Here is a 56270-nt window from a genome sequence, read left to right as displayed (position 1 = left end):
CCGAACAGCCCGTCGACCCGGTGCAGCCGCCGATCAGCCCCGCCAGGACCAGCACGACCAGCGGCAGGTGGCCCCATTGCGTCACGTCGGTCGAGGCAAAGCCCGTCCCCGAAAAGGTCGAGACGACGTTGAACACGGTCTCGCGCAGCATCTCCTCGGGGTGGGCGGTCTGGCCCAGCCACAGCACCCGGTAGAGCACGATCACCCCGCAGGCATACGCCGTCCAGCGCAGATAGGCGCGCACCTGCACGTCGCGCCACAGCGGCGCCGCCTGGCCCCGCATCAGCTGGACCATGCGGATGAACGGGATCGAGGCCAGCAGCATGAACACGCAGGCCGCCCATTCCGGCGCGCCCAGAAACTGCCCGAAGCTGGCGTCATAGCTGGAGAACCCGCCCGTCGAAATGGTGCTGAGCGCATGGACGATCGCGTCATAGCCGCTGAGCCCCAGCAGCAGATAGGTGATGATGCAGGCGCCGGTCAGGATCAGATACAGCTGCGTCATCTCTCCGGCGATCTGGCCCGCGCGTGGCAGCACCTTGCCCATCGTATCGAACCCTTCGGAGCGAAAGAACTGCATGCCGCCGACCTTCATCACCGGCAGGAAGACCATCGCGACCACGACGATCCCCAGGCCGCCCGCCCATTGCAAGATCGACCGCCACAGATGGATGCCGCGCGGCATCCCGTCCAGCACCGGAAACACGGTCGTGCCGGTGGTCGTGAACCCCGACATCGATTCGAACATCGCATCTGTAAAGCTGGCATCCGGTGCGCCCAGCACAAAGGGCAGCGCGCCGAAGGTCGGCAGCACCAGCCAGATCCCCGAGGTCAGCAGGAACGCCTGGTGCAGCGTCAGGTGGTCATAGCGCCCCGCCGTGGTGACCGCGATCATCACGCCCGCGACCATGGTCATCACCGCCGATTGCAGGAACACCACCCAATGCGGATCGCCGTTCCAGGCATCGACCGCCATCGGGAACAGCATGAACGCGCCGATCGCGGTCAGGATCTTTCCGATCGGATGGGCGACGGGGCGGATGTCTATCATCGCGTTTGGTTGCCGCGCGGTCACGGTCGCGTCAAGGCCCACGAGGGCGGGCAGCGCACGCGCGCGGCGTCTGTGGCACGGCGGCCCCTTGAATGGCGGCCTTGGGCAGGTTACGTTTTGTTCAACTTGTCATCGGAGGGCGTGTGTCATGACGCCCAAGCGTCCTGCGGGTGCGGACGTGGTCCCGAGAAATACGGTCGAACCGTCGGGCACCCGACACCCCGAGGAGGGGGCGCTTTATGCTGCGCTCGACCTTGGGACCAATTCTTGCCGGATGCTGATTGCCCGACCGACGGGCAGTCAGTTTCAGGTCGTCGACAGCTTCTCCAAGCCGGTTCAGCTTGGTCAGGGGCTGGAAGCTTCGGGACGCCTGTCCCGCAGCTCGATGGCGCGTACCGTTCACGCGCTTCAGGTCTGCAAGCGCAAGCTGGACCAGCACAAGGTGCGCAACATGCGCCTTGTGGCGACCGAGGCATGCCGTAGGGCCAGGAACAGCCGCGATTTCCTGCGCACCATCCGTCGCGAGACCGGCCTGCCCATCGAGATCATCGGGTCCGAGGAGGAGGCGCGGCTGGCGGTGATCAGCTGCGCCCCGCTGGTCAGCCACAAGACCGAGACGCTGATGGTGGTCCGGCGGCTCGACTGAGCTGGTCTGGATCGACCTGGAGGACGTCGAGCCCAAGGAGCGGCCCCGCGCCATCATGCGCCTGTCCGACGGCTTCGGGAACCCGCAGCCGGGCGGCGCGCGCGTGGTCGACTGGATCAGCGTGCCGTTGGGCGTGGCGACGCTGCGCGACCAGTTCGCGGATGTCGAGGACGATCAGGGCCGGTTCGCGCTGATGTCGTGGTTCTTCGAGGAGGCGCTGGCGAATTTCACCCCCTATGCGGACGGATCGCCGGACGAGGGGTTCCAGATCATCGGCACCTCCGGCACGGTCACCACGGTCGCGGCCAGCTTTCTGGGCCTGCGCCGCTATGACCGGACCAAGGTGGACGGGCTGGAGATGACCAGCGACCAGATCGACCGCGTCATCCACAGCTATCTGCAGCTGGGCCCCGAGGGGCGGCGCACCGACCCGCGCATCGGCCGCGAGCGCCATGCGCTGATCATGTCGGGGGCGGCGATCCTGCAGACGCTGATGCGCGTCTGGCCCACGAACAAGCTGTCGGTCGCAGATCGCGGCCTGCGCGAGGGGTTGCTTTATGCCCAGATGGTGCGCGATGGGGTGCTGGCGCCGGAAGGTTTGAACGGAGTGGCATGAGATGACGAAGACACCGACCAGCCGGGACGGCAAGACCAGCGGGCGCGGTGCGCGCGATCTGCGCGTGCGCGTGAAATCCGCCAAGGGCCGCAAGCTGTCCTCGACCCTGTGGTTGGAACGGCAGCTGAACGACCCCTATGTGGTCCGCGCTAAGCGCGAGGGCTATCGCGGGCGCGCGGCCTACAAGATCATCGAGCTGGACGACAAGTACCGCTTTCTGGTGCCCGGCGCGCGGGTCGTCGATCTGGGCTGTGCGCCCGGCGGCTGGTGCCAGGTGGCCGTGGCCCGCGTGAACGCCCTGGGCGAGAAATCGGGCAAGAAGGTCGGGCGCGTGCTGGGCCTGGATCTGCAGGAGGTCGATCCGATCGCGGGGGCCGAGATCCACGTGCTGGATTTCCTGTCCGACGGCGCGGATGATCTGGTCAAGGGCTGGCTGGGCGGGCCTGCGGATGTGGTGATGTCGGACATGGCCGCATCGGCGTCCGGGCACAAGAACACCGACCACAACCGCATCGTGGCCCTGGTCGAGGCCGCGGCCCAGCTGGCCTTCGACGTGCTGGAGCCGGGCGGCACCTTTGTCGCCAAGGTTCTGGCAGGCGGGGCCGAGACCGAGATGCAGGCGATGCTGAAGCGCAACTTTACCAAAGTCGCCAACGTCAAGCCGCCCGCCAGCCGCAGCGACAGTTCCGAGAAGTTCGTCGTCGCCATGGGCTTCCGCGGCCGCGAGGCGCTGACCGGGCCCGAGGCGGGCTGAGCGACCCCTTACTCCGGCGTCCGGGTCATCTGCTGGCGATAGGTTTCGGGCGTGCGCCCGGTGGCCGCCACGAAGATCCGCGTGAAATGGCCATGGCTGGCATAGCCCAGATCCTGGGCGATGCGCGGCGTGGGCCGGTCGGTATGGCGCAGCAGTTCGGCGGCGCGTTCCAGACGCTGTTCATGCACCAGATCAATCGCGCGGCGGCCGCGCGCCTGAAGGCAGGCGCGGTCCAGCTGGGTCAGCGTGGTGCCCAGATCCTGCGCCAGATCGGCCAGGGTGCGGTCGGACCCGATCTCGCTGGCGGACAGCGCCAGGAACCTGTCGACCAGCGGCCTGTCGGCCAGCGCCGCGCCCGCAGGGGTGCGGCTGTCGCGCTCTGGGTCCAGCCGCGACAGGCGCAGCGACAGCACGTTCAGATAACAGTCCAGCGCCTTGCGGTCGGGGCTGCGCGCGGCCTCCTCGACGAGGGCCTGCAGGGTGGCGGCCAGGACCGCCGCGCCCTGACCGATGCAGCCCGCCGTGACGCTGCGGGGCAGGGGGGGATCAACCTCGGCCACCAGTTCGGGAGAGATCAGCAGCACATGCCCCTCTGCCCCGGCACGGGGGCGGGCGGCAAAGGCCGTGCCCGAGGGGATGAATCGCACGTCGCCCGGCTCCAGGATGGTGCCGCTGCGCGGGAAATCCAGCCGCATCCGCCCGCCGGTCACCCAGATCAGCGTGTGGTCGGGGCGGGTGCGGGGCTGGGCGGGCGGGGTCGCGCTGCCCCAGGTGAAGGCGCCGATGGGCAACAGACGCAGGCTGGCGCGACGCGGCGCGGTGCGGCGCGAGGCCGGCGTCACGCGCACGGTCAGCGCGTCGGGCACCACGATGCGCCCATAGGACAGCGCCGCCGGGGTGATGCGCGGCAGCGTCGCGCCCTTGTCGCAGATGGACGCGGCGGTCACATCCACGTCACCGCCCTGTCCGCGCACCGCCCGGCCAAGCGGGCCGAGGCGCGTCGGAGAGAACGGAACCCCCCCCTTCCAGCCAGAGCGTTCCCAGAGAGACATATTCCCCGCCTGTCCTGAGCCGGCCGCATCGACCGGCAGCTTATGGGCGGATTATTGCCCATCCCGGTTGAAACTCAATGAATCATCTGCGGGTTTCGCACAATCATGACGCGATCGGCCCGGCGTTGCCCGCCTGCCACAGATGCCAGTCGCGCATCCGGCCCCGAAACCAGATCCGCTGCGACTTTGCATATTGCCGGGACGCGATGATGGCCCGTTCGGTGGCCTCCTGCAGGGTCAGCGCGCCGTGCAGATGCGCCATCAGTTCCGGCGCGCCGATGGCCCGCGCCCATTGCGCGGTGGGCGCCCAATACGGCTGCATGGCGCGCGCCTCGTCCAGGGCGCCCTGCTCCAGCATGGCGTGGAATCGCCGGGCGATGCGATCGGCCAGCCAGTCGCGGTCGCTGGTGATCACGATGCGCTGGCAGGTGTCGGGCGGCATCAGGGGCGGCGGGGTGTCGGCCTGCCAGGCGGCGATGCCGCGCCCGGTGGCGGCCAGAACCTCCCACGCGCGCTGGACGCGGGCGGGGTTGCGCAGGTCGATCTGCGCGGCGCTCTGCGAGTCCAGTTCCGCGATCAGACCGGCCAGGCCGCCGGGTTCGGACAGCCGCGCATCGGCCTGGGCCCGCAGGGCGGGCGGCGTCGCGGGGATCTGCGCCAGCCCCCGCGTCAGCGCGGTCAGGTAAAGGCCCGTGCCCCCCACCACGATCAGCCGCCCCCGCAGCCCGGCCACCTGACGCAGCCAGTCGCCCACCGAATAGGCAGCCCCCGGCGCGACATGACCGTACAGCGCGTGGGGCGCCAGCGCCTCATCAGTCGCGGAGGGGCGCGCGGTCAGCACCCGCCAGCAGGACCAGACCTGCAGCGCATCGGCATTCACGACCGTGCCGCCCTGGGCCTGGGCCACCGCCAGCGCCAGCGCCGATTTGCCGCTGGCGGTCGGCCCCGCGATCACAAGATGGCGGGTGGCGTCGATCTGTGTCAGGTCAGGGTCACGCATGGGCCATCCGGCAGTTGATCCGGCCGCCCTTTTGCGACATTTAACGGCGCGATGAAAGCGACCGGCGACAGGAGCCCCCCAATGACAACCGAGACCCCCAGGCAATATGGCCGCGTGATGCTGAAGATCTCGGGCGAGGCGCTGATGGGCGACCAGGGCTATGGCCTGCACCCGCCCACCGTCGCCCGCATCGCCAGCGAGGTCGAGGCCGTGCAGGCCATGGGCGTCGAGGTCTGCATGGTCATCGGCGGCGGCAACATCTTTCGCGGGCTGCAGGGCAGCGCGCAGGGGATGGAGCGCACCACCGCCGACTATATGGGCATGCTGGCGACCGTCATGAACGCGCTGGCGATGCAGTCGTCGCTGGAGGCGCGCGGCCTGCATTGCCGCGTGATCAGCGCGATCCGCATGGACGAGGTCTGCGAGCCCTATATCCGCCGCCGTGCCATCCGCCACCTGGAGAAGAAGCGGATCGTGATCTTTGCGGCCGGCACAGGAAACCCCTATTTCACCACCGACACCGCAGCCACCCTGCGCGCCTCCGAGATGAACTGCGAGGTGATCTTCAAGGGCACCAAGGTCGATGGCGTCTATGACAAGGACCCCAACAAGTTCCCCGACGCCAAGCGCTATGAGACGGTCACCTATGACGAGGCGCTGCAGAAGCATCTGGGCGTGATGGACGCATCCGCCATTGCCCTGGCGCGTGACAATAAGCTGCCGATCATCGTGTTCTCGCTGGACGCGCCGGGCGGGTTCCGCTCGATCCTGGAAGGCCGGGGGATCTCGACCCGTGTCCACAACTGACGCGACTTTGCGCGGGCGCGTGGATCGGCTGATCCACGGACCCCGCGCGCAGATGGTGATCACCGGGGTGATCCTGTTCAACGCCATGATCCTGGGGTTGGAGACGTCGCCTGCGATCATGGCCAGCGCCGGGCCGCTGATCCTGGCGCTGGATGCGGCCTGCCTGTCGATCTTCGTGATCGAGATCGCGATGAAGCTCTATGCCCGCAGGCTGCGCTTTTTCCGCGACGGCTGGAACGTGTTCGATTTCTTGATCGTGGGCATCGCGCTGATGCCGGCCACCCAGGGGCTGTCGGTGCTGCGCGCGCTGCGCATCCTGCGGCTCTTGCGCATCGTGTCGGTCACCCCCCGCCTGCGCCGCGTGGTCGAGGGGTTTCTGTCCGCGCTGCCTGGCATGGCGTCGGTGTTCCTGCTGATGGGAATCATCTTCTACATCTTCGCCGTCATGGCGACCAAGCTGTTCGGGACGACCTTTCCCGAATGGTTCGGGGACATGGGCAATTCCGCCTATTCGCTGTTCCAGATCATGACGCTGGAAAGCTGGTCGATGGGCATCGTGCGCCCGGTGATGGATGTCTATCCGCAGGCCTGGCTGTTCTTTGTGCCCTTCATCCTGATGACGACCTTCGCGGTGATGAACCTGGTCGTCGGTCTGATCGTGAATTCGATGCAGGAGGCCCATCAGGAGGAGGAGAACGCCGCGACCGAGGCCTATCGCGACGAGGTGCTGGCGCGCCTGACCGCGATCGAGGAACGGATGCGACGCGACGGGGGTTCGGGCGATGCGCACTGATGGTGGGTCGCTGCCGGACCCTTGGGCAAAGGCTTTGCCAATCTGCGGCATTGTGGTTACAAGCGAAAAAAATTCCAAAGCAGAGGCAGTCCGACATGGCTGAGGACATCGACATCGATATCGACGATCTGGAGCGGCGCATGAAGGGCGCCATTGACAGTCTGCGCGGCGAATTCGCCAGCCTGCGCACCGGGCGGGCCTCGGCCTCGATGATCGACCCGGTCCAGGTCGAGGCCTATGGCCAGATGACGCCGATCAACCAGCTGGGCACCGTCAACGTCCCCGAGCCGCGGATGGTCACGATCAACATCTGGGACAAGGGCATGGTCAACAAGGTCGAAAAGGCCCTGCGCGAAAGCGGCCTGGGCATCAACCCGCAGACCAACGGCACCATCATCATGCTGCCCATCCCCGAGCTGAACGAGGAACGCCGCCGCGAGCTGACCAAGGTCGCCGCCCAATATGCCGAGAGCGCCCGCGTCTCGATGCGCAACGTGCGTCGCGACGGCATGGACCAGGTCAAGAAGGCCAAGGCCGCCGGCATGCCCGAGGACGACCAGAAGCTCTACGAGACCGAGATCCAGTCCCTGACCGACCGCATGATCGCGGTGGTCGACGAGGCGCTGACGGCCAAGCAGGCCGAAATCATGCAGGTCTGAGCGGATCATGGCCTGGCCCAGAGGCGCAGCGACCACGGCCGTGGCAGAGGGGACGACGACACGTCCCCGCCATGTCGCCGTCATCATGGACGGCAACGGCCGATGGGCCACCGAACGCGGCTGGCCGCGCCTGGTCGGCCACCGGCGCGGCGCCGAACGCGTCAAGCAGATCGTCCGCGCCTGCCCTGATCTGGGGGTGGACTGGCTGACCATCTATGCCTTCTCGACCGAGAACTGGAAGCGGTCGACCGAGGAGGTCCTGGGTCTGATGAAGATCTTTCGCCGCTACATCCAGCGCGAGGCCGAGGAGATGTCGGGCGAGGGGGTGCGCATGCGCTTCATCGGCGAACGCTCGCGCCTGGACCGCAAGCTGCAGGAGCTGATGGCCTCGATCGAGGCGCGGACGGCGGGCAACACCCGGCTGAACCTGACGGTGGCGATCAACTATGGCGGCCGCGATGAGCTGGTGCGCGCCTCGACCCGGCTGGCCGAGCGCATCGCGCGGGGCGAGGTCACGTCCCCCTCCGAGGCCGATCTGGCCGATTGCATGGACACCGCCGGTCATCCCGATCCCGATCTGGTGATCCGCACCTCCGGTGAGACGCGGACATCGAACTTCCTGCCTTGGCAGGCGGCCTATTCGGAATACGAATTCACGCCGACGCTGTGGCCCGATTTCACGCCCGACCATCTGGCGACGATCCTGGACCGGTTCGGCCTGCGCGACCGGCGCTTTGGCGGCGCATGAGGGCGGCACCGATCACCGGGGGCGGCAAATGGGGTGACCTGTCGCGCCGCGTGGCCTCGACGCTGGTGCTGCTGGCCATCGGGGTGCTGCTGGCCGTGGCGCAGGGTCCCTGGCTGAGGCTGGGCATGGCGATCATCACCGCCATCACCTTCTGGGAGCTGGCGGCAATGACCGGCTGGAAGAACCCGGCCCGCCACGTCACCCTGTTCGGACGCTCTCGCCCTATCGCGCTGGCCGCGATCGCGGGCGTGGCGCAGGCGGTGGCGCTGACCGGGCTGCCCTGGGCCTGGCTGGCGCTGTCGCTGCCGCTGCTGCTGGGCCTGCCGGGGGCGGCGCGGCGCGACCGGGCGACCTATGCGATCTTTGGCGCGGCGATCCTGCTGGTCGCCTATGAGCTGGTGCTGTTCCGCGAAAGCTTTGGCCTGAACTTTGTGCTGTGGCTGATGGGGGTCATCATCATCTCGGACACGGCGGGCTATTTCTTTGGCCGCATCCTGGGCGGGCCGAAATTCTGGGCCGCGCTCAGCCCCAAGAAGACCTGGTCGGGCACCATTGCGGGCTGGATCGGGGCGTGCCTCTTCGGCGCGATCCTCTGGGCCACGGACCGGGGGGATGCCACGCTGATCTGGGTGTCGCCGCTGGTCTGTTTCGCGGGCCAGATGGGCGACATCGCCGAAAGCTGGCTGAAGCGGCGGGCCGGGGTCAAGGACAGCTCGAACCTGATTCCGGGTCATGGCGGCTTCATGGATCGTTTTGACGCAGTGACGGGCGCGGTGCTGGCCACCATGCTGATCGGATTCGTGACCAGCCTGCCCGTGGTGAACTGAGACATGCGACGCATTTCCATTTTCGGCGCGACCGGATCGGTCGGGGCCAATGGCGTCGATCTGATCCGCCGCGCGCCGGGTGACTATCACGTTGTGGCCCTGACCGGCGGGCGCAACATCGCCCGTCTGGCGCAGATGGCCCGCGAATTGCGTGCCGAGATCGCCGTCACGGCCCATGACGATCTGCTGGACGATCTGCGCGCGGCGCTGGCGGGCAGCGGGGTCGCGGCCGCCGCCGGAGAGGCCGCCCTGCTGGATGCCGCGGCCCGTCCCGCCGACTGGATCCTGTCGGCCATCGTGGGTGCTGCGGGTCTGGCGCCGGGCCTGACCGCGCTGGCGCAGGGGGGGGTTCTGGCACTGGCCAACAAGGAATCGCTGGTCTGCGCAGGCGCGCTGCTGCGCGACACGGGCGCGCGGTCGGGGGCCACGATCCTGCCGGTGGACAGCGAGCATTCCGCGATCTTTCAGGCGCTTGGTGCGGATAACCTCGACAGCGTCAAGGATGTGACCATCACCGCCTCGGGCGGCGCCTTTCGCGACTGGCCGCTGGAGCGGCTGGCGGCGGCGACGGTGGCCGAGGCCTCGACCCATCCGAACTGGGCGATGGGCCAGCGCATCACCATCGACAGCGCGTCGATGTTCAACAAGGCGATGGAGGTGATCGAGGCCAAGGAGTTCTTTGGCCTGGACGCCGCCCGCATCAAGGTTCTGGTCCATCCGGAATCGATCATTCACGCCATGGTCACACATCACGACGGCGGCAGCATCGCGCATCTTGGCGCGCCCGATATGCGCCACGCCATCGGCTATGCGCTGCACTGGCCCGAACGCCGTCCGCTGCCGGTCGCGGCGCTGGATCTGGCGGCGCTTGGCAGCCTGACCTTTCGCGCCCCCGATGAGGTCCGCTGGCCCGCCCTGCGCCTGGCGCGCGAGGTGATGGCCGCGGGCGGGGCCGCAGGCGCGGTCTTCAACGCCGCCAAGGAACAGGCGCTGGACGATTTCATCGCGGGCCGCATCCGATTCACCGAGATGGCCCCGCGCGTCGAGGCCACGTTGGAGGCGCTCTCCGCCGAGCCGGGCTTTGCCCGGGACCCCCAAGACCTGCCCGCCGTCCTGCACTGGGATGGCCTGGCCCGAAGAAAGGCCGCCCGATGATGGACCTGATTGCCCAGACCGCAGGCACGCTGTGGACGCTGCTGGCCTTTGTCACCGCGCTGGCGGTGATCGTGACCGTGCATGAATACGGCCACTACATCGTGGGCCGCTGGTCGGGCATCCGGGCCGAGGTGTTCAGTGTCGGCTTTGGCCCGCGCCTGTTCGCGCGCCGCGACCGGCGCGGTACGGTCTGGCAGGTGGCGGCGGTGCCGCTTGGCGGATACGTCCGCTTTATGGGCGACGACAACGTGGCCAGCGCAGGGCCGGGACGCGCTGTCGATCCGGCGCTGCGGCGGCAGACGCTGCAGGGGGCGCCGCTGTGGGCACGGTTCGCCACGCTGCTGGCCGGGCCGGTGTTCAATTTCGTGCTGTCGATCCTGGTCTTTGCGGGCTTTGCCGTGGTCCAGGGCCTGCCGGTCGATGAGGTCCGCGTGGGCGCCATCAGCGAGGCCCCGCCCGAGATCCGGAACGAGCTGCAGCCCGGCGACCGCATCGTGGCGCTTGGCGGGCAGCCCGTCGCCACCTGGCGCGACATCGGCGCCCTGACCCCCGACCTGCCGGTGGCAGCCCAGCAGGACTGGCGCGTCGAACGCGACGGCCGGACCCTGACCGTGACCGGCCCCGACCCGATGCCCGCGCGCATCGGCGGCGTGGCGCCGCGCAGCGCGGCGGCGGCGGCGGGCATGCGCGCGGGCGATGTCGTCCTGGCCATCGACGGAGAGCCCGTCACCCGCTTTACCCAGATGCGCGAGGCGGTCGAGGCCGCCCAGGGCGCGCCCCTGGCGCTGAGCCTGTGGCGCCCCGGCGTGGGTGACGTCGCCGTCACCCTGACGCCCAAGCTGTCCGACCTGCCCGCCCAGGGCGGCGGGTTCGAGCAGCGCTGGCTGATCGGCGTCACGGGGGGCGAAAGCTTCTTCACCCCCCAGACCCGCAGCGCCGGGCCGCTGGAGGCGCTGTCCCTGGGCGCGGGCCAGACCTGGGGCATCATCACCTCGTCCCTGACGGGGATGTGGGCGATGATCTCGGGGCAGATCGGCACCTGCAACCTGGGCGGCGCGATCAGCATCGCCGAAAGCACGGGGCAGGCGGCCAGCGCGGGGGGCGCGAACTTCCTGTGGTGGATCGCGGTCCTGTCGGCGGCCATCGGGTTTTTGAACCTGCTGCCGATCCCGGTGCTGGATGGCGGGCATCTGATGTTTTACACCTATGAGGCCCTGCGCGGGCGTCCGCCGTCGGACAAGGCGCTGAACCTTCTGACCGCGATCGGCATGGCCGCCGTGCTGTCCCTGATGATTTTCGGCCTGACCAACGATCTTTTCTGCCCCTGACGTGCATGCGCTTTTGACAGCCCGGCCCTGTTGGGGCTACAGACCATAGGCAAAACGACAGCCCGAACCGGGCGCGTGCAGGCGGACACAAGAGGGGCCATCATGGAACGGAAACTGGGCAAGGGCGCGTTGGCGCTGGTGACGTCGCTGGCAATCGCCGTGCCCGCAGGGATGATCCCGCAGCCTGCCGCCGCCGTGGTCTTCAGCAGCATCCAGGTTCAGGGCAACCAGCAGATCGAGACGGGGGCCGTGCTGTCCACGCTGGCCCTGCCGCAGGGTCAGGATGTCAGCCCCGGCCAGATCAACGACGCGCTGCAGCGGTTGCAGAATTCCGGCCTGTTCGAGACGGTCGAGCTGGTCCCGCAGGGCGGCACCCTGATCGTGCGGGTCGCCGAATATCCGATCGTCAACCAGATCACGTTCGAGGGCAACCGCCGCCTGAACGACGCCCGCCTGTCCGAGATCGTGCGCAGCCAGTCGCGCCGCGTCTATCAGCCCGCCCAGGCCATCCAGGACGCGCAGGCCATCGCCCAGACCTATGCCGCCGAAGGCCGCCTGGCCGCCCGCGTCGATCCGCGCATCATCCGCCGCAGCGGCAACCGCGTCGATCTGGTCTTCGAGATCCGCGAAGGCAACGTCACCGAGATCGAGCGCATCAGCTTTGTCGGCAACCGCGCGTTTTCGGACCGGCGTCTGCGCAACGTGCTGGAGACCAAGCAGGCGGGCCTCTTGCGCACCTTCATCCGCCGCGACACCTTCGCGCCCGAGCGCATCCCGCTGGATGAGCAGCTGCTGACCGATTTCTATCGCTCTCAGGGCTATGCTGATTTCCGGGTGCAGGGCGTGGCCCCCGAGATCGCGCGCGAACGCGACGCGTTCTTCATCACCTTCAACATCCAGGAGGGGCCGCGTTACCGGTTCGGGCGGGTCGATACCGTCTCGGAGATCCCCGGCCTGGATGCCAGCGCCTTCGCCGAACAGAGCCGCGTGCGGCGCGGATCGGTCTACAACCCCTCGGTCATCGACACGTCGATCCGGCGGATGGAGACTATCGCGATCCAGCAGGGCCTGAACTTCGTCAATATCGAGCCGCGCGTCACCCGCAATCCGCAGACCCAGACCCTGGACCTGACATTCGCCCTGACCCGCGGAGAGCGCATCTTTGTCGAGCGCATCGACATCGAGGGCAACACCACGACGCTGGACCAGGTGATCCGCCGCCAGTTCACCACCGTCGAGGGCGACCCCTTCAACCCGCGCGAGATCCGCAATTCCGCAGAACGCGTGCGCGCGCTGGGCTATTTCGCGGATGCGCAGGTCCAGACCCGCGAGGGCAGCAGCCCCGACCAGGTCATCGTCGGCGTCAATGTCGAGGAGCAGCCCACCGGGTCGCTGTCCCTGGGCGCCAGCTATGGCGTGAATTCCGGGGTGGGCTTCAACATCGGCCTGACCGAGCAGAACTTTCTTGGGCGCGGTCAGACGGTCGGGTTGCAGCTGTCCACCGCATCGGACGACCGGGCCGCGGCCATCAACTTTGTCGAGCCGTTCTTTCTGGGCCGCGACCTGCGATTCGGGTTCTCGGCGAACTATGTCGAGACCGAGGGCCTGAACTCGGACTATGACACCCGCCAGATCCGCATCCAGCCGTCGCTGGAATTCCCCATCTCGGACAATGCGCGGCTGGAGCTGCGTTATCGCCTGTCCGAGGACAAGCTGAGCAATGTCACCGAGGACAGCTCTCAGATCCTGATCGACGAGGAGGGGACGCGCCTGACCTCGTCGCTTGGGTACACCTACAACTGGGATTCGCGCCGCACCGGGCTGGACCCGCTGACCGCCTATCGGTTCCGCTTCTCGCAGGATTTCGCGGGCGCGGGGGGCGATACCAAGACCATCACCACCACCGCCCTGGCTGGCGTCGAAAGCACCGCCTGGCGCGACAGCGTGACCCTGCGGGCCGAGGTCGAGGCGGGCGCGATCTATTCCTATGGCGACTATTCGACCTGGATTCTGGACCGCTTCCGCACCGGCAACCGCATCCGCGGGTTCGAGCCGAACGGCCTGGGCCCCCGCGATCTGGCGGCTGACAATGAGGACGGCCTGGGCGGCAACTATTACTGGGCGGCCCGCGCCGAGGCGCAGTTCCCCATTGGCCTGCCCGAGGAATATGGCATCCAGGGCGGGTTGTTCGCGGATGTCGGATCGCTGTGGGGCCTGGACCGGGTCACATATCAGACGGCCGACCTGGGTCAGGTCACGATTGATGACGACATGTATGTCCGCGCCGCCGTGGGCGCGTCGATCTTCTGGACCACGCCGATCGGGCCGCTGCGGTTCAACTTTTCGCAGGCGCTGCGCAAGGAAGACTATGACCGAGAGCAGAATTTCGACCTGACGATCCAGACGAACTTCTGATGCGGGGCTTGGGGCTGATGGCGGGGCTGGCGTTTCTGGCGCTGCCCGCGCTGGCGCAGGAGCCGCTGGCGGACGAGGCGGTGCCACAGGTCCCGCCCATCGCCGCGCCCCCGGTCCTGCCCAATGCCACGCTGCCCGGCCCCGGAGAGATGGCCGACAGCGCGCCCATCCTGACGCTGGATCAGGACGTGCTGTATCTGACCTCGGCCTGGGGCCTTCGCGCGCAGGACCGGCTGGAGGCCGAGGGCGCGCTGATCGCCGAGGAAAACGACCGCCTGACCCAGCTTCTGTCCGCCGAGGAGGCGCGGTTGACCGAACAGCGTGCCACGCTGCCTGCCGACCGCTTCCGCCAGCTGGCCGAGAGCTTTGATCTGCGCGCCACCCGAATCCGCCGTGAACGCGCCGAGGCGGTGCAGAATCTGAATGCGTGGGCCGAGGCCGATCGCGCCGCATTCTTTCGCGCGGCCCTGCCGGTGATGGGCCAGATCATGCAGGACCGGGGCGCCGTCGCGGTGCTGGACCGGCGCACGATCTTTGTCTCGCTGGACGCCATCGACGTGACCGAACAGCTGGTCGCCGCCCTGAACGACCGCATCGGCGACGGAGAGGGCGTGATCCCGCTGCCTGTGCCGCCCGTATCGGAACCCGAACCCGCGCGCTGAGCGGTCAGGGCAGGCGCGCGATCCGCTCCAGCAGCAGGGCGAACAGCGCGTCGCGGTCGACGTCCTTGAGAAACAGCGCGTTGGGCGCGCGCCCCCTGACGCGCCACCAGTCGGCCACCGTCATGCCGGTGGTCCAGCGGCCCTCGGTCTCGATTTCGACGTTGATGTCGCGGCCCTGGAACAAGTCGGGCTGCAGCAGCCAGGCGATGGTGCAGGGGTCATGCAGGGGCGCGCCCAGGCTGCCGTATTTCGCCGTGTCGAAGCGTTCGAAGAAATCGGTCCAGCCTGCCACGGCGGGGCCGCAGCGGCCGGGCAGGGCGCGCATCGCCTCGACCCAGGCACGGTCGGTCAGCGCCTTGTGCGTCACATCCAGCGGCATCACCACCAGCGGCACGCCCGCGGCAAAGACCTCGGCCGCGGCCTCGGGATCGACATAGATGTTGAATTCCGCCGCCGGGGTGATGTTGCCCACCTCGAAATAGGCGCCGCCCATCAGCACGATCTGTTGCACGCGCCCGATGATGTCGGGGGCGCGGCGGAAGGCCTCGGCGATGTTGGTTAGCGGGCCGATAGGGACCAGCGTGACCGTGCCTGAAGCCTCGGCGCGCAGGGTGTCGATGATGAAATCGACGCCGTGGACCGGCTGCAGCGGCAGGGAGGGTTCGGGCAGGGCGATGCCGTCCAGCCCGGTCTTGCCATGGACATGTTCCGCCGTGACCAGATCGCGCGACAGCGGGCGGTCGCATCCGGCAAAGACCGGCACGTCGCATCCCGACAGTTCGACCACCTTGCGGGCATTCACCTGCGTCAGGGCCAGCGGCACGTTGCCCGCGACGGCCACGATGCCCAGCACCTCCAGCTCTGGAGAGGCCAGCGCCAGCAGGATCGCCACGGCATCATCCTGGCCGGGGTCGGTGTCGATGATGATCTTTTGCGGCATTCCGGCTTTCCCTCTGGTGGCCTCCGAACGCGGATTTTTGCGCCAGTACGAAAAAAGGCGCAAGCCCCGCTTGCGCCTTTTGTACTCGCATGTGGCGGCCAGGATCAGCCGTCGAAGTTGACCCGCTCGATCAGGTCCAGCGCCTGCGGGCGCAGGTCCGAGATCTCGGTCAGGGTCAGATCGTCCGGGGTGAAATCGCCCCAGCTGGCGACCAGCTCGGAGCGGTCGACGCCGTCCTTGACCGGGAATTCGTTGTTGGTCTCGGCATAGATGCGCTGTGCCTCGTCACCGACCAGGAACTCCATCAGCTGCAGGGCCGCGTCACGGTTGGGCGCCGAGGCGGTCATCGCCATGCCCGACACGTTCACATGCGTGCCACCATCCTCGAAGGTGGGGAACATGATGCGGACCGATTCGGCCCATTCCTGCTGTTCGGCATCCTTCAGCATCGCACCCATGTAATAGGTGTTGCCCAGGCTGATGTCGCATTCGCCGGCCCAGATCGACTTGACCTGATCACGGTCGCCGCCCTCGGGACGCTTGGCCAGGTTCGACTTGACGCCCTCCAGCCAGGCGACGGTCTCCTCCTCGCCGTGATGGGCCAGGAAGGCGGCGGTCAGCGCGACGTTGTAATCGTTGGTAAAGCTGCGGGTGCAGATGCGGCCCTGCCATTTCGGATCGGCCAGATCCTCATAGGTGGTGACCTCGCCATCGGCGACGCGGTCGTTATGGGCATAGACGATGCGGGCGCGGGTGGTCAGGGCGAACCACTGGTTCTCGTCGTCGCGCAGCGCGTCGGGGATGGCGTCGGTCAGGGCCTCGTCCTCGACGGCCTGCAGCACGCCCGCGTCCTTGACCTCACCCAGACGGGCGACGTCCACGGTCAGCACCAGATCGGCGGGCGAGCGCGCGCCCTCGGCCTGCAGACGCTCGACCATGCCCTTGTCGACAAAGGCCACGTTCACGGCAATCCCCGTTTCGGCGGTGAACGCGTCGATCAGCGGCTGGATCAGCTCGGGCTGGCGGTGGGAATAGACGTTCACCTCCTGGGCCAGGGCGGGCATCGCGGTGGCACCCAGCAGCGAGGCGAGGATCAGGGGACGCATGTTGACTCCTTTGGTCGGATTACAGGGGCGTTCTGCCAAGCCTGACTGAACCTGTCAAGCATTGCCGTGCATTGACGCAGGCGCCGCCGCAGGCTAGGGGCGCGGTCATGGCACGCGCACCCCTTTTGCAACTTTCCGAGATCTCGCTGACCTATGGCGGCGATCCTATTTTCGAGGGCCTGTCCCTGAACGTCCAGCCGGGCGACCGCGTCGCGCTGGTCGGTCGGAACGGTTCTGGCAAGTCCACCCTGATGAAGGTGATGGCCGGTTTCGTCGAACCCGACCGGGGCGATGTCGTCCTGGCCGCCGGTGTCTCGACCGGCTATATGGAGCAGGACCCCGATCTGTCGGGCTTTGCCACGCTTGGGGAGTTCGCCCGCGACGGGCTGGAGCCGGGCGAGGATTACCTGGTCGACATGGCCGCAGAAGGGTTGAAATTCGACCCCGACCGCCCCGTCGACACCGCATCGGGCGGCGAACGCCGTCGCGCCGCGCTGGCCCGTCTGCTGGCCCGCGCACCCGAGCTGATGCTGCTGGACGAGCCGACGAACCACCTGGACATCGAGGCGATCGGCTGGCTGGAGGACCATTTGTCGCAGACGCGCGCGGGCTTCGTGCTGATCAGCCACGACCGCGCCTTTCTGCGCCGCCTGACCAAGGCCACGCTGTGGATCGACCGCGGCGCCGTGCGCCGTCAGGAGCGCGGATTCGAGGGGTTCGAGGATTGGCGCGAGGCGACCTGGGCCGCCGAGGATGACGCCCGCCACAAGCTGGACCGCAAGATCAAGGCCGAGGCGAAATGGGCCGTCGAGGGCATCAGTGCGCGCCGCAAGCGTAATCAGGGCCGCGTCCGGGCGCTGGCCGATCTGCGCAGTGAACGCAGCAGCCAGATCCGCCGTCAGGGCACCGCCGCGATGGCATTCGACAGCGGCACCACCAGCGGCAAGCGGGTGGTCGAGGCGACCGGCATCTCCAAGGTGTTCGGTGACAAGGTGATCCTGCGGCCGTTCGACCTGCGCATCCAGCGTGGGGACAGGATCGCCTTCGTCGGCCCCAACGGCGCGGGCAAGACCACGCTGATCAAGATGCTGACCGGAGAGCTGGCCCCCGATACCGGCACGGTCAAGCTGGGCACCAATCTGGACATCGCGGTGTTCGATCAGGCGCGCGCCGCGCTGAACCCCGACCAGACGCTGTGGGAATCGCTGACCGGCGATCCGGATATGCGCGTCTCGGGCCGCGCCGATCAGGTGATGGTCCGCGGCACGCCCAAGCATGTCGTGGCTTATCTGAAGGATTTCCTGTTCGACGATGGTCAGGCCCGCGCGCCGGTGCGCAGCCTATCGGGGGGCGAAAAGGCACGTCTGCTGCTGGCGCGGCTGATGGCGCGCCCGTCGAACCTGCTGGTCATGGACGAACCGACCAACGATCTGGACGTCGAGACGCTGGACCTGCTGCAGGATCTGCTGGGCGAATATGACGGCACCGTGCTGCTGGTCAGCCACGACCGCGATTTCATCGACCGCGTCGCCGACACCACCGTCGCGATGGAGGGCGATGGCCGCGCCACCGTCTATGCCGGCGGCTGGAGCGATTATCAGGCCCAACGCGGCGAGGTGCAGCCCGAGGAGCCGGTGGCCGTCGCCAAATCCGCGCCCGTGGCCGACAAGCCCAAGGCCGCGCGCGAGGGCCTCAGCTTTACCGAACGCCACCGCCTTGAGGCGCTGCCCGGCGTCATCGCCAAGCTGGAGGCCGAGATCGCCAAGCTGTCCGAGTTCATGTCCGACCCGGACCTGTTCACCACCGCCCCCGCCAAGTTCGAAAAGGCCAGCCTGGCCCTGTCCGAACGCCAAGCCGCCTTGGCCGATGCCGAGGAAGAGTGGCTGGCGCTGGAGGAAAAGGCGGCCGTCTAGGCCGCCTGACCATCGCTGCGCGCCAGGTGGTTCTGCAGCCAGCCATGCGCAAAGGCGATCTTGTGGCGCACCGGCACGGTCAGCACGAAGGGATACAGGTCGGTATTGTCCAGCGCGCGGTTGATGTCGTTGACGGCGATGGTGATCTCGGCCGCGATGTTCAGCAGGCGATAGGGGTCGGTCTCTGTATAGGGATGATAGTCGTCGGGCACCCCCGGCATCGCCAGATGCGTGCTGCAGAAGCTGTCGGCCACGTCGGTCAGATGCAGCAGATGGGCCACCGTCTCGGCCCAGTCCTCATGCGGGTGCGATGTCGCATAGCCGGTGATGAATTCGTCTCCGGGGTCGCGCGGATTGGCGTAATGGGCGCGCAAGGCGGCGCCGTAATCGGCCCGCTCATCCCCAAAGACCTGGCGGAAGGCCGACAGGAAATCGGGCGACACCGCCAGCCGGTCGAACAGGAAATGCGCGATCTCGTGGCGGAAATGGCCGACCATCGACCGGTATTGTTCGCCCAATTTCAGTTGGCGCTTGAGGCGGATCAGCTCGTCCGCCTCGGTCACGTTGATGGTGATGTCGCCATTGGCGTGGCCCATGGTGATCTGCTGGGCGCGCCCGCCGGTATCCTCGGACAGCATCAGGAAGCGGGGGCGGCGGCCCGGATCGGCGGGGGTGAACCAGTGCCATTGCGCCAAATTCGCCAGCACCCACCGCTTGGCGCGTTCGGCGCTGGCCAGCAGGCGCTGATTTTCGCCGACATGCATCACCGGCACCACCTGCGACATCGCGCAGGACGTGCAGTACCCCCCAGGCACCCGCGCCGCCCAGTTGCAGGCGATGGTGTCACGGTTGGCGCAGGGCGCCGCATCGGCCGTCATCTGACCTTGGGCGGGATTATAGACCAGCGGTTCACTGCACAGGCACATCAGGTTGTGGAAATAGGCACGCGTGCCGCAATAAGGGCAGGTGAAGCGTTGCATGAGGCGGGTTCCGGTCCATCGTGGCAGGACACAAGCCCGCAGGCGCCACAGGGTTCCACGCCATCCGCGGGTCTTGACAGCCGTGCCGCGATCGGGCAAATGCTGCGCACCGGCAGGGCATCCGCCCTTGGCCGGTCGATTGTTTTTAACGACACCCGTACAAGGGTGCGCTGTCCGAAGGTGGGGCGATGCCCCGGAACTCCGACCTGATGTCGGGACCGCAGGACGCGACGAAGAAGGAAGAAAGCGATGTTCGCGGTTCTGAAAACTGGCGGCAAGCAGTACAAGGTGCACGCGGGCGACGTCCTGCGCGTTGAAAAGCTGAATGCCGCGGCTGGCGATACCGTCCAGTTCAACGATGTGCTGATGGTCGGCTCGACCCTGGGCGCGCCCCTGGTCGCCGGTGCCTGCGTGCAGGCCACCGTGATCGAGCAGATCAAGGCCGACAAGGTCATCACCTATGTCAAGCGCCGCCGCAAGCACAGCTCGCAGCGGACCCGCGGCCATCGCCAGCAGCTGACGCTGCTGCGCGTCACGGACGTGCTGGACAAGGGCGCGGACAAGACCGGCGTCAAAGCCGCCGTCGGTGCCCGCACGAAGGCCGAGGCGTCCGAGGCGCCCGCCAAGAAACCGGCCAAAGACGCCGCTGAAGCCTAAGGAGAACGACCCATGGCACATAAAAAAGCAGGCGGTTCTTCCCGCAACGGCCGCGACAGCGCGGGACGCCGTCTTGGCGTCAAGCTGTTCGGTGGCCAGGCCGCCATCGCGGGCAACATCATCGCACGTCAGCGCGGCACCACCTGGTGGCCGGGCGTGAACGTCGGCATGGGCAAGGATCACACCCTGTTTGCGCTGACCGACGGGCATGTGAGCTTCAAGAAAGGCCTGAAGGGCCGGACGTTCATTTCGATCGTCCCCGCCCAGCTGGAAGCAGCCGAGTAACCTTAGCGTAACATTATGCTGCTAAGGGGGGATCGGCGAGAGCCGGTCCCCCAAACCGTTTTATCGTCACATTTCTTGATCGGTTTCTTGGGGAGGAAACATGGTGATGTCTGCACCCATGCGGGAGGGAAGCCGTCTGGACGACCTCAAGCCCGCCCTGGCCGGAGCCCCGGCCCAACCCGTGATCGCGACCGAGCGGTTCACGCTGCGCCCGCTGCGCGCCTCGGATGCCGGAATGATCGCGCATTACACCGCCGACCGGCGCGTCGCCGAAGGCACGCGCGCCATCCCGCATCCGCTGCCCCGCGGGGGGTCGGACAGTTTCGTGGCCCGTGCCCTGGCCGCTGACCGGACCGAGGATGTCTGGGCCATCGACGGCAGCGACCACAAGCTGGCCGAGTTGCTGGGCGTGGTGTCGCTGACCCGGATGGAGAACGAACAGTCCGAGCTGGGCTTCTGGATCGGCGCGGGCTTCTGGAACACCGGCTTTGCGACCGAGGCCGTGGCGGCCCTGGTCGCCGCCAACCCGCATGGCGCGCGGACCCTGTTCGCCGAGGCGTTCCAGGACAATCCCGGCTCTGCCCGCGTTCTGACCAATTGCGGCTTCGTCTATCTGGGCGATGCCGAAAGCTGGTCGGTCGCGCGCGGCGCCCGGGTGCCGACCTGGACCTATCTGCGCAAGATGGCCTGACGGACGATATCTGCGACCCGTCATTGCAAAGGGGCGCGGACGGCCTAGATCAGGGGGATGACACAGCATCTTCCCTATTCCGTCCTCGACCTGTCGCCGGTGCCCGAAGGGTCCACGGCTCAGGACGCGATCCGCAACACCATCGACTTGGCGCAGCACGCCGAAGGCTGGGGCTATCGCCGCTTTTGGCTGGCCGAGCATCACAACATGCCCGGCATTGCCAGCGCCGCGACCGCCGTGCTGATCGGACTGGTGGCGCAGGCCACCCGCACGATCCGCGTCGGCGCGGGCGGCATCATGCTGCCCAACCACGCGCCGCTGTCGGTGGCCGAGGCGTTTGGCACGCTGGCCACGGTCTTTCCCGACCGGATCGACCTGGGGCTGGGGCGCGCGCCCGGCGGCGACGGTGCGGTGATCCGCGCCCTGCGCCGTGACCCGATGGCCGACAGCTTTCCGCAGGACGTGGTCGAGCTGCTGGACTATCTGGGCCCGGAACGCCCCGGCGCGCCAGTCCGGGCCCTGCCGGGCGAGGGAACGAACGTCCCCGTCTGGATCCTGGGCAGCAGCCTGTTCGGCGCGCAGCTGGCGGCGCATCTGGGCCTGCCCTATGCCTTCGCCAGCCATTTCGCGCCGGATGAGCTGGACCGCGCCCTGACCCTGTACCGAGAGCGGTTCCGCCCCTCGCCCTGGGGGCAAAAGCCCTATGCGGTGCTGGCGGCCAACGTCTTTGCCGCCGACGATCCGGGGCAGGCGGCCTACCTGCGCACGACCATGCAGCTGGCCTTTGCGCGCCTGCGCACCGGTCAGCCCGGCAAGCTGCCCCGCCCGGTCCGCGACATCGACGCCGAGATCGGCGCGCAGATGCGCCAGGCCGTGGACGGCGCGCTGCGCATCAGCGCCGTGGGCGGGCGCAATGAGGTGGCCGACCAGCTGGCCCGCCTGGTCGAGGCCTATCGCCCCGACGAGCTGATCCTGACCGGTCAGATCCACGACCACACCGCCCGCCTGCGCAGCTTTGAGATCGCGGCCGAGGCTGCGGCCGCTTTGCCCGTGGCGCAGGCCGCCTGACCCGCGCGCATGAAAAAAGGCCCCCGGATCGGGGGCCTTTTGCATGGGACTGATGGGGCGATTTACTCGCGGTTGCCCATGAACTGCAGCAGGAACATGAACAGGTTCAGGAAGTCCAGATACAGGCGCAGCGCACCCATGATCGCGGATTTGCCGATGAAGTCGGCGTCCGAACCGGACATCTGCAGGTAGGTGTTCTTGATGTTCTGCGTGTCATAGGCGGTCAGGCCCGCAAAGATCAGCACGCCGATGACCGAGATCGCGAACTGCATGGCCGAGGAGGCGATGAAGATGTTCACGATCGAGGCCACGATCAGGCCGATCAGACCCATCAGCAGGAAGGTGCCCCAGCCCGACAGATCCTTTTTCGTGGTATAGCCCCACAGCGACAGGCTGGCGAAGGCGATTGCGGTCACCAGGAAGGTCTGCACGATCGACACCGAGGTGTAGACCAGAAAGATCGAGCTGATCGACAGTCCCATCAGTGCTGCAAAGGCATAGAAGACGCCGGTCGCGGCCGAGACGGACAGCCGGTTGATCGCGGCGCCGAAGGCAAAGACCATCAGCAGCGGCGCGAACATGATCACCCACCGCAAGGGCGAGGTATAGATCGCGACGCCGAGGCCGGTCAGCTCGCCCGTGGGCGTGACCGCCGCGGTCGAGATGCCATAGGCTGCGACGGCGGTTACACCCATGCCGACCGCCATCAGCCCATAAACCTTGTTCATGTAGGCCCGCAGGCCCTCGTCGATCACCGCCTGGCGGGTGCCGACGCCCTGCGCGGTGCGGTACGTGTTGTAATCTGCCATCGATGTCTCCCCTGAAAGGCATGTCGGGACCGATCCCGACTTGGCTTCAATATCGGGGGAAACGGGCCGTTTTTCAATGCCGGGATGGGCGGAAAATGGCCGCGATCACAGGGTGATGACCACTTTTCCGATGCTGCGCCGCTCTCTCAGCAGGTGATAGCCCTCGGCCAGGGCTTCCAGCGGCAGGGTCGCGCCGGCGACCGGGTGCAGGCGGCCGGCCGCGAACAGGTCGAACAGCGCCCCCATGCTGGTGCGCAACGCCTGCGGGTCCAGCTGCCGGTAGCCGCCCCAGTAGAACCCGTGGATGGCGATGTTCTTGACCAAGGCGTGGTTCAGGGGCAGGGCAGGGGGGCGACCGCCCGCAAACCCGATGGACAGGAATCGCCCCCCCGGACGCAGCGCGCGAAAGGCCGCCTCTCCGGGTTCGGCGCCGACGGGGTCATAGACCACATCCGCCCCGCCCAGATCGCGCAGCGCACCGCGCAGGTCGGCGCAATCGGCGCTGTCGATCACATGGGCCGCGCCCGCGTCGCGCACGACCTGCAGCCGGTCCGCACCGCGCGCCACCCCGATGACCCGCGCACCCATCGCGGCGCCGATCTCGACCGCGGTCAGCCCGACGCCGCCCGCGGCCCCCAGCACGACCAGAACCTGGCCCGTCGCCAGCGCGCCGCGCCCCGACAGGGCCAAATGACTTGTCCCATAAGCCACCTGAAACCCGGCGGCCTGTTCAAAGGTCATCATGTCGGGAATGGGCTGCACGGCGTCGGGATCGACCGCCATCACCTGGGTCATGGTGCCGGGCGCCGACACCACGACCCGCATGCCGGGGGTCAGGCCGCTGCCCGCAGGCGCCTCCAGCACGGTGCCCGCGCCCTCCAGTCCCGGCACGAAGGGCGGGTCGGCAGGCTCCTGATATTTGCCCTGCGCCTTGAGGAGATCGGCAAAATTCAGCGCCGCCGCGCCCATGCGCAACAAGACCTGTCCCGGCGCCGCCCGGGGCGCAGGCAGGTCGCGGATGACGGGGTCCTGGCCCAGGGCCTCGATGCGGGCGGTGCGAATCATCTGTTCCATGGCGGCTCCGTTTCGATGTTGCCCACACGTTCGCATGCTGCCCGAACAAGTCAACGCAGGGTGGCAGATGCCCGAACGGCACCCTTGGGACCTGTCTTTTTGGTCAGGAACGGGGTGGTTAACCAAGTTGACACTCGAAAATTGTGCCTATCCGGGCTACGGCATCTGCAGATTGCAAGAGGTTGGGGCAATGAAGCATAGTGTAGATGTTCACGTTGGTAAGCGTATCCGCCATCGCCGCTGGATGATTGGCATGACCCAACAGCAACTGGCCGACAAGGTCGGGATCAAGTTCCAGCAGATCCAGAAATACGAGACCGGCATGAACCGCGTCTCGGCCTCGCGGCTGTGGGACATTGCGCGGGCGGTGGATGTGCCGGTCAGCTTCTTCTTCGAGGGGCTGTCCGAGGGCGATCTGCCCGGCGCGGTCGAGGGCGACATCTTCGCCGACAAGGAGGCGCTGCAGCTGGTGCGCGCCTATTACGCCATGCCCGAGGCGCAGCGCCGCCAGATCTTTGAGCTGGCGCGCGTCCTGTCCGACGCGGCCTGACTGCCGAAACCGCCAGAAGGTGGGTGACCCCGCCGTCGTTCCGCGCCGTGTGACCGCCGGACGACAGCCCCCGTTTGACCGCTGGCCCCCCGGCCAAGGACGGGTTACACCCCCACGGGTGACATGACCGCAGGGGGCCAGCATGCAGGACGCAGCCACGATCATCCGCACCGCGCATCTGATGGCCGATGCCGCGCGGGACGCGATCCTGCCGTGGTTTCGCAACGACGCGCTGTCCGCCGACAACAAGCGGCCCGCCGATTTCGACCCCGTGACCCAGGCCGACCGCGATGCCGAACGCGCCATGCGCGCCGTGCTGGCCGCACACCGCCCCGATGACGCCATCCTGGGCGAGGAATACGGCGCGACCCCCGGCACCTCTGGCCTGACCTGGATTCTGGACCCGATCGACGGGACGCGGGCCTTTCTGTGCGGCGCGGCCAGCTGGGGCGTGCTGATCGGGCTGTCGGACGGGCGCGACGTGATCTATGGCCTGATCGACCAGCCCTATACCCGCGAACGGTTCGAGGGGGGCTTGGGCCTGGCGCAACTGACCTGGGCTGGCGGAGAGCGGGCGCTGCGCGTGCGCGGCGGCCTAGATCTGGCCCAGGCCACGCTGATGACCACCTTTCCCGAAGTGGGCACCGCGGCCGAGGGCGCGGCCTTTCGTCGGGTCGCGGACCGGGTGCGGCTGACGCGCTATGGGCTGGACTGCTATGCCTATGCGCTGCTGGCCCTAGGCCAGGTCGATCTGGTGATCGAGGCGGGGTTGCAATCCTATGACATCGCCGGTCCGATGGCGGTGGTGCAGGCGGCGGGCGGCATCGTCACCGACTGGCAGGGCGGTCCGGCGGCTCAGGGCGGCCAGGTGATCGCGGCGGCATCGGCGCCCCTGCACCGCGCCGCGCTGGACCTGCTGAACGACTGAACCGACACGACCGCAAGGGGGCAGCATGGCCAACGACAACCGCGCGACCGACGGCGTTGATCGCGATGAGGATTATGGCCTGACGCAGGCGGTGATGGACCGCATCGACGCCGCGATGGAGGCGGGCGACCGCCCCGCGCTGGACGCCGCGCTGGAGCCGATGCACGCCGCCGACATCGCCGACCTGATCGAGCGTCTGACGCCTGCGCGCAGGCGGGCGTTCCTGACGCTGTACGCAGACGGCATCGACGGCGAGATCCTGTCCGAAATCGACGAATCGATCCGTGAGGAGGTTCTGGACCAGCTGCCCCAGGCCGTCGTCGCCGAGGCCGTCCGAGAGATGGACAGCGACGACGTCGTCGACCTGGTCGAGGATCTGGCCCAGCCCGACCGCGACCAGATCCTGGCCGCGCTGGATGCGGGCGACCGTGCCGCGGTCCAGCAATCGCTGGCCTATCCCGAATATTCGGCCGGCCGCCTGATGCAGTCCGAGGTGGTGACCGCGCCCGAACACTGGACTGCGGGCCAGACCATCGACTTTATCCGGGCCGAGGAATGGCTGCCCGAACAGTTCTATCACGTGATCCTGGTCGATCCGCGCCGCCACCCGACCGGCTATGTAACGCTTGGGCGGCTGCTGGCCTCGCCGCGCGACACGACCATGCGCGACCTGGCCGAGGACAGCTTTCGCACCATCCGCGCCCAGGCCGAAGAGGGCGACGTGGCCTATCTGTTCAACCAGTATCACCTGATCTCGGCCCCTGTGGTCGACGATCACGACCGGCTGGTGGGCGTGATCACCATCGACGACGCGATGACCGTCCTGGACGATGAGCATGAGGAGGACATCCTGCGCCTGGCCGGCGTCAATGACGAAAGCCACGTGTCCGACAGCGCGCTGACCACGGCGCGCCAGCGTCTGCCCTGGCTGGTCATCAACCTGTTCACGGCCTCGCTGTCGGCCATCGTCATCACCCAGTTCGAGGCCACGATCTCCACGCTGGTGGCGCTGGCCGCGCTGATGCCCATCGTCGCCTCGACCGGCGGGATCGCGGGGACGCAATCGCTGGCGGTCGCGGTGCGGGCCTTGGCCACGCGCGACCTGAACCGCTCGAACGCGCGGCGGGTGGTTATGCGAGAGCTGGGGGCGGGGCTGCTGAACGGGCTGGGGCTGGCGCTGATCCTGGGGATCGCGGGGACGGTGATCTTTGGCGACCCCAAGCTGGGCGTCGTGCTGGGCATGGCGATGATCGTGAACCAGATCGTCGCGGCCCTGGGCGGGGTCCTGGTGCCCCTGGGGCTGAACAAGATGGGGCTGGACCCGGCGTTGGCATCGGGAACCTTCGTGACGACGATGACCGATGTCATGGGGTTCTTTGCCTTCCTGGGACTGGCCACGCTGATCCTGATATGACCGACAAGGCCACCTTGCGCGCACAGGCCCTGACCGCCCGCGCGGCGGGAGGCGACCGGGATGCGCTGGACGGCCACCTGATCGCGGCGCTGGCGCCCCATGCGGGCGCGGTGCTGGCCGGATACTGGCCGATGCGCTCCGAGGCCGACCCCCGCGCCGCCATGGCCGCCCATGACGGTCCCGTCGCGCTGCCCGTGGTCACAGGCCCTGCGCGGCCGCTGACCTTCCGGCTGTGGCAGGGCGGCGCGCTGGAGCGCGGCCCCTTTGGCACCTCCCACCCCCCCGAATCGGCGCCCGAGGTCAGGCCTGATGTCCTGATCGTGCCGCTGGCGGGCTTTGACGATCGCGGAAACCGCTTGGGCTATGGCGGGGGTTTTTACGACAGGACGCTGGAATTGCTGCGAAAATTGGGTCCGGTCCTGGCCGTGGGCCTTGCCTTTGAGGTCCAGCGCCTGCCCGCCATCCCGACAGAGCCGACCGATCAGCCCCTGGACCTGATCGTGACCGAGGGCGGCGCGCGGACCCCGCTGCGCTGAATCTCGCCCATCGTGGCCATTTTGCATCGGCTGTGAACAACCTCCGGATGAGATTTGCATAAGTCTGTGGATAAGATGGGGGGCGTTCCACGCATGTCCCTGTCACTTAACGAAATTTCGTAAAAGCCAGCCGGTCCTGCCCAGAGAATGCGCCGGATCTGTGCGCGAATCCTGTCGGCCTGCCACGGCGGTGCTGTCAACGGTTCGCGGGGCGGGCCGCTGCGAATAATTCGATTGAAAGCCATCCCGTCCGGGGCCAATTTCCAGGCCAGAGCCGAAAGCGGCACGAAAGATGGTGGCCGTGAACGGCGCCACCACAGGCAGGACAGGCAGACACGATCAGACGGACGACCCGGTCGTCCGCGCCCCGCACGGGCGGATCGCGGCTGCGCGCGGGACCGAAAGGACGGGCAGGCATGAAGATCGAGCGGCGTTTCACCACGAAGGATGGCGGGGCCTATGGCGGCATCGCCTTCACCACCACCCTCAGCGAGATCCGCAACCCGGACGGCACGGTGGTGTTTCGCAACGACGCCGTCGAGGTGCCCCAGGGCTGGAGCCAGGTCGCCAGCGACGTCATCGCGCAGAAGTATTTCCGCCGCGCCGGTGTCCCCGCGCGGCTGAAGCCCGTGCGCGAAAAGGGCGTGCCCGAATTCCTGTGGCGCCACGTTCCCGACCGCGAGGCCCTGGCCGCCCTGCCCGAGGAGGAGCGTTTCACCGGAGAGACCAGCGCCGCGCAGGTCTTTGACCGTCTGGCCGGGGCCTGGACCTATTGGGGCTGGAAGGGCGGCTATTTCACGACCGAAGCCGATGCCCGCGCCTATCTGGACGAGATGCGCCACATGCTGGCCCGCCAGATGGGCGCGCCGAACAGCCCGCAATGGTTCAACACCGGCCTTCACTGGGCCTACGGCATCGACGGGCCGGGGCAGGGGCATTTCTATGTCGACCACCGGACGGGCAAGCTGACCGCATCGACCAGCGCCTATGAGCATCCGCAGCCGCATGCCTGTTTCATCCAGTCGGTCAGCGACGATCTGGTGAACGAGGGCGGCATCATGGACCTGTGGGTCCGCGAGGCACGCCTGTTCAAATACGGCAGCGGCACCGGCACGAACTTCAGCAGCCTGCGCGGCGAGGGCGAGCGCCTGTCGGGCGGCGGCACGTCGTCGGGCCTGATGGGGTTCCTGAAGATCGGCGACCGCGCGGCAGGTGCGATCAAGTCGGGCGGCACCACGCGCCGCGCGGCCAAGATGGTCATCTGCGACATGGACCATCCCGACATCGAGGCCTTCGTGAACTGGAAGGTCATCGAGGAGCAGAAGGTCGCCTCGCTGGTGGCCGGGTCAAAGCTGCACGAACGGGAACTGAACGGCATCTTTGCCGCGATCCGCACCGGCGGCGGAGAGACGGATCCGGCCCGGAACGACGCGCTGAAGGCCGCGATCCGCAGTGCCAAGCGCGCGATGATCCCCGAGACCTATGTGAACCGCGTCCTGCAATATGCGCGCCAGGGCTTCGACAGCATCGAATTCCCGACCTATGACACGGATTGGGACAGTGATGCCTATGCGTCGGTGTCGGGCCAGAATTCCAACAACTCGGTCCGGGTGACGGATGCGTTCCTGCGCGCGGTGCGCGAGGATGCCCCGTGGGAGCTGATCCGCCGCACCGACGGCACGGTCGCGAAAACGGTGTCGGCGCGCGATCTATGGGACCAGATCGGCCACGCGGCCTGGGCCTGCGCCGATCCGGGCATCCAGTTCCACGACACGATCAACGCCTGGCACACCTGCCCCGAGGATGGGCCGATCCGCGGGTCGAACCCGTGCAGCGAATACATGTTCCTGGACGACACCGCCTGCAACCTGGCGTCCATGAACCTGCTGACGTTCTGGACCGATGGCCGGTTCGACGCCGATGCCTATGCCCATGCCAGCCGGCTGTGGACCCTTACGCTGGAGATCAGCGTGCTGATGGCGCAGTTCCCCTCGCGTGAGATCGCGCAGCGCAGCCATGATTTCCGCACGCTTGGGCTGGGATACGCCAATATCGGCGGGTTGTTGATGAATATGGGCTATGGCTTTGACAGCGATAAGGGTCGCGCGCTGTGCGGTGCGCTGTCGGCGATCATGACCGGCACCGCCTATGCTACCAGCGCGCAGATGGCCGCCGAACTGGGCGCGTTTCCCGGCTATGCCCGCAACGCGGGCCCCATGCTGCGCGTGATCCGCAACCACCGCGCGGCGGCCCATGGCCAGCCCTGCGAGGGCGTGAACGTCGCCCCTGTGGCGCTTGACGCCGCGAACTGTCCCGACCAGACGCTGGTCGCGCGGGCGCGCGATGTGTGGGATCAGGCGCTGGCCCTGGGTCAGGCGCACGGGTTCCGCAACGCCCAGACCACCGTCATCGCGCCCACCGGCACGATCGGCCTGGTCATGGATTGCGACACCACGGGCATCGAGCCGGATTTCGCGCTGGTCAAGTTCAAGAAGCTGGCGGGCGGCGGCTATTTCAAGATCATCAACCAGTCGGTCCCCGCCGCATTGGCCAAGCTGGGCTATGCCCCCGCGCAGATCGAGGAGATCGTGGGCCATGCCGTGGGTCACGCGACCCTGGGCAACTGCCCCGCCATCAACCATGCATCGCTGGCCGGTCACGGCTTTGGCGCGACGGAAATCGCATTGGTCGAGGCCGCGCTGCCATCGGCCTTCGACATCCGCTTCGTCTTCAACCAGTGGACCTTGGGAGAGGATTTCTGCCGCGGCACCCTGGGCATCCCGGCGGACAAGCTGTCGGACCCGACCTTTGACCTGCTGCGCCACCTGGGCTTCAGCAAGGCGCAGATCGACGCGGCCAACGACCATGTCTGCGGGACGATGACGCTGGAGGGCGCGCCGCATCTGAAACCCCAGCATCTGTCGGTCTTTGATTGCGCCAATGCCTGCGGCAAGACCGGGACGCGCTATTTGTCGGTGGAAAGCCACATCCGCATGATGGCGGCGGCGCAAAGCTTCATCTCGGGTGCGATCAGCAAGACGATCAACATGCATTCCAGCGCGACCATCGCCGACACGCTGGCGGCCTATGCGCTGTCCCACAGCCTGGGGATCAAGGCCAACGCGCTCTATCGCGACGGCTCCAAGCTGTCGCAGCCGCTGGCCGCTGCGCTGATCGACGACGACGAGGAGGCCGAGGAGGTCCTGGCCCACGGGTCCACCCACGACAAGGCGCGCGTCCTGGCCGAAAAGATCGTCGAGCGGGTCATCGTCAAGGAGATCGTGCGGTCGAACCGCGAAAAGCTGCCGCAGCGCCGCAAGGGATACACGCAAAAGGCCATCGTCGGCGGGCACAAGGTCTATCTGCGCACCGGCGAATATGACGACGGCGGCCTGGGCGAGATCTTCATCGACATGCACAAGGAGGGCGCGGGCTTTCGCGCCATGATGAACAACTTCGCCATCGCCGTGTCGGTCGGCCTGCAATACGGCGTGCCGCTGGAGGAGTTCGTGGACGCCTTCACCTTCACCCGGTTCGAGCCGGCGGGCATGGTGCAGGGCAATGACAGCATCAAGAACGCGACCTCGATCCTGGACTATGTGTTTCGCGAGCTGGCCGTCAGCTATCTGGACCGCACCGACCTGGCCCATGTCGCCCCCGAAGGCGCGCGTTTCGACGATATGGGCGGCGGCGAGGACGAGGGGCGCCCCAGCCAGCCCGCCGAGCTGAAATCGCTGACCATGCTGAAGCAGATCAGCAGCGCGGGCTATCTGCGCAAGCGGATGCCGCAGGACCTGATCGCGCTGCAGACGGGCGTGTCCATGGCCGCCGTGGCAACGGGCATGGACCTGCGCGCCAAGGCCCGGATGCAGGGATACGAGGGCGATCCCTGCGGCGAATGCGGCAATTATACGCTGGTCCGCAATGGCACCTGTATGAAGTGCAACACCTGCGGTGGCACCAGCGGCTGCAGCTGAACAGGATCGCCCCCGCCATCGCGCGGGGGCGTCTTTTTGCCTGCAACATCTTATGGATATCTTGGGCGTGCCGCGCTAGGTCCGGGGGGTGGCGCTTGACGCTGGCCGCTCTTGGGCCTTCACTGGCGGTGCAACAGGCGGTCTGTGGACATGGTGTCCGGGCGTAACTGGTCCAAGGGGTTTGCGATGACGAAGATCACTCCGGTTCTGATGGCGGGCGGTTCGGGCACGCGGCTGTGGCCCGTGTCCCGAAAAAGCTTTCCCAAGCAGTTCGGGGCCCTGACGGGAGACGAGACGCTGTTCCAGGCCTCGGCCCGGCGGCTGTCCGGCCCCGATTTCGCGGCCCCCGTGGTGATGACCAATTCCGATTTCCGCTTCATCGTGGCCGAACAGCTGGAGCAGGCGGGCATCACCCCCGGCCGCATCGTGATCGAACCCGCAGGCCGCAACACCGCGCCCGCGATTCTGGCCGCGGCCCTGATGGTGGCCGCCGATGACCCCGAGGGTCTGGTGCTGGTCGCGCCCTCGGATCACGTGATCCCCGATGCAGGCGCCTTTGCCGCCGCCGTGGCCCAGGGCGCGCAGGCCGCGGCCGAGGGGCGGATCGTGACCTTCGGCATCACCCCCGACCGCCCCGAGACCGGATACGGCTATCTGGAGCTGGCGGGCAGCGGCGATGGCCCACAGCCCCTGGCGCGCTTCGTCGAAAAGCCCGATGCCGACCGCGCGGCCCAGATGCTGGCCGAGGGCAATTACCTGTGGAACGCCGGCATCTTCCTGTTCAGCGCCCGCGCCATGATCGACGCCTTCCGCGCCCATGCCCCGGCCTATCTGGAGCCGGTGGGCCAGGCCGTCGATCAGGCGCAGACCGACCTGGGCTTTCTGCGGCTGGCCAAGGCGCCCTGGGCCGCGGTCGAGGATCAGTCCATCGACTATGCCGTGATGGAAAAGGCCGACAATCTGACGGTCGTGCGGTTTTCGGGCCGCTGGTCGGATCTGGGCGGATGGGACGCGGTCTGGCGCGAGGCGCTGGAGCATCAGCCCTGTGATCACGGGGTGGTCACGGACGACAATTCCACCGCGATCGACTGCCATGACGTGCTGCTGCGCTCGGACAGCAGCGACCTCAAGGTCGTGGGCATCGGGCTGCGCGACGTGATGGTAGTGGCGACGTCGGACGCGGTGCTGGTGGCCGACCGGGGCCGCGCGCAGGACGTGCGGCTGGCGGTGTCGGCGCTCAAGGCCAAGCGCGCCAAGCAGGCCGAGGCGTTCCCCCGCGACCACCGCCCCTGGGGCTGGTTCGAGACGCTGGCCCTGGCCGACCGCTTTCAGGTCAAGCGCATCGTGGTGAAACCCGGCGCGGCGCTGTCGCTGCAAAGCCATGTCCACCGGTCCGAACACTGGATCGTGGTGTCGGGCACCGCCCGCGTCACCGTGGATGACAGCGTGACCCTGGTGACCGAGAACCAGTCGATCTACGTCCCCCTGGGCGCCGTCCACCGGATGGAGAACCCGGGCAAGGTACCGATGGTCCTGATCGAGGTCCAGACCGGCAGCTATCTGGGCGAAGACGACATCATCCGCTACGAGGACGTCTATTCCCGCAGCTCGGCCGACTGATCAGGCAACAGCGCGGGCAGGGTGACCTCGACCCAATCGGCCAGCGCCGCGACATGGGTCGCGGCCTCAATCCCAAGCGGCGTCAGTGAATATTCCGTCTGCGGCGGCACGACCGGATAGGCCACGCGCAGGATCAGCCCATGCGCCTCCAGCCGGCGCAGCGTCTCGGCCAGCATCCGTTCGCTGACGCCACCCACCCGGCGGCGCAGCGCGCTGAAGCGCAGCGTGCCGTCGCGCAGCACCATCAGCACCAGCACCCCCCATTGGCTTGTGACCACCCGCAGCACCGTGCGGGACGGGCAGGCGGCGGCCAGAACGTCGCCGCGCCGCAACTGGTCGCTGATGCTGTCGGTCATATCCATACTTACCTTTCTGTTCGTACTTACGAAAAATAAGCCGATGCGCCATATCCGGCAAGTCCCATCGAAGGAGAATCCGATGACCCTTGCCATCACCGGCGCCACCGGCCAGCTGGGCCGCCTTGTCCTGGACCGCCTGACTGCCCTTGGCCACCCCGCCATCGGCCTGGCGCGCAGGCCCGGACCCGACCAGCGGCTGTTCGACTATGACCGCCCGGACACGCTGGCCCCGGCGCTGGCGGGCATCGACAGCCTGCTGCTGATCTCGGGCAGCGAGATCGGGCGCCGCGTGGCCCAGCACCGCGCCGTCATCGACGCGGCGGTGGCGGCGGGGGTGCGGCGCATCACCTATACCAGCCTGCTGCATGCCGACCGCTCGATCCTGTCGCTGGCCGAGGAACATCGCCAGACCGAGGCGCTGCTGGCCGCCTCCGGCCTGACCGTCACCATCCTGCGCAACGGCTGGTATCACGAGAACCATCTGGCGGGCATTCCGGCGGCGCTGCAGCATGGCGTGCTGATGGGGTCGGCGGGGCAGGGGCGCATCGCCTCGGCCGCGCGGGCCGATTATGCCGAGGCTGCGGTGGCGGTGCTGCTGGGCCAGGGCCATGACAGCCAGACCTATGAGCTGGCCGGCGCCCCCGCCTGGACCCTGGCCGATCTGGCGGCCCAGATCAGCCAGCAGACCGGGCGTGACATCCCCTATCGCGACCTGCCCGCGGCCGATTATGCCGCGGTCCTGGCGGGGGCGATGCCCGCGCCGCTGGCGCAGGTCTATGCCGGACTGGATGCCGCCGCGGCCCAGGGCGCGCTGGATGGCGACGGCGCGGTGCTGGCGCGGCTGATCGGGCGGCCCTCTCAGCCGTTGGCCGAGGCGGTGCGCGCGGCGCTGGCCTAGTTGGCGCTGTCGCGGATCTGGGCGATGGTCTGCGCCACGCCCACCCGCGGCACGCCGCGCAGCATCTGGTCGCCGATCACGAAGGTCGGCGTCCCCTGGATCGCCATGGTCTGCGCCAGCGCGCGGTTGCGGTCCAGAACGCCGGTCACGGCATCGGTCTGCATATGCGCCAGGACATCGACCGAACCGATGCCGATCTCCTCCGAGATGTCGCGCAGCGCGCGGTCGGTCACCGGCCCGCGCAGCGCCATCAGCGCATCATGCGCGGCCAGATAGGCGTCATCCCCCGCCAGCTGATGGACCGAGATGGCATAGCGGGCGGACAGCTCGCTCTCCTCTCCTAGGATGGGAAATTCCTTCAGGATCAGGCGGATATTGCCATCTTCCTCGACCGCGTCATGGACCTCCTGGTTGAACTGACGGCAGACGCCGCAGCGATAGTCGATGAACTCGACCATGGTCAGGTCGCCCTCGGGGTTGCCGCCGATCCAGCTGTAGCCGTCTTGGAACAGCGCCTCACTGTTGTCCTGGACCAGCTGCTGGTCGGTGCGCGACGCGTCCTGGGCCTGGCGGGTCTCAAGGACGGTGATCGCCTCGACCAGAACCTCGGGGTTCTCCATCAGATAGTCGCGCACCGCCGCGCCAAAGGCGGTCTTTTCGGCATCGCTCATCGCATTGAGGTCAAAGGCCATCGCCGGGGTGGCCAGCGCGGTGGCGGCTCCCAGCAGCAAGGCGGCGGTCAGGCGTGTCATGGGCGCGTCCCTTGAGGTCATGTCGCGCGCAGAGTGGACCGCAGGGCGCGCGATGGCAAGAACGCCCCCCACACGGCTGCGTGTGGCCGAGCGCCCTCGACAGCACTGCGTGTAAAGAACTGGAGCGTCGCCGCGTCCCGCGCTATCACGGGGCAAAAATGAGGCCGAGCCATGCGACATTCCCTGCGCGGACAGGTTGACCCGTTCATCGTGATGGACGTGATGGAGGCGGCGGCCCGTGCCGAGGCCGCCGGTCGCCATATCATCCACATGGAGGTCGGCCAGCCCGGCACCCCCGCCCCCCTGGGTGCGCGCCAGGCGCTGGCGGGCGCGCTGGAACAGCCCCTGGGCTATACCGTGGCCCTGGGCCTGCCCGCGCTGCGGCAGGGCATCGCGGATCTGTATCGGCTCTGGTACGGGGTCGATCTGGACCCCGCGCGGGTCGTGGTGACGCCGGGCAGCAGCGGGGCGTTCATCCTGGCCTTTTCGGCGCTGTTCGATGCGGGCGACCGGGTGGCGATGGGCTATCCGGGCTATCCCAGCTATCGTCAGATCCTGCGCGCGATGTCGCTGACCCCGGTGGGCATTCCGACGCGCCCCGAAGACCGTTACCAGCCGCGCCCCGGCGATCTGCCCGATGATGCGCAGGGTTTGATCCTGGCATCGCCGGGCAATCCGTCCGGCACGGTGCTGACCGTGCCGGAACTGTCGGCCCTGACGCAGGCGGCATGCGCGCGGGGCATGGCCGTCATCTCGGACGAGATCTATCACGGGCTGTCCTATGGGGACCGCTGCCATTCCGCCCTTGAGGTGACGGATGAGGTTCTGGTCGTAAACTCCTTCAGCAAATACTTTTCCATGACCGGGTGGCGCGTCGGGTGGATGGTCGTGCCCCCGGACATGATCCGCACGGTGGAACGTCTGGCGCAGAACCTGTTCATCTGTCCGCCCCATGCCAGCCAGGTCGCGGCGCTGGCCGCCCTGGACTGCACCGAGGAGGCCGAGGCCAACCGCGCCGTCTATGCCGAGAACCGCCGCCTGATGCTGGAGGGTCTGCCGCGCGCGGGGTTCGACCGCATCGCCCCGCCCGAGGGGGCGTTCTACATCTATGCCGACGTGTCGCATCTGACCGATGATTCCGTGGCCTTCGCGGCCGAGATTCTGGACAAGGCCGGGGTCGCGGTCACGCCGGGGCTGGATTTCGACCCCGACCGGGGGCGGCGGACGCTGCGGTTCTCCTATGCCCGCGCGACGGCGGACGTCGCCGAGGGGCTGGCCCGCCTGACCGCCTTCATGGCGGCGCGATGAGGGCAGTTGCGCTGATCCTGGCGCTGGTGCTGGCGCTGTGGCCGGGTGCGCCCGCGCAGGCGCAGGAGGCCGGGCGGCTGGTTCTGGGCGGCTCGTCCTTGACGCAGGCGCCGCAGGGCTGGTGGCACCGCCTGTTCGGCCCCGCGCCGCTGGAGGTCACGCTGGCGCTGGATCGTCCGGTGCCGTGGCGGGCCTTTCTGGTGGGCGAGCCCGCGCGGCTGGTGATCGACCTGCGCGACGTGGACCTGGCCGGGCTGGACCCCGCGCAGCTGTTCGGCAAGGACCTGGCCCCCGCGATCCGGTGGGGCAGCTTTCGGCGCGGCTGGTCGCGGCTGGTGATCGAGCTGCCCGGCCCCTATCGCGTGGCCCGCGCGGGCCTGCGCACCCAGGGCCCCGAGGCGCGGCTGCAGATCGGCCTGGACCCCGTCGCGCCCGAGGATTTCGCGCCCCGGCCTTCGGCGGCTGCGGCGCTGCGCAACCTGCCCGATCCGGCGCAGCTGCCCGAGCCGCCGCCCCGCGCGCCGGGCCTTGCGGTGACGCTGGACCCCGGCCATGGCGGCTTCGACCCCGGCGCCCAGGCCGGAGGAGAGACCGAGGCCGCCCTGGTCCTGACCTTTGCCCAGGAGCTGCGCCGCGCGCTGGAGGCCCGGGGCGTCACCGTGTCGATGACCCGCGACAGCGATGTCTATGTCCGGCTGGAGGATCGCATGACCGCCGCCCGGCAGGCGGGCGCCCATCTGCTGCTGTCGCTGCATGCCGATGCGCTGCCGCAGGGGCAGGCGGCGGGGGCCACGGTCTATGTCTGGAACCCCGCCTCGGACGGGCGGGCGGCGGCGCAGCTGGCGTTGCGGCACCAGCGCGACGATCTGCTGGCGGGCATGGATCTGCGCGGGCAGGATGACACGCTGGCCACGGTGCTGATGGATTTCGCGCGCACCGACACTCAGCCCCGGTCCGAGGCCTTTGCGCGGCTGTTGACCTCGCGCATGGCGCTGCGCGGCATCGGGCTGCATGGGCGGCCGGTGCAGGGGGCGGCGTTTTCGGTGCTGAAATCGCCTGACATCCCGTCGGTCCTGCTGGAGCTGGGCTTCATCTCGGACCAGACCGATCTTGCGAACCTGACCGACCCCGAATGGCGCGCCCGCATGGTCGAGGCGGTGGCCGAGGCCACGACCGGCTGGTGGCGCGACGAACAGGCCCGCGCGGGGCTTTTGCGTCATTAGCACACCCAGTGTTGCTTTGACCGCTGCGCCGCGCGACGCTATAGGGGGCGCGAAACCCCCGAAAGGCCGACCCACGTGCTGCGACCCATCCTGTCCTTTTTTGGTGCGATCTTTTCCTGGGTGGTGACGGGGGTGTTCTTTGCCGCCCTGACCGTCGGGGGCATCTTCTGGATCTATTCGCGCGACCTGCCCAGCCATGAGACGCTGGCCCAATACGCGCCCAAGACCATCAGCCGCATCTATTCCGCCGAAGGCCAGCTGATCGACGAATTCGCCGAGGAGCGCCGCATCTTCGTGCCCATCGACGAGGTTCCCGACCTGGTCAAACAGGCCTTCGTCAGCGCCGAGGACAAGAATTTCTATTCCCACCCCGGCTATGACCTGCGCGGCATCCTGTCGGCCGCCTATGAGGCAGCAGTCACCGGCGGGGCCAGCGTGCGCGGCGCGTCCACCATCACCCAGCAGGTGATGAAGAATTTCCTGCTGTCCAGCGACCGCAGCGTCGAACGCAAGGTCAAGGAGCTGATCCTGGCCGCCCGGCTGGAACGCAGCCTGTCCAAGGACCAGATCCTGGAGCTGTATCTGAACGAGATCTTTCTGGGCCAGAACAGCTTTGGCGTGGTCGCCGCCGCCCAGACCTATTTCAACAAATCGCTGTCCGAGCTGGCCCCGCACGAGGCCGCGATGCTGGCCGCCATGCCGCAGGCGCCGGGCCGCTATCACCCCGTCACCGCCAAGGACCGCGTGACCGAGCGGCGCAACTATGTCCTGCGCGAGATGTGGCAGAACGGCTATATCGACCAGGCGACCTATGAGGCCGAGGCGGCGCTGCCGCTGCGCTCGGTCCAGAACGGCGACTTTCCGTCCTTTCGACGGGCGCTGCCGCCGCGCGATTATTTCACCGACGAGATCCGCCGCCAGCTGAGCCGCGAATTCGGCCAGGAGGAGTTCTTTGGCGGTGGCCTGACCATCCGCGCGACGGTGGACCCCGAGCTGCAGTCGGAGGCCGCCAGCGCCCTGCAGACCGCGCTGGAGGATTACGACCGCAACCGCGGCGTCTGGCGCGGCACCGGAGAGGTGATCGAGGCCGGGCTGCTGACCGATGAGGCCAGCTGGCGCGGTGCGCTGTGGGACCTGCGCTTGCCGCGCGACATCCCGGGCTGGCACCCTGCCGTGGTGCTGGAGGTGGGCGCCCGCGACGCCCGCATCGGCATCGAGGGCATCGAGGAGGACGGCGACGGCCACTGGATTCCCGCCAGCGACGTGACCTGGGCGCGCCCCCTGGACCGCGAGACGGGCCGGGCGGGCGCCCGGGCGCAGGTCGCGGGCGATCTGGTTCAGCCGGGCGATGTGGTGCTGGTCCGCGCGATCATGGGCGATGGCGGCTTTCAGCGCTGGTCGCTGCGCCAGGTGCCCGAGGTTCAGGGCGGCTTCATGGCCATGGACGTGAACACGGGGCGCGTGCTGGCGATGCAGGGCGGCTTCAGCTATGAGAGCAGCGTCTTCAACCGCGCCACGCAGGCGCAGCGCCAGCCGGGATCGGCCTTTAAGCCCTTCGTCTATGCCGCGGCGCTGGACAACAACTATACCCCCGCGACCATCGTCGTGGACGAGCCGATCCGCATCAACACGCCTCAGGGGCTGTGGGAGCCCAAGAACAGCTCGGGGCGCCATTACGGGCCGACGCCGCTGCGCACCGGCATCGAGCAGTCGCGGAACCTGATGACCATCCGCATCGCCGACGATATCGGCATGGATCAGGTCGCCCGCTATGCCGAGGATTTCGGCGTCTATGACCGGCTGTCGCCGTTCCTGGCCAACGCGCTTGGCGCGCAGGAGACGACGCTGTTCAAGATGGTCGCGGCCTATGCGATGTTCGCCAATGGCGGCGAGCGGGTGGAGCCCACGCTGGTCGACCGAGTGCAGGACCGGCGCGGACGCACCGTCTATCGCCACGACCAGCGCGTCTGCCGCACATGCGAGATGCAGGCGATGCCCGTGGGGCAGGGGCCGGTGATCGACAGCAACCGGGAACGGGTGATGGATGCGGTCACGGCCTATCAGCTGACCTCGATGCTGCAGGGCGCGGTGACGCGCGGATCGGGGTCGGGCGTGAACCTGCCGGTGCCCATCGCGGGCAAGACCGGCACCACCAATGACGCCAAGGACGTGTGGTTCGTCGGCTATTCCAGCAATATCGTCGCGGGCTGTTATCTGGGCTTCGACCAGCCGCGCACCCTGGGCGAGCGGGCCTTCGGGGGCACGCTGTGCGTGCCGGTTTTCAACGCCTTCATGCGCGAGGCGGTGGCGGAGTATGGCGGCACCGATTTCGCCGTGCCTCCGGGCGGCTATTGGGTCAAGATCGATCGCCTGACCGGCCAGCGCCTGCCCGACGATGCCAGCGGGCCGAACGTGATCGCGGAATATTTCCGCGACGGGACCGACCCCGACTGGCTGGCGCCCTTTGTGGTGTCTGGCTTTGGCGACGAGGTGGTGATCCTGCCCTGGGAGGCCGGGGCCAGCAGTGGCGCGGGCCAGGCGATCACGACCTCGACCGGGGAGAGTCGGGTCATTCCGCAGCGCACCGATTTCGGCACCATGTCCTCGGGCGGGCTTTACTGAGGCCCGCGCGCCAATTGCGTCCCGCGACGGCGGGGGGCTGACTGCCCCCCGCACCCCCCGTTCGCGTCGCGCCGCCCGCGCGGTGGTCTTGCCCAAGGGCGCGTGTCGCGGTATCACCCCGGACCTGACGCCAGACCGAAGGAACCTGCCCATGCGCGCCGAGACGCAGTCCACCATCGAGGCCATCCGCCGTTCCCTGACCCTGCTGGGTCAGCGCCTGGACTGGACCACCGCGCCGCATCGTCTGGAAGAGATGAACGCCATGATCGAGGATGGCGACCTGTGGTCTGACCCCGCCCGCGCGCAGAAGCTGATGCGCGAGCGGCAGTCCCTGTCGGACGCGATCGAGACCTATCGCCGGATCGAGGACGACCTGTCGGCCAATGCCGAGATGGTCGAGCTGGCCGAGGCCGAGGGTGATGCCGATCTGGTGGCCGAGGCCGAGGGCAACCTCAAGGCGCTGGCCAAGCTGGCCGCGCAGAAGGAGCTGGAGGCGCTGCTGAACGGCGAGGCGGATGCCAACGACACCTTCCTGGAGATCAACGCGGGCGCGGGCGGCACCGAGAGCTGCGATTGGGCGTCGATGCTGGCGCGCATGTATGTGCGATGGGCCGAGAAGAAGGGCTATGAGGTCGAGCTGCTGTCCGAAACGCAGGGCGACGAGACCGGCATCCGCAGCGCGGGCTATAAGATCACCGGGCACAACGCCTATGGCTGGCTGAAGTCGGAATCGGGCGTGCACCGGCTGGTCCGCATCAGCCCCTATGACAGCGCCGCGCGGCGGCACACATCCTTCAGCTCGGTCTGGGTCTATCCGGTCGTGGACGAGAACATCGAGATCGACATTCCCGACCGCGACATCCGCATCGACACCTATCGGTCCTCGGGGGCGGGCGGTCAGCACGTCAACACGACGGATTCGGCCGTGCGGATCACCCACCTGCCCACGAACATCGTCGTCACATCGTCGGAAAAGTCGCAGCACCAGAACCGCGCCAACGCCATGGCCGCGCTGAAGGCGCGCCTGTATCAGATGGAGCTGGACCGCCGCAACGCGGAGGTGAACGCCCAGCACGCCGCCAAGGGCGATGCGGGCTGGGGCAACCAGATCCGCAGCTATGTCCTGCACCCCTATCAGATGGTCAAGGATCTGCGCACGAGCGAGGAGACCAGCGACACCCAGGGCGTGCTGGACGGCGATCTGGACCGTTTCATGGCCGCGACGCTGGCGCTGGACGTGGCCGGGAAAAGCCGCGCCGAGGCGAATGCCGAAAGCTGAGATCGGGGCGCCCTTGCGGCGCCCCTTGTCGTCGGAGGGGTGATGGAACGCAGGCAGCTGGGGCAGGGCGGCCCGATGGTGGGCGCGGTGGCCTTGGGCACCATGAACTTCATGGGCACCTATGGCGCCGCCGACCCGCGCGACAGCCTGGCCGTGATCGACGCCTGCATCGAGATGGGGATCGATCATATCGACACCTCGGACGTCTATGGCGGGGGCGGGGCCGAGGAGATGCTGGCGCCGGTGCTGGCCCGCCACCGGGGCCGCGTGACCATCGCCAGCAAGGCGGGCATCACCCGCAACCCCGACCACCCCTTTGACAATTCGCCCACCTATCTGCGCGCCGCGCTGGAGGGGTCGCTGCGCCGCATGGGGGTCGAGCGGATCGACCTCTATTACCTCCACCGCCGCGAGGCCGCCCGCCCCGTCGAGGAGGCGATGGAGGCCCTGCTGCGTCTGCGGGACGAGGGCAAGATCGGCGCCATCGGCCTGTCCGAAGTCGCCCCCGCCACGCTGGAGCGCGCCTGCGCCGTGGGTCCCGTCGCCGCCGTGCAGTCGGAATATTCGCTGTGGTCGCGCCAGGTCGAGCTGGGCATGACCGATGCCTGCGCCCGGCATGGCGCCGCGCTGGTGGCGTTCTCTCCCCTTGGGCGGGGCGTTTTCCGGGATGCGCCGCCCGACCCGGCGGGCTTTGCGCCGGGCGATCTGCGCACCACCATGCCGCGGTTCCAGCCGGACAACTGGGCGCGCAATCTGCCGCGCCTGCGGGCCTTTGGCGATTGGGCGCGGGACCGGGGCGAATGCCCCGCCGCCGTGGCGATCGCCTGGGTTCTGTCGCGCGCGCCGCATGTCATCGCGCTGCCCGGATCGCGCAGTGTGGACCACTGGCGCCAGATCGCGCGCGGCGCGGCCTTGCGGCTGGATGCCGAGGCGCTGGACCAGATCGAGCGGCTGCTGCCTGCGGGATGGGCGCATGGGCCGCGATACGAGCAGGCCATGGCCCTGGGGCCGGAGGGCTGGTCGTGATGCTGCGCTGCGGCGTAAACAGGGAACTTGCCAGCCCTTTCAGGGCTTTTATCATGCTGCAACTGCATAATTGAGGGCTCCATGGAACAGAAACGCATCAATCTGGCCCTGCAGGGCGGCGGCGCGCATGGCGCCTTCACCTGGGGCGTGCTGGACCGCCTGCTGGACGAGACCTGGCTGGAGGTCGCGGCCATCAGCGGCACATCCGCCGGTGCGCTGAACGGGGCCGCGCTCAAGGCCGGTCTGGCGGCGGGCCGGGGTCGGGCCGGGCAGCAGGCCGCGCGCGACAATCTGGACGCGCTCTGGTCCGAGGTCGGCACCATGAGCGACAACCGCGTGATCCGCTGGATCAATTCGCTGATGCCGATGGGGCGCGGGTTCCAGCGCCTGACCGAGGTGTTTTCCCCCGCCGCCTGGCTGGACAACCTGACCCGCCTGGTCAGCCCCTATGATTACGGGCCGTTCTACACCAACCCGCTGGCGGCGGTGCTGCGCGGGCTGCCCCATCCCGATTTCACCGCCGATACCGGGCCGGACCTGTTCGTGGCCGCGACCAATGTGCGGACCGGCCAGATCCGCGTCTTTACCGGCGCGGAGGCCGATGCCCATGCGGTCATGGCCTCGGCCTGCCTGCCGACGCTGTTCCAGGCGGTCGAGATCCACGACCCCAAGACCGGGCGGCTGGAGGCCTATTGGGATGGCGGCTATGCGGGGAACCCGGCACTGTATCCCTTGTATCCGTCGCGCTATCCCGATGACGTGGTCATCGTCGCGCTGAACCCGATGATCCGCGAGACGCTGCCTCGCACCCCGGTCGAGATTTCCGACCGCGTGAACGAGGTCAGCTTCAACAGCAGCCTGATGTCGCAGCTGCGCGCCATCAACTTCGTCAAGCGGCTGCATCTGGAGAACCGCCTGACCGATAGCCCGATGAAGAACGTGCTGATCCACATGATCATGGACGATGTGCTGATGAACGACCTGTCCGCGCGGTCAAAGCTGATGCCCGGCGCGCACAAGCTGGCCATCATGAAAGAGGCCGGACGCGTGGCCGCCGACACCTTCTTGGACCAGCACGCCGACAAGCTGAACAAGGCCGACAGCGTCGATCTGTCGGCCATGTTCAAGCGCAGCTTTGATCACGCCACCGGCTGAGCCATCGCGGCGGCGATCCGCGCCGCCAGGCGGGCGTTGTTCAGCACCAGTTCGATGTTGCTGTCCAGCGAGCGTCCCTCGGTCAGCTCGAAGATCCGGCCCAGCAGGAAGGGCGTCACCGCCTTGGCAGCGATGCCCTGGGCCGCCGCCTCTGACAGGGCCTGTTCAATCACGGGCATGATCTGGTCCTGCGGGATTTCGGCATCCTCCGGGATCGGGTTCGCCACCAGCTGGCCGCCCTTGAGGCCAAGGGCCGCGCGCATGGCGGCGGCGGCGGCGATGTCTTCGGGCGTGTCCATGCGCAGCGGCGCGCGAATGCCCGAGGCGCGCGACCAGAAGGCCGGCAACTCGTCCTGGCCATAGGCGATGACCGGCACGCCCAGGGTCTCCAGCACCTCCCAGGTCTTGGGCAGGTCCAGGATCGCCTTGGCGCCGGCGGCCACGACCGTCACGGCGGTCTGCGCCAGCTCCTGCAGGTCGGCCGAGATGTCGAAACTGTCCTCGGCCCCGCGATGGACGCCGCCGATGCCGCCGGTGGCGAAGACCTTGATGCCTGCCAGCTGCGCGCAGATCATCGTGGCCGCGACCGTGGTGGCACCGGTGCGGCCGTTCGCGATGCAGACGGCCAGATCGGCACGGCTCAGCTTCATGGCCTCGGCGGGCGGGGTCTGGGCCAGCGCGCGCAGCGCCTCGGGGGTCAGGCCGATATGGATCTGGCCGCCCATCACGGCGATGGTCGCGGGGACCGCGCCGCCGTCGCGGATGGTGGCCTCGACCTTCTCGGCCATCTCCAGGTTCTGGGGCCAGGGCATGCCGTGGGTGATGATGGTCGATTCCAGCGCCACCACGGGCAGGCCGCGATCCAGCGCGTCGCGAACCTCGGGGGCGAAGGTGAGGGGGGCAGTATGGGTCACGGGACGTCCTTTCCGGAGACATGCGCGGCCGAGGCACGGACCGCCTGGCGCAGGGCCTCGTCGCGCGGCATCAGTTTCAGTTCGGCGGCCAGATGGGCCGCAAGGAAGCAGTCGCCCGCCCCGGTCACGCGTTCCACGGTGACGGTGGGGGGCTGATGGGTCAGGGTCGGACCACCGGCGATCGCCTCGGCGGCCAGGTTCGGGCCGTCGGTGACCAGCACGCGGGCAGCACCCCGTGCGACGACCGCCTCGGCGGCCTGGGCCGCATCGGCGCATGCGCGCCCGGCCAAAATCTCAGCCTCAAGGCGGTTCAGATAGAAACAACCACGCCGCGCGGCGATCAGGGGTTCCAGCCGCTCGGCCTTGCCGGGGCTGGCGGGCACCACGCGCAGATCGGCGCGCATCAGGCGCGGATCGCGGGCGATGGCCGACAGCAGCTCCTCGGTCAGGTTGCCGTCCAGGACGACCGGGCCGGTCCAGACGGGCAGCGCGTCCAGCGGCGCCAGGATCGCGGCCCCCGCCAGTTCCAGGCTGAGGGCATCGGCCACGGCGGCGATCAGCCCCTCGCTGTCCTCGATCGCCATATAGCAGTCGGTGGGCAGGCCCGCGTCGCGCGTCAGGTGATCGGTCAGCACGCCAAGGCGCTGCGCCTCGGCGATCAGGCCCTCGCCCTCGGAATCGCGGCCCACGGCGGACAGGACCGAGGGCGTCATGCCCCACCGCGCCAGCGCCACCGCCACGTTCAGCGCCACGCCGCCCGGCAGGTGGCGGATGCGGCCCGGCACGTCGGCGCCCGGCGCCATGCGGCGCGGCGCGCGGCCGATCACGTCCCACAGCATCGCGCCGATACACAGCACGTCAGGCGTCTTGGTCATCATCGCTCCTCAGTTGCGCGTGCAGGAACCGCTCGAAATCGTCCAGATCCACGGGGTCGAACTGGCCGAACCCCTGCATCCAGACCGAGGCCCGGCGCATCCCGTCCGGGTCCAGCTTGCACCAGGTGATCCGTCCGCGCCTCTCCTGACGGATCAGACCGGCGGCTGCAAGCACCGCCAGATGCTTGGAGATCGCGGCCAGGCTCATCTGGAACGGCTCGGCCACGTCGCTGACGGCCATGTCATCCTCCAGCAGCATTGACAGGACGCGGCGTCGGGTGGGGTCGGCCAGGGCCGCAAAGATCAGGTCCAGCCGGTCCGGCGGGGCAGGCGGGGTCATGGGTGCGGGCTTTCGGATGGGGGAATGGTCAACCGGGCGGTTGAATGATGACGCCGCCGCGCGGCGATTGCAAGACCGCGCCCACAGCAGGGTTCGCAATTAATGCGCGTCAAATCAGGGGGTTGCGGAATGGTCGGTGCGGCTTGACTTGGGCGGCCCCAGCCCCTAGACAGCGCCCAACGACGTCGGGGGCGTGACAGATGGCCGAAAAACCCCAGGGCGATGCGGATCGGACGGCGGATGCCGACCGCCTGCGGGCACTGGAGGTCAAGCTGGCCGCCCTGACACCGAAACCCTCCGGGCCCGGCCCGATGGGGAAATACGAACAGGCGAACCTTGCCTGGCGCATGGTGATCGAACTGGTGACCGGGCTGGGCCTGGGCTTCGTGGTCGGTTACGGGCTGGATTATCTGCTGGGCACGATGCCCTTCATGATGGTCCTGTTCATCTTTCTCGGCCTGGCGGCCGGCGTCAAATCGATGATGCGGACCGCCTCCGAGCTTGACAGGAAACCCGGCACCGCGCCGGAGGACAAGACATCCGGCGACACGCCGGGCAGTGACGAGAGGGATTGATCGTGGCGACGGAAGCGACTGGCGGCGGCCTTGAATTTCACCCCATGGACCAGTTCGTGGTCTCGCCGCTGTTCGGTAACGGCCCGGTGGCATGGTACACCCCCACCAACGTGACGCTGTGGCTGGCGTTGACCGCCCTGGCCTCGATCGCGCTGCTGGTTCTGGGCACCCGTGGCCGCGCCATCGTCCCGAACCGCGCGCAGTCAGTGGCCGAGATGGCTTACGGCCTGGTCCACAAGATGATCGAGGATATCGCGGGCAAGGAAGGCCTGCGGTATTTCCCCTATATCCTGACGCTGTTCATGTTCGTCGTCTTTGCCAACCTGCTGGGTCTGGTGCCGATGGCCTTCACCGTCACCTCGCATATCGCCATCACCGGCGTTCTGGCCCTGGCGGTGTTCTTCGGCGTCACGATCATCGGTTTCGCCAAGAACGGCGCGCATTTCCTGGACCTGTTCTGGGTGCGCTCGGCCCCGCTGGCGGTCCGTCCTGTCCTGGCCGTGATCGAGGTCATCAGCTATTTCGTGCGCCCGCTGTCGCTGTCCGTCCGACTGGCGGGCAACATGATCGCCGGTCACGCCGTCATCAAGGTTTTCGCAGGCTTCGCGGCCATCGCCGCCGTCGCCCCTGTCGCCATTATCGCAGTCGTCGGAATGTTTGCCTTCGAGGTGCTGGTTTCCATCGTCCAGGCCTATGTGTTCACTATTCTAACCTGCGTTTACCTCAAGGATGCGCTGCACCCGTCGCACTGAGGCGCCGGTCCGCAGCCCCTGCGCGGTCCCTGTCGGGACCGCATCCACCACGATCGACCAACTTCCAACCGCAAGGAGAAATACCATGGAAGGCAATATCGGAGAACTGGGCCAGTACATCGGCGTCGGCCTGACCGCGATCGGCATGGGCATGTCCGCCCTGGCCGTGGGCAACGTCGCCAGCAACTTCCTGGCCGGCGCCCTGCGCAACCCGTCGGCCGCCGCCGGCCAGACCGCCACGCTGTTCATCGGCATGGCATTCGCGGAAGCACTGGGGATCTTCTCGTTCCTGGTCGCGCTTCTGCTGATGTTCGCGGTCTGATCCACGGCCATCCTTGCGGCGGGGTGGGGGTCTGTCCCCCGCCCCTTCGTTCGTTCCAAGGCCATGGGGTAGGATATGTTCAGCCTGTTGCAAGAGGCCGCCACCACCGCGGTCGAAACCACTGAGGGCGCGATCGTCATCGACGATGCGACCGCCCACGGCGCGGATGCCGCGGCCCATGGGGTCGAAGGCGCCGGTTACGCCACCGAAGCCGCGGGCCTGCCGCAGCTGGATATCACCACCTTCGGCAACCAGATCTTCTGGCTGGTCGTCACCCTGGTGGTCCTGTATCTGGTGCTGTCGCGCGTGGCCCTGCCGCGTATCGCGTCCGTGTTGTCGGACCGCCAGGGCGCCATCACTGGCGATCTGATGGCCGCAGAAGAATTCAAGTTGAAGGCCCGCGAGGCCGAGGCTGCCTATGACAAGGCCCTGGCCGATGCCCGCGCGCAGGCGCAGACCATCGTCGCCCAGAACCGCGCCCAGATCCAGGCGCAGCTGGACGAGGCCATCGCCAAGGCCGATGCCGAAATCGCCGCCCGCACCGCCGAATCCGAGACGCGCATCCGTGCCGTCCGCGCATCCGCCGATGCCAGCGCGCGCGAGGTGGCGCAGGACGTCACCGCCGAGCTGGTCCGCACCTTCGGCGGCCAGGCCGACGATGCCACGGTGGGCGCCGCCCTGGACGGGCGCATGAAGGGGGCCGTGCAATGAACCGCATGATCGCAACGCTGGCCGTGACCGGCCTGACCGCCGGACCCGCCATGGCCGCGGCGGGGGATTACGGGTTCTTCTCGCTGCGCAACACCGATTTCATCGTGCTGCTGTCCTTCCTGGCCTTCATCGGCGTGCTGGTCTATTTCAAGGTCCCCGCGCTGCTGGGTGGCCTGTTGGACAAGCGGGCCGAGGGCATCCGCGACGATCTTGAGCAGGCCCGCGGCCTGCGCGAGGAAGCGCAGGAGATCTATGCCAGCTACGAGCGCCGCTCGCGCGAGGTCAAGACGCAGGCCGACCAGATCGTGGCCAATGCCAAGCGCGAGGCCGAGGCCCAGGCTGCCAAGGCCCGCGAGGATCTGGCCCGGTCCATCGACCGTCGCCTGCAGGCGGCCCAGGACCAGATCGCCAGCGCCGAGAGCGACGCCGTGCGCGCGGTCCGTGACCGCGCCGTGGCCGCCTCGATCGCGGCGGCATCGCAGATCCTGGCGGATCAGGTGCGTGCCGGACAGCGGTCGGCCGGGATCGACGACGCCATCGCAGACGTGGCGCGTCGCCTGAACTGACATCACCATCGGACAGTGATCCCAAAGGCCCCCGCCGCACCCGCGTCGGGGGCCTTTTCCTTAGGAACCGGGGCGGTTGTGCAGGCGCAGCCGCGCCACCGCTGCGTGGTCGTCGGCGCGGCGCTGTGCGGACAGGGTCTGGGCCACCAGGTCCAGATGCTCCTCCAGCGCGGCGCGGGCCTGAGGGCCGTCGCGCATCTGCAGCGCGTCGTTGATGGCGATGTGCTGGTCCAGGATGCGGTCGCGCAGATCGGGGCTGGCAAAGATGCGGGGACGGTTGAACAGCATCCCCTGGCGCAGCAGGTCCTGCATCGTGCGCATCATGTGCAGCGCGATCAGGTTATGGCTGGCCTCGACGATCGCCATGTGGAAATCGGCATCCAGCGCGGCCTCGGCCTGGGGGTCGGGGGTGGCATGGGCGTGGCGCATGGCCTGCACGATGCGGTCCAGAACCTCCAGGTCGGTGTCGCCCGCGGCGATGGCGGCACGTTCGGCGGCCAGCCCCTCCAGATCCTTGCGAAAGGTCAGATAGTCGTCGGCCGCCAGTGGATGCCGCGCGATCAGCTGGACCAGCGCGGGAGAGAACGCGCTGCCCAGCACATCGGCCACGAAGACGCCCGAACCGAGGCGCGCGACCAGCAGCCCATCGGCCTGCATCGCGGCCAGCGCCTCGCGCAGGGACGGGCGGCTGACGCCCATCCGCTCGGCCAGGTCGCGTTCGCCGGGCAGGCGTTCACCGGGGCGCAGCACGCCCTGCAGGATCAGCGCCTCGAGCTGTGCCACGACCGCGTCCGACAGGCGGGCGGCGTCGATGGGGTGAAAGGGGCTGTCGGGATCGGTCATGGCGGCGGGTCCGGGCTGTCGGGGTGGTCATCCTAGGCCCGGGCCGGCGCGGGGAAAAGGGGCCGGGCGCATGGCCCCGCCCCGATGCGGCCTTTACTGCGTCGGACGGATCAGGATCTCGACCCGGCGGTTCTGGGCGCGCCCGGCCTCGGTCGCGTTCGAGGCGACGGGCTGGGTAAAGCCACGGCCCGCGGCGGCCAGACGGTTCTGCGCGACCCCGGCGGCGGCCAGGATGCCCGCGACCGACTGCGCACGGCGCTGCGACAGGTCCTGGTTCAGCGCGGCGCTGCCGGTGTTGTCGGTGTGACCGATCACCTCGACGCGGCTGTTGGGATACTGGTTCAGGTTGCGCGCGACGGCATAGAGGTCGGTCTGCGCCGGGCCCGACACGGCGGCAGAGCCGGTGGCGAACAGGATGCCGTCGGGCATCACGACCTGCAGATAGCTGCCGTGGTTGACGATCTGCACGTTGGGGTTGCTGATCGACTGTTCCAGCGCAGCGGCCTGACGGTCCAGGATGTTGCCGGCCACGGCACCGGCGGCGGCACCGACGATGGCGGCACGGGCGGCGTCACGGCTGCGGTTGCTGCCGTCGCTGTCGCGGGTGCCGCCATACAGCGCGCCCACGGCTGCGCCCGCCAACGCGCCCTGCTGGGTGCGGCTCATGCCGGCGGCGCCGGTATCGGTCATCGCGGGGGCGCAGGCGCCCAGCAGGGTCAGGCCACACACGGCCAGGATCGAGGTCTTGCGGAGGCTCATGGGGCTCCCTTTCCTTGGTGGGGGCGGGCGATGGTCGCCGCGCCGGGTCTGCATTGGCGGTCCCGCGGCCCGACAGGGGCTGATTCCGGGATATGCCGTCAACGCGTGGCACGCTGTCGCAGTTCCGCGCCAAAGGAAAGTCACTGTTTCGTGGAGGGCACTGGAAACGCTTTGAAAACTTCGTGTGGCGGGGCCCGCTTGCATTGCGCGGGCGGGACGGTCAAAAGCGGGGGCATGGCCCTGTCCCGTCGTCTGCCGCCCGCCTTGCCCTTTGCCGATCAGGTCGCGATCTTCTCGCGGCTGGCCGAGGGCAATCCGGCGCCCGAAACCGAGCTGCTGTTCGTGAACCCCTTCACGCTGGTCGTGGCCGTGGCGTTGTCGGCGCAGGCGACCGATGTGGGCGTGAACCGTGCCACGCGCGGGCTGTTCGCGGTGGCTGACACGCCCGCCAAGATGCTGGAGCTGGGCGTCGAGGGCGTGACCGAGCATATCAGGACCATCGGCCTGTTCCGCCAGAAGGCCAGGAACGTCATCGCCCTGTCGCGGATCCTGGTCGAGGATTATGACGGCCAGGTTCCCGACAGCCGCGCCGCGCTGACCAGCCTGCCGGGCGTCGGGCGCAAGACCGCGAATGTCGTGCTGTCCTGCGCCTTCGGCCACCCGGCGCAGGCCGTCGACACGCATATCTTTCGCGTCGGCAACCGCACCCGCATCGCGCCCGGCCGCGACGTGGACGAGGTTGAGCGCGCCATTGAGGACAATGTCCCCGCCCGGTTCCAGGCCCATGCGCATCACTGGCTGATCCTGCATGGGCGCTATATCTGTCAGGCGCGAAAACCCCGCTGCGGTATCTGCCCGATCCGCGACCTGTGCCCCTATGAGGAGAAGACCGCATGAGCACCCCCTATGTCATTGGCATCGGCAATGCCGTCATGGACATCATCGCCCCCACCGAGGACGCGCGGCTGGAGGCCCTGGGGATCACCAAGGGCATCATGCAGCTGGTCGACCGCGAACGGTCCGAGTTCCTGATGGCCGCGCAGGCCGACGACCATTCCGCGCGCCGCGATCAGGCGCGCATGGTCGCGGGCGGCAGCGTGGCAAACACGCTGGCGGGGATCGGCGGGCTGGGGCTGCGCACGGCCTTTGTCGGCTGCGTGGCCGATGACGAGATTGGGCGGCTTTACGCCAGCCAGACCGAGGGGGCGGGCACGCGCTTCGTGAATGCGCCGGTGGCGGGGGCGGGGCTGCCCAGTTCGCGCACGATCATCTTTGTCACGCCGGATGGCGAGCGGTCGATGAACACCTATCTGGGCATCTCGGCCGAGCTGGGCCCCGAGGAGGTCGCGCCCGAGGTGTTCGACGGCGCGGGCTGGCTGTTCCTGGAGGGCTATCTGTTCGACAAGGACAAGGGCAAGGCCGCGTTCCTGAAGGCTGCCGAATGCTGTCACGCGGCGGGCGGGCAGGTGGGGATCGCGCTGTCGGACCCGTTCTGCGTGGACCGGCACCGCGAGGATTTCCGCCGTCTGGTCGCGGGTCCGATGGATTACGTGATCGGCAACGTCCATGAATGGCAGGCGCTGTACCAGGTCGAGGATCTGGACGAGGCGCTGCGTCTGGCGGTCGCCGATTGCGGCACCGTGATCTGCACCCGGTCGGGCGATGACGCGATCCTGATCCGCGACGGTGAGCGGGCCCGCGTGCCTGTTCAGCGCGTGGTGCCGGTGGATGCGACCGGGGCGGGCGATCAGTTCGCGGCGGGGCTGATCTATGGCCTGGCCACGGGGCGGCCGTTGGAGGTGGCGGGGCGCATGGGCTGCATTGCGGCATCCGAGGTGATCGGGCATGTGGGCGCGCGGCCGCAGGGCGACATTCTGGCGCGGTTCCGGGCCGAGGGGTTGGTCTGAGGCTTGCGTCCCGCGACGCAGGCGGGGGGCCAGCCCCCCGCACCCCCCGCCGGGCGGGCGCTGCGCGCGCCCCCCGGACCCCCGCGCGTTGTCGCGGTTTCGTGACGTTGCGCCAAGGCGGGCACGCGTGTATCACGGCGCAAAATGCGAGCAGCTGAAGGAATTGCCGATGCGCAGGGTTGTTGTCACCGGGCTTGGGATGGTCACGCCGCTGGCGTCTGGCGTCGAGGCGACGTGGGAGCGTCTGCTGGCCGGGAAATCCGGAGCCGGGCCGATCACGCGGTTCGACGCGTCGCAGGTGGTGACGAAATACGCCTGCGAGATCCCTGTGGGCGACGGCAGCGACGGGACCTTCAACCCCGATGACTGGATGGAGCCCAAGGACCGCCGCAAGGTGGATGACTTCATCTTGTACGGGGTCGCGGCGGCGCATCAGGCGGTGCTGGACGCGGGCTGGATGCCCGACGACGAGGAAAGCCGCCTGCGCACCGGCGTGATGATCGGGTCGGGGATCGGCGGGCTGACCTCGATCGCGGAAACCGCGGTGCTGATCAAGGAACGCGGGCCTAAGCGGGTGTCGCCGTTCTTCATTCCGGGCGCGCTGATCAACCTGATCTCGGGTCAGGTCTCGATCCGCTATGGGTTCAAGGGGCCGAACCATGCGGTCGTGACCGCCTGTTCGACCGGCGCGCATGCCATTGGCGATGCGTCGCGGATGATCCGTTATGGCGATGCCGACGTGATGATCGCGGGCGGCGCGGAAAGCCCGATCAGCGAGATCGGCATCGCGGGCTTCAACGCCTGCAAGGCCTTGTCGACCAAGCGGGCGGATGATCCGCAGGCGGCCAGCCGCCCCTATGACGCCGACCGCGACGGGTTCGTGATGGGCGAGGGCGCGGGCGTCGTCGTGCTGGAGGAATACGAGCACGCCAAGGCGCGCGGCGCCAAGATCTATGCCGAGGTGCTGGGCTATGGGATGTCGGGTGATGCCTATCACATCACCGCGCCAAGCGAGGATGGTGATGGCGGATACCGCGCGATGGAGGCCGCACTGCGGTCGGTGGGTCTGACGCCGGACCGGATCGATTACATCAACGCGCATGGCACCTCGACCATGGCCGATACGATCGAACTGGGCGCGGTCGAGCGTCTGATGGGCGATGCGGCTTCGGGCGCGGTGATGTCGTCGACGAAATCCAGCATCGGGCATCTGCTGGGCGCCGCCGGCGCGGTCGAGGCGATCTTTTGCGTGCTGGCGATTCGCGATCAGATCTGTCCGCCGACGATCAACCTGGACAACCCTGCGGTGACGCCGACGCTGGACCTGGCGGCCAATGCCGCGGTGCGCCGCAAGGTGGACATCGCGCTGTCCAACAGCTTTGGCTTTGGCGGAACGAATGCCAGTCTGGTGCTGGGACGGGTCGACGGATGATCTGGCGCAACATCGCCTCGAATTTTCTGACGCTGGCCATCGTGCTGCTGATCGGGGCGGCGGCGGCGGTGGCCTGGGCCAAGCGCGAATTCAGCGGGCCGGGCCCGAGCGCGGTCGCGCAATGCGTGCAGATCGCGCCGGGGGCCAGCCTGAACGCGGTCAGCAACCAGCTGGCGGCGCAGGGCGCGATCTCCAACGCCTATATCTTTCGCGCCGGGGCCGATTACATGGACAAGGCGCGCGATCTGAAATTCGGCAGCTTTCTGATGCAGCCGGGCGCCAGCATGGAGCAGATCGTCGAGACGGTGACGGCGGGCGGCCCCTCGACCTGCGGGACCGAGGTTGTCGTGCGCGTGGGCGTGCGCGAGAACACCGTGCTGCTGCGCGACACCAACCCCGAAACCGGGGCCTATGAGGAGGTCGCACGCTGGAACCCCGCCGTGGGCGAGCGTCCCGCGCCGATCGTGGCCGCGCAGGAGCAGCCGGGCGCGCGCCTGTCGCTGGTCATGGCCGAGGGCGTCACCAGCTGGCAGGTGGTCGAGGCGCTGAAGGCGGCCGATTTCCTGACCGGAGAGGTGGCCCAGACCCCCGCCGAGGGCAGCCTGGCCCCGGACACCTATCTGTTGGAGCGCGGCGCCGACCGCAACGCGATCCTGGCGCAGATGGCCAGCCGTCAGGCGGCGATCCTGGCGCAGGAATGGGAGGCGCGGCCCTTTGGCATGCCCTATGACACGCCGGAGGAGGCGCTGATCATGGCCTCGATCGTGGAGAAGGAGACGGGGCAGGCGGCCGAGCGTCCGCAGGTCGCCAGCGTGTTCGTGAACCGCCTGCGTCAGGGGATGCGGCTGCAGACGGACCCGACGGTGATCTATGGTGTGACGAATGGACAGGGCATTCTGGACCGCGGGTTGCGGCGCTCGGAGCTGGATACGACCACGCCCTACAACACCTATCGCATCGACGGGCTGCCGCCGACGCCCATCGCCAATCCGGGCCGCGCTGCGATCCGTGCCGCACTGAACCCGGATGAGACCGACTATCTGTACTTCGTGGCGGACGGCACCGGCGGGCACGCGTTCAGCCGCACGCTGGCCGAACACAATGCCGCCGTCGCCCGCTGGCGCGAGATCGAGCGGCGGCAGGGCCTGCGGGCGGACAGCCCGGTCCAGACCGCAGATTGAGCCCGCGCGTTTGACAAACACGGCCCCCGGACGCAGGCTTGCATCCGGGGGCCTTTCTCATGGCCCCATAGCCTTGGGAGGAGCCGTGATGATACTGCCCGACATGCTGAAGACGCTGACCGACAATGCCCGCCAGTTCCAGGAGCGGCTGACCGAATGGCAGGCCGCCATGGCCAAGGGCCAGGAGGAGGCGATGGAGCAGGCCCGCCAGTGGCAGGCCCAGGCCATGCAGCAGCAGCAGGAGGTGAATACCCGCCTGATGGCCCAGATGGAGGGTGCCAGCGAGACCATGCAGGCCCAGTGGCAGCAGATGCAGAAGGCCTGGGAGGATCAGTTCGCCGCGATGCAAAAGCAGGGAGAGGAGATGCGCACGAAGGCCATGTCCGCGACCGGCGGATCGGGCGGCAACGCCTTTGCCGACTGGAGCGAGACCTATGCGGCGCAGATGGTCGCCTTTACCCAGAAGATGCAGGGCGAGGCCGCCAAGGCGATCGCCACCGCCACCGAGGCGCGGGGCAAGGGCGGCAAGAAAGCCTGAGTTGCGCGGAGGGCCTGTAAGCCGGATTTTGTCCACCGCTTGCGCGGATGGATGACCATTCCTCTGGTCCGGCCGTTACCGGCCGGATCTAGCTGCCTACCCGGATCTGCTGGGGCAAGGCGGCCCTACGGGCGAACCCGCACGCGATCCCTATTCGGCATTGCTCCTGGTGGGGCTTGCCATGCGGGCGCTGTTGCCAGCCCCCCGGTGGGCTCTTACCCCACCGTTTCACCCTTACCCATCCGGGGATGGGCGGTCTGTTCTCTGTGGCGCTGTCCCTGGGGTTGCCCCCGCCGGGCGTTACCCGGCACCATTGCCTCATGGAGTCCGGACTTTCCTCGACAGGTTGCCCTGCCGCGGTCATCCAGCCCTCCGCGCGTGGTCCGTATGCGGGTGCGGAGGCCAGGCGTCAAGAGGGGGCGCTGCCCCCGTCGCGCAAGCGCGACTCCCCCGGGATATTTTCATGAAGAAGAAGCCGGGCGGCAGTCTGGCGGTCTTCCGGGGTTTTGGGGCCGGTGGCCCAGGGGCGGTGGCGCAGGCGGAAGGCGTCGAGCCGCGCGGGATGGTCCGGGTAGCCGAGCGCGGTCAGGCTGGGGGCCAGGGGGGGTGCGGGGTCGTCCGCGTCGGGGCGGGCGAAGAGGGCCAGCTGGTCGCGGGCCAGTCCCTCCCAATCGAAGCGGGGGCCGGGGTCGATCTTGCGTCCCGGCGCCAAGTCGGAATGGGCGATCACGCCTGTGGGGCCGATCTGCCATCGGTCCATGATGGCCCGTAGCAGCCGGCGGAGTGCTGCCATCTGCGGCGCGGGATAGGGGCAGTCGCCGGGATTGGCCAGTTCGATCCCGATGGAGCGGCTGTTGAGGTCGTCCGCCTCC

54 protein-coding genes, 1 other RNA gene and 1 pseudogene (1 of these 56 running past the window's edge) are annotated in these 56270 nt (G+C 68.2%); 39 read left to right on the top strand and 17 right to left on the bottom strand.

What is annotated here, in order from left to right; genetic code table 11:
* Positions 1–1051 carry the 5' portion of a TrkH family potassium uptake protein gene (locus ABS73_RS03430; RefSeq protein WP_277019848.1) on the bottom strand. The gene continues 401 nt to the left of window position 1, outside the view, so only the first 1051 of its 1452 coding nucleotides appear in the window; the start codon lies at positions 1049–1051; its stop codon lies off the left edge, out of view.
* Positions 1052–1199: 148 nt separating this feature from the next.
* Here ABS73_RS03430 and ABS73_RS03425 point away from each other — a divergent pair.
* A pseudogene (locus tag ABS73_RS03425) lies at positions 1200–2313 on the top strand (Ppx/GppA phosphatase family protein).
* A gap of 1 nt (position 2314) precedes the next feature.
* Positions 2315–3067, top strand: a complete 753-nt coding sequence (locus ABS73_RS03420) for an RlmE family RNA methyltransferase (protein ID WP_136856948.1) — start codon at positions 2315–2317, stop codon at positions 3065–3067.
* Between the two features lie 8 nt (positions 3068–3075).
* Here the strand turns inward: ABS73_RS03420 and ABS73_RS03415 are convergent, their stop codons facing one another.
* Together ABS73_RS03415 and miaA are read right to left on the bottom strand one after the other, a co-directional pair.
* Positions 3076–4119 (bottom strand): helix-turn-helix domain-containing protein, encoded by a 1044-nt coding sequence (locus ABS73_RS03415; protein ID WP_277019850.1) that lies wholly within the window; start codon positions 4117–4119, stop codon positions 3076–3078.
* 103 nt (positions 4120–4222) lie between these two features.
* Entirely contained in the window at positions 4223–5119 is an 897-nt protein-coding gene (gene miaA, locus ABS73_RS03410) for a tRNA (adenosine(37)-N6)-dimethylallyltransferase MiaA (RefSeq protein WP_277019852.1), read from the bottom strand.
* 81 nt (positions 5120–5200) lie between these two features.
* Here miaA and pyrH point away from each other — a divergent pair, with 81 nt between their 5' ends.
* The 9 genes from pyrH (at position 5201) to ABS73_RS03365 (ending at position 14513) form a co-directional block, all read left to right on the top strand.
* Entirely contained in the window at positions 5201–5926 is a 726-nt protein-coding gene (gene pyrH / locus ABS73_RS03405; protein ID WP_277019853.1) for a UMP kinase, read from the top strand.
* A 52-nt stretch (positions 5927–5978) separates the two neighbouring features.
* Positions 5979–6719, top strand: a complete 741-nt coding sequence (locus ABS73_RS03400; protein WP_277019936.1) for an ion transporter — start codon at positions 5979–5981, stop codon at positions 6717–6719.
* Between the two features lie 95 nt (positions 6720–6814).
* Positions 6815–7378 (top strand): ribosome recycling factor, encoded by a 564-nt coding sequence (frr, locus tag ABS73_RS03395; protein ID WP_136856952.1) that lies wholly within the window; start codon positions 6815–6817, stop codon positions 7376–7378.
* A gap of 7 nt (positions 7379–7385) precedes the next feature.
* Positions 7386–8126 (top strand): polyprenyl diphosphate synthase, encoded by a 741-nt coding sequence (gene uppS / locus ABS73_RS03390; protein ID WP_277019855.1) that lies wholly within the window; start codon positions 7386–7388, stop codon positions 8124–8126.
* On the top strand, positions 8123–8953 hold the full coding sequence (locus tag ABS73_RS03385; RefSeq protein ID WP_277019857.1) for a phosphatidate cytidylyltransferase: 831 nt from the start codon (positions 8123–8125) through the stop codon (positions 8951–8953). Before uppS ends, ABS73_RS03385 begins: the two co-directional genes overlap by 4 nt.
* A gap of 3 nt (positions 8954–8956) precedes the next feature.
* A complete protein-coding gene (gene dxr, locus ABS73_RS03380) occupies positions 8957–10108 on the top strand; it encodes a 1-deoxy-D-xylulose-5-phosphate reductoisomerase (protein WP_277019859.1) in 1152 nt (383 codons plus the stop codon).
* Positions 10105–11436, top strand: a complete 1332-nt coding sequence (gene rseP, locus ABS73_RS03375; protein ID WP_277019861.1) for an RIP metalloprotease RseP — start codon at positions 10105–10107, stop codon at positions 11434–11436. The genes dxr and rseP overlap by 4 nt, the downstream gene beginning before the upstream one ends.
* A 102-nt stretch (positions 11437–11538) precedes the next feature.
* The gene (gene bamA, locus ABS73_RS03370; protein ID WP_277019863.1) at positions 11539–13851 is read left to right on the top strand and encodes an outer membrane protein assembly factor BamA; all 2313 of its coding nucleotides are present in this window, start codon (positions 11539–11541) and stop codon (positions 13849–13851) included.
* Complete coding sequence (locus ABS73_RS03365) at positions 13851–14513, top strand: OmpH/Skp family outer membrane protein (protein WP_277019865.1); 663 nt, start codon at positions 13851–13853, stop codon at positions 14511–14513. The genes bamA and ABS73_RS03365 overlap by 1 nt, the downstream gene beginning before the upstream one ends.
* Positions 14514–14517: 4 nt before the next feature.
* Here ABS73_RS03365 and ABS73_RS03360 read toward each other — a convergent pair whose 3' ends face one another.
* Both ABS73_RS03360 and ABS73_RS03355 read right to left on the bottom strand, forming a co-directional pair.
* Positions 14518–15453, bottom strand: coding sequence for a nucleoside hydrolase (locus ABS73_RS03360; protein WP_277019866.1), 936 nt, complete (start codon positions 15451–15453; stop codon positions 14518–14520).
* Positions 15454–15557: 104 nt separating this feature from the next.
* Positions 15558–16559 carry a Fe(3+) ABC transporter substrate-binding protein gene (locus ABS73_RS03355; RefSeq protein WP_277019868.1) on the bottom strand — a complete coding sequence of 334 codons (1002 nt, stop codon included), beginning with the start codon at positions 16557–16559 and terminating at the stop codon, positions 15558–15560.
* A 107-nt stretch (positions 16560–16666) separates the two neighbouring features.
* Here ABS73_RS03355 and ABS73_RS03350 point away from each other — a divergent pair, with 107 nt between their 5' ends.
* Entirely contained in the window at positions 16667–18472 is a 1806-nt protein-coding gene (locus ABS73_RS03350; protein ID WP_277019870.1) for an ABC-F family ATP-binding cassette domain-containing protein, read from the top strand.
* Here the strand turns inward: ABS73_RS03350 and ABS73_RS03345 are convergent.
* Positions 18469–19452, bottom strand: coding sequence for a putative zinc-binding metallopeptidase (locus tag ABS73_RS03345; protein ID WP_277019871.1), 984 nt, complete (start codon positions 19450–19452; stop codon positions 18469–18471). The genes ABS73_RS03350 and ABS73_RS03345 overlap by 4 nt on opposite strands.
* Before the next feature lie 249 nt (positions 19453–19701).
* Here ABS73_RS03345 and rplU point away from each other — a divergent pair, with 249 nt between their 5' ends.
* The 4 genes from rplU to ABS73_RS03325 all read left to right on the top strand — a co-directional run bounded on the left by rplU (position 19702) and on the right by ABS73_RS03325 (position 22153).
* On the top strand, positions 19702–20109 hold the full coding sequence (gene rplU, locus ABS73_RS03340) for a 50S ribosomal protein L21 (protein ID WP_277019873.1): 408 nt from the start codon (positions 19702–19704) through the stop codon (positions 20107–20109).
* A 12-nt stretch (positions 20110–20121) separates the two neighbouring features.
* Entirely contained in the window at positions 20122–20394 is a 273-nt protein-coding gene (rpmA, locus tag ABS73_RS03335; protein WP_136856963.1) for a 50S ribosomal protein L27, read from the top strand.
* Positions 20395–20500: 106 nt separating this feature from the next.
* Positions 20501–21085 carry a GNAT family N-acetyltransferase gene (locus tag ABS73_RS03330; RefSeq protein ID WP_423805164.1) on the top strand — a complete coding sequence of 195 codons (585 nt, stop codon included), beginning with the start codon at positions 20501–20503 and terminating at the stop codon, positions 21083–21085.
* A 57-nt stretch (positions 21086–21142) separates the two neighbouring features.
* On the top strand, positions 21143–22153 hold the full coding sequence (locus ABS73_RS03325) for an LLM class flavin-dependent oxidoreductase (RefSeq protein WP_136856965.1): 1011 nt from the start codon (positions 21143–21145) through the stop codon (positions 22151–22153).
* A 62-nt stretch (positions 22154–22215) separates the two neighbouring features.
* On the opposite strand, the gene ABS73_RS03320 is transcribed toward ABS73_RS03325, so the two are convergent.
* A complete protein-coding gene (locus ABS73_RS03320; RefSeq protein WP_136856966.1) occupies positions 22216–22962 on the bottom strand; it encodes a Bax inhibitor-1/YccA family protein in 747 nt (248 codons plus the stop codon).
* 105 nt (positions 22963–23067) lie between these two features.
* A complete protein-coding gene (locus tag ABS73_RS03315; RefSeq protein WP_277019875.1) occupies positions 23068–24036 on the bottom strand; it encodes an NADPH:quinone oxidoreductase family protein in 969 nt (322 codons plus the stop codon).
* Between the two features lie 190 nt (positions 24037–24226).
* On the opposite strand from ABS73_RS03315, the gene ABS73_RS03310 reads away from it, so the two are divergent.
* The 6 genes from ABS73_RS03310 (at position 24227) to ABS73_RS03285 (ending at position 33061) form a co-directional block, all read left to right on the top strand.
* Positions 24227–24586: a helix-turn-helix domain-containing protein gene (locus ABS73_RS03310; RefSeq protein WP_136856968.1), complete on the top strand. Its 360-nt coding sequence runs from the start codon at positions 24227–24229 to the stop codon at positions 24584–24586.
* 142 nt (positions 24587–24728) lie between these two features.
* Positions 24729–25514: an inositol monophosphatase family protein gene (locus tag ABS73_RS03305; protein WP_277019877.1), complete on the top strand. Its 786-nt coding sequence runs from the start codon at positions 24729–24731 to the stop codon at positions 25512–25514.
* Between the two features lie 94 nt (positions 25515–25608).
* Positions 25609–26928, top strand: a complete 1320-nt coding sequence (gene mgtE / locus ABS73_RS03300) for a magnesium transporter (RefSeq protein ID WP_423805165.1) — start codon at positions 25609–25611, stop codon at positions 26926–26928.
* Positions 26925–27464: a 5-formyltetrahydrofolate cyclo-ligase gene (locus ABS73_RS03295; RefSeq protein WP_277019881.1), complete on the top strand. Its 540-nt coding sequence runs from the start codon at positions 26925–26927 to the stop codon at positions 27462–27464. The genes mgtE and ABS73_RS03295 overlap by 4 nt, the downstream gene beginning before the upstream one ends.
* Positions 27465–27880: 416 nt before the next feature.
* Positions 27881–31441, top strand: coding sequence for a vitamin B12-dependent ribonucleotide reductase (locus tag ABS73_RS03290; RefSeq protein ID WP_286693398.1), 3561 nt, complete (start codon positions 27881–27883; stop codon positions 31439–31441).
* Between the two features lie 186 nt (positions 31442–31627).
* On the top strand, positions 31628–33061 hold the full coding sequence (locus ABS73_RS03285; protein WP_277019884.1) for a mannose-1-phosphate guanylyltransferase/mannose-6-phosphate isomerase: 1434 nt from the start codon (positions 31628–31630) through the stop codon (positions 33059–33061).
* Here ABS73_RS03285 and ABS73_RS03280 read toward each other — a convergent pair.
* On the bottom strand, positions 33037–33423 hold the full coding sequence (locus tag ABS73_RS03280) for a winged helix-turn-helix transcriptional regulator (protein WP_286693397.1): 387 nt from the start codon (positions 33421–33423) through the stop codon (positions 33037–33039). The two genes, ABS73_RS03285 and ABS73_RS03280, sit on opposite strands and share 25 nt — an antisense overlap.
* A 76-nt stretch (positions 33424–33499) precedes the next feature.
* Here ABS73_RS03280 and ABS73_RS03275 point away from each other — a divergent pair, with 76 nt between their 5' ends.
* The gene (locus tag ABS73_RS03275; RefSeq protein WP_277019888.1) at positions 33500–34318 is read left to right on the top strand and encodes an SDR family oxidoreductase; all 819 of its coding nucleotides are present in this window, start codon (positions 33500–33502) and stop codon (positions 34316–34318) included.
* Here ABS73_RS03275 and ABS73_RS03270 read toward each other — a convergent pair.
* Positions 34315–35070, bottom strand: coding sequence for a DsbA family protein (locus ABS73_RS03270; RefSeq protein ID WP_277019890.1), 756 nt, complete (start codon positions 35068–35070; stop codon positions 34315–34317). The two genes, ABS73_RS03275 and ABS73_RS03270, sit on opposite strands and share 4 nt — an antisense overlap.
* Before the next feature lie 171 nt (positions 35071–35241).
* On the opposite strand from ABS73_RS03270, the gene ABS73_RS03265 reads away from it, so the two are divergent.
* From ABS73_RS03265 to ABS73_RS03240, 6 genes are all read left to right on the top strand, one after another.
* Complete coding sequence (locus ABS73_RS03265) at positions 35242–36378, top strand: pyridoxal phosphate-dependent aminotransferase (protein WP_277019891.1); 1137 nt, start codon at positions 35242–35244, stop codon at positions 36376–36378.
* On the top strand, positions 36375–37601 hold the full coding sequence (locus ABS73_RS03260) for an N-acetylmuramoyl-L-alanine amidase (protein WP_277019893.1): 1227 nt from the start codon (positions 36375–36377) through the stop codon (positions 37599–37601). Before ABS73_RS03265 ends, ABS73_RS03260 begins: the two co-directional genes overlap by 4 nt.
* 75 nt (positions 37602–37676) lie before the next feature.
* On the top strand, positions 37677–40223 hold the full coding sequence (locus ABS73_RS03255; protein WP_277019895.1) for a penicillin-binding protein 1A: 2547 nt from the start codon (positions 37677–37679) through the stop codon (positions 40221–40223).
* 151 nt (positions 40224–40374) lie between these two features.
* Positions 40375–41502, top strand: a complete 1128-nt coding sequence (prfB, locus tag ABS73_RS03250; RefSeq protein WP_277019897.1) for a peptide chain release factor 2 — start codon at positions 40375–40377, stop codon at positions 41500–41502.
* 42 nt (positions 41503–41544) lie between these two features.
* The gene (locus ABS73_RS03245; RefSeq protein ID WP_277019899.1) at positions 41545–42528 is read left to right on the top strand and encodes an aldo/keto reductase; all 984 of its coding nucleotides are present in this window, start codon (positions 41545–41547) and stop codon (positions 42526–42528) included.
* An 81-nt stretch (positions 42529–42609) separates the two neighbouring features.
* Positions 42610–43683: a patatin-like phospholipase family protein gene (locus tag ABS73_RS03240; RefSeq protein WP_277019901.1), complete on the top strand. Its 1074-nt coding sequence runs from the start codon at positions 42610–42612 to the stop codon at positions 43681–43683.
* On the opposite strand, the gene ABS73_RS03235 is transcribed toward ABS73_RS03240, so the two are convergent.
* Genes ABS73_RS03235 through ABS73_RS03225 form a run of 3 tightly spaced genes read right to left on the bottom strand, consistent with a single transcriptional unit; the run spans position 43668 to position 45812 of the window.
* The gene (locus tag ABS73_RS03235; protein ID WP_277019903.1) at positions 43668–44597 is read right to left on the bottom strand and encodes a pseudouridine-5'-phosphate glycosidase; all 930 of its coding nucleotides are present in this window, start codon (positions 44595–44597) and stop codon (positions 43668–43670) included. The genes ABS73_RS03240 and ABS73_RS03235 overlap by 16 nt on opposite strands.
* Positions 44594–45472 carry a PfkB family carbohydrate kinase gene (locus ABS73_RS03230; RefSeq protein ID WP_277019905.1) on the bottom strand — a complete coding sequence of 293 codons (879 nt, stop codon included), beginning with the start codon at positions 45470–45472 and terminating at the stop codon, positions 44594–44596. The genes ABS73_RS03235 and ABS73_RS03230 overlap by 4 nt, the downstream gene beginning before the upstream one ends.
* Positions 45456–45812, bottom strand: a complete 357-nt coding sequence (locus ABS73_RS03225; RefSeq protein ID WP_277019907.1) for an ArsR/SmtB family transcription factor — start codon at positions 45810–45812, stop codon at positions 45456–45458. Before ABS73_RS03225 ends, ABS73_RS03230 begins: the two co-directional genes overlap by 17 nt.
* Before the next feature lie 200 nt (positions 45813–46012).
* Between ABS73_RS03225 and ABS73_RS03220 the strand changes: the two genes are divergently transcribed.
* The 5 genes from ABS73_RS03220 to ABS73_RS03200 all read left to right on the top strand — a co-directional run bounded on the left by ABS73_RS03220 (position 46013) and on the right by ABS73_RS03200 (position 48738).
* Entirely contained in the window at positions 46013–46387 is a 375-nt protein-coding gene (locus ABS73_RS03220) for an AtpZ/AtpI family protein (protein ID WP_277019909.1), read from the top strand.
* A gap of 2 nt (positions 46388–46389) precedes the next feature.
* Positions 46390–47139, top strand: coding sequence for a F0F1 ATP synthase subunit A (locus tag ABS73_RS03215; protein ID WP_286693396.1), 750 nt, complete (start codon positions 46390–46392; stop codon positions 47137–47139).
* A gap of 85 nt (positions 47140–47224) precedes the next feature.
* Entirely contained in the window at positions 47225–47461 is a 237-nt protein-coding gene (locus ABS73_RS03210) for a F0F1 ATP synthase subunit C (RefSeq protein WP_277019913.1), read from the top strand.
* 75 nt (positions 47462–47536) lie between these two features.
* A complete protein-coding gene (locus ABS73_RS03205) occupies positions 47537–48172 on the top strand; it encodes a F0F1 ATP synthase subunit B' (protein WP_277019915.1) in 636 nt (211 codons plus the stop codon).
* Positions 48169–48738, top strand: coding sequence for a F0F1 ATP synthase subunit B (locus tag ABS73_RS03200; protein ID WP_277019917.1), 570 nt, complete (start codon positions 48169–48171; stop codon positions 48736–48738). The genes ABS73_RS03205 and ABS73_RS03200 overlap by 4 nt, the downstream gene beginning before the upstream one ends.
* A 60-nt stretch (positions 48739–48798) precedes the next feature.
* Here the strand turns inward: ABS73_RS03200 and ABS73_RS03195 are convergent, their stop codons facing one another.
* Together ABS73_RS03195 and ABS73_RS03190 are read right to left on the bottom strand one after the other, a co-directional pair.
* Positions 48799–49581: a FadR/GntR family transcriptional regulator gene (locus ABS73_RS03195; protein ID WP_277019919.1), complete on the bottom strand. Its 783-nt coding sequence runs from the start codon at positions 49579–49581 to the stop codon at positions 48799–48801.
* A gap of 93 nt (positions 49582–49674) precedes the next feature.
* Complete coding sequence (locus ABS73_RS03190; protein WP_136856991.1) at positions 49675–50340, bottom strand: YiaD family glycine zipper/OmpA-like lipoprotein; 666 nt, start codon at positions 50338–50340, stop codon at positions 49675–49677.
* 234 nt (positions 50341–50574) lie between these two features.
* Here ABS73_RS03190 and nth point away from each other — a divergent pair, with 234 nt between their 5' ends.
* From nth to ABS73_RS03165, 5 genes are all read left to right on the top strand, one after another.
* Positions 50575–51237: an endonuclease III gene (gene nth, locus ABS73_RS03185; protein WP_277019922.1), complete on the top strand. Its 663-nt coding sequence runs from the start codon at positions 50575–50577 to the stop codon at positions 51235–51237.
* Positions 51234–52247 (top strand): adenosine kinase, encoded by a 1014-nt coding sequence (locus tag ABS73_RS03180; RefSeq protein ID WP_277019924.1) that lies wholly within the window; start codon positions 51234–51236, stop codon positions 52245–52247. Before nth ends, ABS73_RS03180 begins: the two co-directional genes overlap by 4 nt.
* Positions 52248–52416: 169 nt before the next feature.
* On the top strand, positions 52417–53679 hold the full coding sequence (gene fabF / locus ABS73_RS03175) for a beta-ketoacyl-ACP synthase II (RefSeq protein ID WP_277019925.1): 1263 nt from the start codon (positions 52417–52419) through the stop codon (positions 53677–53679).
* The gene (gene mltG, locus ABS73_RS03170; RefSeq protein ID WP_277019940.1) at positions 53679–54860 is read left to right on the top strand and encodes an endolytic transglycosylase MltG; all 1182 of its coding nucleotides are present in this window, start codon (positions 53679–53681) and stop codon (positions 54858–54860) included. Before fabF ends, mltG begins: the two co-directional genes overlap by 1 nt.
* A gap of 88 nt (positions 54861–54948) precedes the next feature.
* Positions 54949–55398: a hypothetical protein gene (locus tag ABS73_RS03165; protein WP_277019927.1), complete on the top strand. Its 450-nt coding sequence runs from the start codon at positions 54949–54951 to the stop codon at positions 55396–55398.
* A gap of 1 nt (position 55399) precedes the next feature.
* Here ABS73_RS03165 and rnpB read toward each other — a convergent pair.
* Both rnpB and ABS73_RS03155 read right to left on the bottom strand, forming a co-directional pair.
* Positions 55400–55774, bottom strand: an RNA gene (rnpB, locus tag ABS73_RS03160) — RNase P RNA component class A.
* 33 nt (positions 55775–55807) lie between these two features.
* Positions 55808–56270 (bottom strand): N-acetylmuramoyl-L-alanine amidase (locus ABS73_RS03155; protein ID WP_286693395.1); only part of this gene is annotated, 463 nt, incomplete at its 5' end.

The sequence above is a fragment of the Paracoccus sp. SCN 68-21 genome (genome assembly GCF_001724535.1).
GTDB lineage: Bacteria > Pseudomonadota > Alphaproteobacteria > Rhodobacterales > Rhodobacteraceae > Paracoccus > Paracoccus hibiscisoli.
This window is presented reverse-complemented; position numbering and strand designations above follow the sequence as displayed.

Coding starts and splice junctions, on each gene's coding strand:
- rpmA (WP_136856963.1), top strand. CDS start 20,122: ATGGCACATAAAAAAGCAGGCGGTTCTTCCCGCAACGGCCGCGACAGC.
- rseP (WP_277019861.1), top strand. CDS start 10,105: ATGATGGACCTGATTGCCCAGACCGCAGGCACGCTGTGGACGCTGCTG.
- ABS73_RS03330 (WP_423805164.1), top strand. CDS start 20,501: ATGTCTGCACCCATGCGGGAGGGAAGCCGTCTGGACGACCTCAAGCCC.
- ABS73_RS03265 (WP_277019891.1), top strand. CDS start 35,242: ATGCGACATTCCCTGCGCGGACAGGTTGACCCGTTCATCGTGATGGAC.
- ABS73_RS03345 (WP_277019871.1), bottom strand. CDS start 19,452: ATGCAACGCTTCACCTGCCCTTATTGCGGCACGCGTGCCTATTTCCAC.
- ABS73_RS03385 (WP_277019857.1), top strand. CDS start 8,123: ATGAGGGCGGCACCGATCACCGGGGGCGGCAAATGGGGTGACCTGTCG.
- mgtE (WP_423805165.1), top strand. CDS start 25,609: ATGGACCGCATCGACGCCGCGATGGAGGCGGGCGACCGCCCCGCGCTG.
- pyrH (WP_277019853.1), top strand. CDS start 5,201: ATGACAACCGAGACCCCCAGGCAATATGGCCGCGTGATGCTGAAGATC.
- ABS73_RS03190 (WP_136856991.1), bottom strand. CDS start 50,340: ATGAGCCTCCGCAAGACCTCGATCCTGGCCGTGTGTGGCCTGACCCTG.
- ABS73_RS03165 (WP_277019927.1), top strand. CDS start 54,949: ATGATACTGCCCGACATGCTGAAGACGCTGACCGACAATGCCCGCCAG.
- ABS73_RS03295 (WP_277019881.1), top strand. CDS start 26,925: ATGACCGACAAGGCCACCTTGCGCGCACAGGCCCTGACCGCCCGCGCG.
- ABS73_RS03260 (WP_277019893.1), top strand. CDS start 36,375: ATGAGGGCAGTTGCGCTGATCCTGGCGCTGGTGCTGGCGCTGTGGCCG.
- ABS73_RS03290 (WP_286693398.1), top strand. CDS start 27,881: ATGAAGATCGAGCGGCGTTTCACCACGAAGGATGGCGGGGCCTATGGC.
- ABS73_RS03360 (WP_277019866.1), bottom strand. CDS start 15,453: ATGCCGCAAAAGATCATCATCGACACCGACCCCGGCCAGGATGATGCC.
- ABS73_RS03320 (WP_136856966.1), bottom strand. CDS start 22,962: ATGGCAGATTACAACACGTACCGCACCGCGCAGGGCGTCGGCACCCGC.
- bamA (WP_277019863.1), top strand. CDS start 11,539: ATGGAACGGAAACTGGGCAAGGGCGCGTTGGCGCTGGTGACGTCGCTG.
- ABS73_RS03240 (WP_277019901.1), top strand. CDS start 42,610: ATGGAACAGAAACGCATCAATCTGGCCCTGCAGGGCGGCGGCGCGCAT.
- ABS73_RS03350 (WP_277019870.1), top strand. CDS start 16,667: ATGGCACGCGCACCCCTTTTGCAACTTTCCGAGATCTCGCTGACCTAT.
- ABS73_RS03180 (WP_277019924.1), top strand. CDS start 51,234: ATGAGCACCCCCTATGTCATTGGCATCGGCAATGCCGTCATGGACATC.
- fabF (WP_277019925.1), top strand. CDS start 52,417: ATGCGCAGGGTTGTTGTCACCGGGCTTGGGATGGTCACGCCGCTGGCG.
- ABS73_RS03195 (WP_277019919.1), bottom strand. CDS start 49,581: ATGACCGATCCCGACAGCCCCTTTCACCCCATCGACGCCGCCCGCCTG.
- ABS73_RS03280 (WP_286693397.1), bottom strand. CDS start 33,423: ATGGATATGACCGACAGCATCAGCGACCAGTTGCGGCGCGGCGACGTT.
- prfB (WP_277019897.1), top strand. CDS start 40,375: ATGCGCGCCGAGACGCAGTCCACCATCGAGGCCATCCGCCGTTCCCTG.
- ABS73_RS03270 (WP_277019890.1), bottom strand. CDS start 35,070: ATGACACGCCTGACCGCCGCCTTGCTGCTGGGAGCCGCCACCGCGCTG.
- ABS73_RS03285 (WP_277019884.1), top strand. CDS start 31,628: ATGACGAAGATCACTCCGGTTCTGATGGCGGGCGGTTCGGGCACGCGG.
- ABS73_RS03415 (WP_277019850.1), bottom strand. CDS start 4,119: ATGTCTCTCTGGGAACGCTCTGGCTGGAAGGGGGGGGTTCCGTTCTCT.
- ABS73_RS03365 (WP_277019865.1), top strand. CDS start 13,851: ATGCGGGGCTTGGGGCTGATGGCGGGGCTGGCGTTTCTGGCGCTGCCC.
- frr (WP_136856952.1), top strand. CDS start 6,815: ATGGCTGAGGACATCGACATCGATATCGACGATCTGGAGCGGCGCATG.
- ABS73_RS03325 (WP_136856965.1), top strand. CDS start 21,143: ATGACACAGCATCTTCCCTATTCCGTCCTCGACCTGTCGCCGGTGCCC.
- rplU (WP_277019873.1), top strand. CDS start 19,702: ATGTTCGCGGTTCTGAAAACTGGCGGCAAGCAGTACAAGGTGCACGCG.
- ABS73_RS03245 (WP_277019899.1), top strand. CDS start 41,545: ATGGAACGCAGGCAGCTGGGGCAGGGCGGCCCGATGGTGGGCGCGGTG.
- uppS (WP_277019855.1), top strand. CDS start 7,386: ATGGCCTGGCCCAGAGGCGCAGCGACCACGGCCGTGGCAGAGGGGACG.
- ABS73_RS03230 (WP_277019905.1), bottom strand. CDS start 45,472: ATGACCAAGACGCCTGACGTGCTGTGTATCGGCGCGATGCTGTGGGAC.
- ABS73_RS03205 (WP_277019915.1), top strand. CDS start 47,537: ATGTTCAGCCTGTTGCAAGAGGCCGCCACCACCGCGGTCGAAACCACT.
- ABS73_RS03315 (WP_277019875.1), bottom strand. CDS start 24,036: ATGGAACAGATGATTCGCACCGCCCGCATCGAGGCCCTGGGCCAGGAC.
- ABS73_RS03310 (WP_136856968.1), top strand. CDS start 24,227: ATGAAGCATAGTGTAGATGTTCACGTTGGTAAGCGTATCCGCCATCGC.
- ABS73_RS03220 (WP_277019909.1), top strand. CDS start 46,013: ATGGCCGAAAAACCCCAGGGCGATGCGGATCGGACGGCGGATGCCGAC.
- ABS73_RS03200 (WP_277019917.1), top strand. CDS start 48,169: ATGAACCGCATGATCGCAACGCTGGCCGTGACCGGCCTGACCGCCGGA.
- nth (WP_277019922.1), top strand. CDS start 50,575: ATGGCCCTGTCCCGTCGTCTGCCGCCCGCCTTGCCCTTTGCCGATCAG.
- ABS73_RS03210 (WP_277019913.1), top strand. CDS start 47,225: ATGGAAGGCAATATCGGAGAACTGGGCCAGTACATCGGCGTCGGCCTG.
- miaA (WP_277019852.1), bottom strand. CDS start 5,119: ATGCGTGACCCTGACCTGACACAGATCGACGCCACCCGCCATCTTGTG.
- ABS73_RS03355 (WP_277019868.1), bottom strand. CDS start 16,559: ATGCGTCCCCTGATCCTCGCCTCGCTGCTGGGTGCCACCGCGATGCCC.
- ABS73_RS03225 (WP_277019907.1), bottom strand. CDS start 45,812: ATGACCCCGCCTGCCCCGCCGGACCGGCTGGACCTGATCTTTGCGGCC.
- ABS73_RS03275 (WP_277019888.1), top strand. CDS start 33,500: ATGACCCTTGCCATCACCGGCGCCACCGGCCAGCTGGGCCGCCTTGTC.
- ABS73_RS03305 (WP_277019877.1), top strand. CDS start 24,729: ATGCAGGACGCAGCCACGATCATCCGCACCGCGCATCTGATGGCCGAT.
- ABS73_RS03420 (WP_136856948.1), top strand. CDS start 2,315: ATGACGAAGACACCGACCAGCCGGGACGGCAAGACCAGCGGGCGCGGT.
- dxr (WP_277019859.1), top strand. CDS start 8,957: ATGCGACGCATTTCCATTTTCGGCGCGACCGGATCGGTCGGGGCCAAT.
- ABS73_RS03400 (WP_277019936.1), top strand. CDS start 5,979: ATGGTGATCACCGGGGTGATCCTGTTCAACGCCATGATCCTGGGGTTG.